The organism is Bacillus sp. V26 (genome assembly GCF_034296245.1).
Lineage (GTDB): Bacteria > Bacillota > Bacilli > Bacillales > Bacillaceae > Bacillus > Bacillus halotolerans.
Window position 1 is genome coordinate 1 of the sequence record NZ_JAXKQF010000003.1, and the last position, 57,671, is coordinate 57,671.

Below are 57,671 nucleotides of genomic sequence, written 5' to 3' on the forward strand. Positions count from 1 at the left end.
AAGATTGCCACATACCTATCCAAGCAGGGATAGATATGTGGGAGCCTTTTTCTGTATCTAAAATACAATAAGCATCTAAAGAAACAAAAAAGCTTGTAGAAAAAACATCGTTTTCTCTACAAGCTGACTCTTGTCTAATGACAAGAGTTTTTATTTACTGGTGCTTGCGTCCTTTGACCAAATACGCAATCGTAATCAAAAGGTAGATCGCCGCAGTAATGATGGTAATAACAATTGACGTTGTCATGATGACCCCGATCAAAATGGCAAGTAATGCCAGAATCGCAAACCATGTGGTGTATGGGAACCATTTGACATAATAAGCCGGTGTTTCTGTTTGATGTTTTCTTGATTTCAAATGGGCCAATCCGATGATCAGCCAAATAAATAAGACTGTATATCCCAGTGACCCCATTAAGTAATTAAATGTCTGGCTTCCGGCGAACAGAGAAATCAATACGCCAATATATAAAGAAGAAGTGCACATCAGTATCGCAAACATCGGGACGTTTTTCGATGATAGCTTAGAAAAGATCCGCGGCAGTCTTCCGTCAGTTGCCTGTGTATACAAAATGCGGGACGATCCGTATAAACCTGAATTCATAGAGGAAATGATGGCAAGCAGGATGACTGCATTCATGATATGGTCCGCCCCCGGAATGCCTACCATTTTAAAGACCATCACAAAAGGACTTTCAGGAACTGAATTCACTTGATTCCACGGGATCAGACTGACAATGATGAAAAACGGCAGCAGGTAGAACGCGACAATGCGTGTTAATGTGCTGCGGACTGCTTTCGGGACAACCTGTTCCGGATTTTTTGTCTCAGCCAGCGTCACACCGATAATTTCTGTACCGCCATAGGAATAGATGACGACAAGCATGGCCGTGATCAGCCCGGTACCTCCGTGCGGGAAAAATCCGCCGTGCTCTGTCAGATTCGAAAACCCGGCCGCTGTGTGATCACCGAATGATACAAATAAGAGCAGCAATCCTAATAAAATAAAGATAACAATAACGGTAATCTTGATCATAGCCAGCCAATACTCAGTTTCGGCGAAGATTTTTACAGAAAGCAAGTTCACAATCGTAACAACAAGAGAAATTGCTAATGCCAGCACCCAGATCGGGCAGCCCGGCAGCCAATATTGAATAAAGATCGCAGCTACAACAGCCTCAGCCGCAATGTTAAGCACCCACATTTTCCAGTAGATCCAGTCCAAGAAATATGCAGCGTAATTTCCTAACACCTGCTGCACAAGATCACGGAAGGTTCTCGCGTTTCGGTTGCGCACAGCCATTTCTGCGAGCCCCTGCATTATAAACAGCAAAATAATGCCGCCGAGCAGGTATGCGATAATGACCGATGGCCCTGCCACATCGATTGCCGAACTGCTTCCTTTAAATAAACCTGCTCCGATTGCACCGCCCAGCGCCATCATCATAATATGGCGGGACGTCATCGTGCGTTTTAACGTCTGATTGTCCTTTTTCATCCTCTTTTTCCTCTCCTTCTCGTCTTCAAAAACAAAAAAAGCCCGCCGTCTCTTATCTATACGAATAGATAAAGAGACGACGAGCCTTCGGCTGACCGCGGTACCACTCTTGTTGATCCTTCCTAGAAGAATCCAGCTTTTTGACCCTGTAACGAAGGTTAGCCGTTAAAACATGGGGAATATTCAATCTATTCCGTTTCGTCCTACCACTCCCGGGCGAGTTCAAAGAAGAATCAGGCTGCGTCGCACCATCCCGCAGCTCTCTGTACTGATACCTTTCTTTTACTGCTCCCAATCTATGTGTTTTAGTTTTCTGAAAAACTTAAATTTTATGATCTGAATATATTAACATAATATACGTGCTTCTGTTTTCTCTGTCAATAACTTGCGAGAAAAAAGAAATTGTTATTTTGTCCCTTTCTGAATGGCCTTCCAGAAGGATTCCGATTCGTGTCCTAAAGCATAGACAGAGACACCGGCTATTTTATATTGTTTCGCCAGACGGCTTTTTGTTTCGATTGTTTTTTCATTTTCATACCAAACGACATGTTTATGTTTCTTTTTGTCAGTGTAAGAAAACGTCATAGAACCTGTTTTTTTATTAAATGCCGGCTTTGCTTTCTGCTTCTTAATGAGGGACTTGATGTCATTCCATTCCTTCGCTGAGCTACTGCTTCCGTCTTTCAGATCCCAATCATAGCCGTACGCAGGGACCCCCATGATCACTTTGTTTGCTTTGATTTTTTTGACAGAAAACTGCAGCGAGCGCTTGATCCAGCTTGTGCTTGCCACTGAGCCCTGTTCGCCCCAAATACCGTGTTCGTCGTAAGTCATGACTTGCACATAGTCGGCATATTTCCCGATTTTCGCATAATCATACGGCCAGCTCCAGTCATCGTTTTTATCATCGGCGCTTTTGGCCGGAACGGAGATCATTGTTTTGATATGTTTCTTTTTCAGAGCTTGTGAGACATATTGAATGAAGCTTGAGTATGCAGAGCGGTCTTTCAGATTAACTGCCTCAAAATCAATATTGACTCCGTAATAGTGGTGCTTTTTTGCCAAAGAAATGAGCTGGTCTGTGAATCGTTTTCTCGCTGTTTTGTCAGTCATGACCCGATTCGCTAAGTTTCCGTCAAAATCATAAATAGCGTCATTATAATTGGAAATGACGGCCCACGTTTTGATTTTATTTTTTTTCGCGTATGTAAGCTGCTTGCCCGGGACATCGCCAATCACACGTCCGTTTTTATCAAACGCAAACGTATCAGTGGCAATGGAGCTGATATATTTATGGTACTTCGTAAGAGAATGGTATGATGCCGTATCCCCGGTTGTATAGCCTAATGTCATACCGGCCGCCTTTGCTTCTGTTTTTGTATACATAAACAGAACGATCGCAATCGCTAGTGAAACAGCTATGATCAGCCATTTTTTCATTTCGTTCCCTCCTTTTTTACGTCATATTCTTCTCATCGGCCAATTTTTTGGAAAATGAAGTTTTTTTCAAGCAGAAAGCCCGGCATAAGTTGCCGGGCTTTTTTAGATCAGCGGTCAGATACGAGAATATAAGCCGCCTTAACCGGACCGTGAACACCGACCACCAAATCCATTTCGATGTCGGCGGAGTTGCTCGGTCCTGTAATGTAGTTAATGCATGAGGGAACCGTGATGCCGTCAGCCATATTTTTCCGGATGATATCACTGGCTTGTGTCATTCTCGGCACTATGCTTGATTTCGGCACAATGGCAATATAAGTTGTCGGCAGAAGGCTGACAGAGCGGCCGATGTCTTTTGAAGAATAAAGGACAACCGTACCCGACTCGGCCAGTGTGATTTCACTGAATGTAATCCCCACATTCGCTTGCTCCGCTTTTTTGATATTTTCTTCACCTTGGTCAGCATCCCATTCCCAGACTTGCGTTCCTTCACCAGGCCAGTCTTTGGTGAGCAGGCTTTTTAAACCGTAAGCCTCAAACCGGGGGTCCTTCGGAATGATGACAGGCCCTCCGGAAAACCGGCTGACTTGTTCGCGCAAGGCATCGTACAGACCGATTGAATCCGTCTCAATCAGCTCAGTATGGATTTTGACACAATGGTTTTTGAGCACCGTGACTAAGTCATCGGCCGAATACCCTTCAAATGTTTTATATTGCGGCTGATGCTCCCACTCAGGGACGGCCACGCCACCCGTTCTTCTGTCTCGGCCAAGGCGTGACGCGATCCGGTTTAAAAAGCTCTCTTGATTCTGAATGGTTCCCTTCGTCATCACTGCTCCTCCTTCGTGCGTTCACTTGTTTCTCTGTCTGTAAACCAGTCTCTGAATCTTGATTTATGCGGTGCCGGGAAGTCGCGGATTTGCGTCCAGCCTTTAAGCGGGCCGGGTCCTTTCGAAATTTTGTCGTCCTCTGTAAAAGGCGTCATGGCGGCCGGCGCCCATTTCGAGCCCATTTTATAAAGCGACAAAGAGGAAGACCCAAGACCGAACGCTTTCATCGCAAGCTTTTCACTGATCGGCGCTCTGCCTTCTTTTTCGACGATGTTCTGACGATGCTTGAGAAGCAGCTCATGAAGCGGGATTTTGACCGGGCAGGCTTCTGAACAAGCCGCGCACAGTGTAGACGCGTACGGCAGCTCCTTATAATCGTCATAACCGCCGAGCAGCGGCGATAAAACGGCTCCGATCGGCCCCGAGTAAATCGAGCCGTATGAGTGTCCGCCGACATGGCGGTACACAGGGCAGACATTGATACAGGCTGCACAGCGGATACATTGCAGCACAGACTGAAATTCGGTGCCGAGAATGTTGGACCGGCCATTGTCAACAATGACAAGATGGAATTCCTCCGGACCGTCGATTTCGTCTTCCAGTTTGGGGCCGGTTAAGGCCGTGATATAACTCGTCAGCCGCTGTCCGACAGCGCTTCTTGTCAGCATGCCGACAAGCACTTCAAATTCGGAAAATGACGGGACAATGCGCTCCATTCCCATGACAGTGATTTGTGTTTTCGGCAATGTCGTGACAAGCCGCCCGTTTCCTTCATTGGTTACAAGGCTGACTGAACCCGTGTCGGCAATGGCAAAGTTGCAGCCGGTAATGCCGATATCGGCTTCCAGAAATTTTTTCCGGAGAATGCCGCGCGCATGCATAACGAGCTCTTCCGGTTTTTCTGTGTGTTTATAGTCCAGTCTTTCTTTAAACACATCGCGAATCTGCTCTTTATTTTTATGAAGAGCCGGTGCCACAATATGTGACGGCGGGTCATGATCATCAATCTGCAAAATATATTCGCCGAGATCGGTTTCGACGACTTCACAGCCTTCCTTCTCCAGCACTTCATTCAGATTGATTTCTTCTGTCACCATAGATTTAGACTTTACGATTTTTTTGCCGTTTTTCTTTTGAATCACGCTGCGGATATAAGAGGAAGCTTCTTCAGCTGTCTCAGCAAAATAAACGTGTCCCCCTCTGCTTGATACATTGGATGCAAGCTGCTCCAAATAAAAATCAAGATTTTCAAGGACATGCTGTCTGATCTCCTCAGATAACGACCGCCATTCTTCCCAATTTCCCAGCTCTTCGGCTGCTTCCAGCCGTCTCGTCCGCAGACGCTCCTGCGCACCCGAAACAGCGCCTCTCATAAATTCATTATCAATCCCCTGTGATACCCGCTCTTTAAAAGCGTCAGTACCGATTTTCATCGCCATGATCCTTTTCCCCCTCTGTATCCAGTGTTATCTGCTGTTGAGCACTTCGGCGATGTGCATCACTTTGACATTCTTGTCTTTTCGGCCGAGCCGTCCCCCGATATTCATCAAACAGCCGCAGTCAGCGCCGATGAGCACCTCTGCTCCCGTTTCCTCCACACATGCGACTTTCTCATCAACCATCTGCTCAGAAATCTGCGCCATTTTAACAGAGAACGTTCCTCCGAATCCGCAGCAGTTGTGTTTCCCCGGAAGTGACGTGAATTCAAGCCCCTTCACATGGCTCAGCAGTTTCATCGGCTCCTCAGATACGCCGAGCAGCCTCGTCATATGGCATGACGTATGTAAGGTCGCTTTTTTATGAAGGGTCGCGCCGACATCCTCTACCCCAAGGACGTTGACGATAAAATCTGTTAATTCATACGTTTTATCCGCCAGCTTCTGCGCTTTATCCGCCCATTTCGGATCATCTTTAAACAGGTGCGGATACTCCCTGAACATTGTGGTGCAGGAACCGGATGGACTGACGACATAATCTGACTCCTGAAACGTTTCAATCATTCGTTTCATTGCTTTTTTGGCGTCATTTACGTAACCGCTGTTGTAAGCCGGCTGGCCGCAGCAGATCTGCCCCTCCGGAAAATCAACCTCACATCCGAGCCGCTCAAGCAGCTCTACCGTTGCTTTTCCTACGTTTGTTTGAAACATATCAACAAGACAAGTGACAAAAAGTGAGACTTTCATGATGAACCCCTCTCTCATCCCCAATATATGATCTGGTCATCTGATGACCTGAAGTTAAAGCTTTTACCAATATCGTACACTATTTGGACACAAAATTGAAAGCATTTTCTAATGATTTCAGCAATAAAAAAATGTCTGTACATAGGACAGAGCGTTCAAAAGGGCTGACATTGCTTTTTAATGTTCCTGCGTATTTCTTATATGTTTTCACAAAGAGATAAAGGAACGAAAGAGCACTGAGAAGGACGATCCAACCCGCGCCTCCCCTCATTAGCGCAAAAGGGTTTCAAACAAAAAAGCACCGATGAAGGCTGAACCTGACATATCCCGTAACCTTGGTGTATAGTACAAGCTTTGCGGACGGACAAATAGATAACCGAAAAATAACCATGTAAATAAAAGGAACCTAGTTATGTATGATTAACCAGGTTCCTCATTAAATCCATCCTTTCTCCTCAGCAATACTAGCGGCTTCTGTCCGGTTTTTCGCATTCAGTTTTTGGATGATTTCTGAAATATAGTTTCGGACTGTGCCTTGAGATAAATAGAGTTCAAGTGTGATGTCTTTTGTTGTCTTGCCTAAAGCAGCCAGCCGCAGTATTTCTTGTTCTCTTACAGTCAGCGGATTTTCATCACGAATCATGTTGAAGGTTAATTCCGGGCTGAACATCCGTTTTCCCTTTACACACTTTCGTATGGCATCTGCCAGATCGTCAATTTCCCCATCCTTCAAAAGATATCCGTGTACGCCGGCTTTGACGGCGCGTTCAAAATATCCTGGACGGGCAAAGGTTGTCAGAATAATGACCTTGCTTTTACAGCCTTTTTTCATTAGCTCCTCTGCAACCTCCAGCCCGCTGTGAACCGGCATTTCAATGTCCATGATGCAGACATCCGGCTCCAGCCTGAGAATGGCTTTCAGCGCCTCTTCTCCATTTAACGCTTGTCCGATGACCTTCATATCCTCTTCCAGGTCAAGCAAGGATCCCAGAGCGCCTAAAAGCATTCGCTGATCCTCAGCAATAAACAGACGAATCATCTATTTCGTCCTCCTATCATTCTGCTTTTCTAATGAGCGGAATCGTCAGTGTCAACACCGTTCCGTTATGGTCTGAAAGAGTCATCTCTCCGTCAATAAACATCAGCCGCTCTTGCATTCCCCGCAATCCATTCCCAAACATCTTCTCCTTCACCGCTCCTGTTCCGTCATCCCGTATGAGAACGGTCATTTTGTCGGCATATTGAGAAATGGTGACTGCACAATGGGTCGCTTTGCTGTGCTTGATGATATTTGTCACTGCCTCCCGCATACACATACTGACAATATTTTGAGTGACGGGGGATATGTCTGAAAAATCTTCGGTCCCTTCGTATTGAAAAGTAATATTACCCGCTCTTAAAATGTGCCGAATGTTGGCTAGCTCCTCCGTCATGGTGACCGTTCTCATATCCGCTACAAGCTCACGAACTTGTTTGAGTGCCGCACGCGAGCTTGTTTCCATTTCTTTCGCTTCAATCTTGGTCCGTTCTGCATCGGCTGCCGCCAGCCGCTGAATCAGCTGGCTTTTTAACGTGAGAAGCGAGAGGGTATGGCCGAGTGTATCATGAAGATCGCGGGCTATCCGAACACGTTCCTCCCTTTTGGTGAGTTCCTTTATATGTTCGTTGGCTTGGTCAAGCTTCTTTTCAAGCTCTATTCTTCGAAACATGGAACGAATTCCGAAGGGAGAAATCAGCATAATGACCAGAAACGGAAGAACAGAAAACAGCTCCCTGATCGAGGCCGAATCCGCCAGAAAATGATACACGCAAGGAAATATCAGCATGAAGACAAGACCAAAGAAAGCACGGTTGAACTTCGTTTTCTCACGGTAATAGCCCACAAAGTTTGCCGGGAAAAAGCCTAAATAAATATAGCTGATATGATAAAACAAACTATAAATAAAAATAATGGCCATTTGCGCGCATAACCAATACGTAAATGAAGGTCTGTCCGCACTGACGAACAATTGACGATATGTCACAACAAATAGGAGCAGCATGCCATATCCCAGCACTTGTTTGCTTCCTGATTCTCTCAATAAAGAAAGAAACGGCATAATGGTATACACCAAAAAGATATAAGGGAAAAAACCGAATTGCTTGGGAAATATGGATTTTATGAGTTTCATGTATTACACCGCTTCTTGTTTTCGTCTTATATACTTAAATAGTAGCATGAAGATCACTAAATAAGCGATTAACATCAGAATATTTTTCCAGGTTGGAAGCTCGCCTTGAACAAGAGCCCACGCTCCGCTCCCAAAATGATAAGACGGGAGCCACTGACCTATGTTTTTCAATATGTCCGGCATAACCTCGATCGGCATCCACATGCCCCCGCTTATCGCCAGCAGCATGTAAAGCACATTACTGACCCCGGCTGCCGTTTCTACTTTTCTCATGAGACCGATTAAAGTCCCTAACGCTAAAAACGGAAATGCCCCAATTAAAATCCAAAGCCCGCTCATGACCCATTCAAACGGTGACAAGTCAATGCCGTTTATGATGGCGCCGGCAAGAAAGATGACAGTAATAGATAAAAGATGAATGACACTTTGCCCGATCATCTGAGCCGCCAAATAAATATGATCCGGCAGAGGCGTGATGCGGATAAAAACTGACCAGCCTTGTGCCCGTTCTTGTACCAAACGGATTCCAAGCGTCATCATAGACGAACCCATTACGCTGAAGGTGGTCATAGACATTAAATAATGGGCATTCCAGGCGCCCTTGTCAGCGACATTGGTATTTACTACGTTTGTAAAGAGATAGTAAAAGGCAATCGGCATAACAAGCGACCAAAACACAAAGTATTTATTCCTGAGCACCCTTTTCATTTCAGCTATGCACTGTTTCCGCAGCATGTTCATCTCACATCGCCTCCCTGTTCCCGTCAGCAAGCTGTCGAAATGCCTCATCAAGCGTTCCTTGATCGATTCGAATATCATGTGCATTGATGTTTTCTTGAAAGATGAGCGCTAACACTTTATCAGTATTTGACGTTTGAATGCTGATTCGCTGATGCTTTTGAGTCACTCGTTCTACTTCCGGATGCCGATAAAGCTTTTCCAATGATTCATCCGATGAAACCTTAAAGGAAACAGACTGCTTCTGAATCCTTGCTCTGATTTGCTTCGGCGTTTCGTCTGCGGCAAGCCGTCCTTCAGCAAAAAACAAAATGCGCTGCGCGGCATCATCTGCTTCCTGTAAATAATGAGTTGAAAAAATAATGGTCTTGCCTTGATCCGCCAGGCTGTTCACTGTCTTCCAAAACTGGTGTCTTGATGTCGTGTCCATTCCGACAGTCGGTTCATCAAATACAAGTAACTCCGGATTGCCGGCAAGTGCCAAAGCAAAGCTCAGACGGCGTTTTTGTCCGCCGGATAATTTCTCTGCCGGTGTTTTCAAATCTTCTTTTGTGAGTGCTGTCAGCGAGACAAGCTCTTTCATGGATAATGGATGGGGATAATAACTGCGGATAAGCTCGAGGGTTTCGCAGACCTTTAATCCCGGCATGACACTTACTTCCTGCAGCATGGTGCCGATTTTTTCACGCACCTGTTTTTCATCAGGCTGACGGTTAAATAATTTGATTTCACCCTCACTTGGCTTCAGCAATCCCAGCATCATAGAGATCGCTGTTGTCTTCCCTGCGCCATTCGGGCCAAGGATGGACACAATCTCTCCTTTTCCTATGCTGAAATGAATGTTCTTCACTGCTGTTTTTTGCTGAAAATGTTTTGTGACATTTCTTACTGACACAACCTCAATCATTTTATGAGCACCTCCTGATTGCTTACATTGATTGTAAAATACCGGATCAGATGATTTTAGTAAGGGGTGTCATGATTTGAGATGACAAATGTCATTTGTGTCATTCAGATGATATTACCGCTTTATATTATATCCGGCACCTAGGCAATCCTTCCGCTACATCTTCCAATCAATCCAGCTCTCCATGCCGCATGTCCCCTTTCTGCAAGACGCCTATTTACTTTCATAGAAAGCCCGCAATTCACGCCTTGAAGTGGTATGATATACATATTAATCTTCATGTCGTTTTGGCTGAAAGGAGCCGACTATGGATCAAGCTATTTTAACTAGGAATCATGTGAAAGTGAGGGGGAACGGCACAACACCAATTGTATTTGCACCTGGTTTCGGGTGTGATCAGAGCGTGTGGAATGCCGTGGCCTTTGAAGACGAATACCAGCTGATTCTATTTGATTACGTAGGTGCGGGAAATTCTGATTTGCACGCATATGATATGGATCGTTACCGCACACTTGACGGCTATGCCCAGGATGTTCTGGATGTTTGTGAAGCGTTAGATCTGTCAAAAGCCGTGTTTGTGGGGCATTCTGTCGGGGCTGTGATTGGCATGCTTGCATCATTACGACGTCCCGAGCTTTTTTCACAGCTGATTATGGTGGGGCCTTCTCCTTGCTATTTAAATGATCCGCCTGAGTATTACGGGGGTTTTGAGGAAGAACAGCTCCTTGGGTTAATAGATATGATGGAGAAAAACTACATAGGCTGGGCAACCGTTTTTGCGGCAACTGTATTGAATCAGCCAGATCGGCCAGAAATTAAGGAAGAGCTGGAAAGCCGTTTTTGTTCTACTGATCCTATCATTGCACGGCAATTCGCAAAGGCTGCGTTTTTTTCAGATCATCGAAGGGATCTTCCAAAGGTGACCGTGCCTTCACTTATTCTGCAATGTTCGAATGATGTCATTGCACCGTCGGCAGTAGGTGAATATATGCAAAAGCATCTTCCTTACAGCACACTGAAACAGATGAAGGCTCAAGGGCACTGCCCGCATATGAGCCATCCTGAAGAGACGATACAGCTGATCAGCAATTATTTGAAAGCATACGTGATTTAGGAACGAAAGGGATAGAGGTGACCCTCTGAATGGATCAACAATTGAATCATGCACCATGCGGTTTCCTCACTTTATCAGAAGAGGGTACAATTTTAGCTGTCAATCACACATTGCTTAAGATTCTTGATTATGAATCGGAACAGGTGATCGGTCAGCATATCAATGCTCTTTTAACCGTTCCTGCAAAGCTTTTTTATCAGCTTTATTTTGTTCCGCTTTTGCAGCTGGAGCAACACATTGAGGAAATGTACATCTCCCTGGAAACAAACAATGGGGAAGAAATCCCTGTCCTTGTAAACGCTGTTCAGAGGACGGATCAGGAGGCTGCTGTAACAGAATGCGTTGTCATTCCGATGCGGAAGCGAAACGAATATGAAAATGAGCTGCTGATTGCCAGAAACGCGGCCGAGGAAGCACTGCTCGCCAAACAGAAAGCAAATGCAGAGTTGGAAATTGCTTTGCAGACGCTGAAGGAGAAACAGGAACAGCTTCTTGCGATTAATAAGGAAAATCAGCAATTCAGATCGAATACAAAAAGAGAGCTTGAACTCGCCAGGAAGATTCAAGAAAATTCATTAACCGAGCCGATCTTGAATGATCACATTCAGATTGATTCGTATTATAAAGCATCCAGTGACTTATCAGGCGACTTATATGGATTTTATCAAATCGATCAGCACCGCTACGGTTTGATCCTCCTTGATGTGATGGGACACGGCATTTCTTCTGCATTAGTTACGATGTCCCTCCATCCTTTATTCCAGCGATTAATGACACAAGGGATCAGTCCCGACAAAGTCATGAAGGAATTAGACTACCATCTTCACAGTTTGTTTCAAAACGACGAGGAAGCAAGGCATTACTGTACCGCTATTTGCCTCATTATTGATACAGACCGGCAAAGAATTGATTATGTCAACGCGGGCCATCCGCCCGCATTATGGCAGGATGCCGAGGGAACCCAATCAACGCTGGACGCAACCGCACCGCCGATTGGGATGTTTGAAGAAGCGGTGTTTCAGTCAAGCACCCTTGACTATACATGCGGCGGAAGGCTGCTTCTGTATACAGACGGTGTGATGGACCCGACGGCATCATGTTATTTACACCGTTTAATAAAGGATCATCCTGATTTGCCTATAGCTGAGCTGAAAAACAAAATCCTCTCATCTCTTCAAGCTGAGCCCAAAAACGATGATGAGTGTTTTATTTTAGTAGATGTAAAATAAAAGAATCCATGAGAGATAACAATGCGTTGTTACACCTCATGGATTTTCATTATTTTTTCGGGATATGGCCTGTTTCCGCGTATTTGAATACCTGTAAGGATGGCAGCGGATGTCCGTTGAAATCAAACAAAGCTTGATTATCCACTGCACTTCCTCCATACCACTTACCTGCGTCTTCAGGATCGTATTCGGCTGCATAGCTGGAGGCCCATCCGGAACCATATGTTTCCCATATCGTTTTATTTTTCTCCAATTGCGTCTTCGGGCCGACCGGAATCCACGCAGGCTCCCAATAAAAAACGCCCAATCCGGCTGTTCCTGTCTTTGCCACTGCGTCCATCACATCTCTTACGGCATTTGCCTGGCCTTGCACTGAAATCGGGTATGGCAGTGTCTGACCGCTTTTAGGCGCTGTGTTTTCATGTCCGTCTCCGTCTTCAGCCGTATAGGTGTATGACGTTTCCGCCACCATGACTTTTTTGCCGTACGTATCCGCAACAGCTTTCAGCACGGAGGACAAATTGTGTAACGTACCGTGCCAGAATGGATAATATGAGCTGGCAAATACATCATAATCGACTTTGTTTTTGTTGAGGGTTTCAGCAATATATGAATATCGTCCTGACGTTTCTGGGTTGGTGAAATGCAGCGCGACCAATATGTCACGATTTGTTTCCCTGACTGCCCGGCTTCCTTCATTGAATAATTGACTCATCTTCTTCCAATCCGTTTCCCCGGCAAATGCTCCTGTTGTTTCGTTTCCGACCTGTACCATACCGATATCAATGCCTTCCTTGACCATGGCTTGCAGACTTTGTTTTGTAAATTCATAGAGCTTCGCTTTCTTAGCTTCGAAGCTTAAGTTCGCCCAAGCCTTTGGCACCTTCTGTTTTGCAGGATCTGCCCAGAAATCGGAATAATGAAAATCTGCCAGCAGCTTCATCCCGTTCGCGGTTGCTCTTTTTCCGATTTGGATGGCTTTTTGAACATCATTATTGCCTCCTCCATAACCATTGCCATAAGCGTTATACGGGTCATTCCAAATGCGGACGCGGACATAGTTGACGCCTGCTTGCTTTAAGGTTGTAAAGATGTCCTGACGTTTCCCGCTTGCATTGTGAAAGGTTACACCGCTGTTTTCTAAAGCAATAATGCTCGACACGTCAACTCCTTTGATAAAGTCATTGTTCATGCCCGCTACCTTTTTAACAAAAAGGTCATTTGCCTGAAGCTCTGACACATATTTCTCCCCCTCTGCGGCGGCATATCCCGTTGAACTTCCGATCCCGCTCCAGACGATAACAGCGGCTAACAGCATGATGATACTGCTTTTCATATTTCCACCCTCTCACGTAAGTGATTTCAAAAAACACCCCGCCCATATAGAGCGGAGGCACACCTTAATGTGAGTTCACGACAATTCTCACTTCATATTTTTCCAAGATCAGGTCTCCTGAAAGCATTTCACCAGTAACGATATCCTTCACACGCTTATCAAACGAAACCAGCTGCTGTTGTTCCGTAAAATTCATGATGAAGATATAGTCATTGTGCTGATCCTGTCTGGCCTGTACGGAGACGCCTTTACCATGCTTAACCGGAAAAACCGGAGACAAAGACAGTTCTTTTATCAAACTTTGATAAAAATCCCGGTGAAATTGATCCTCTAAACGCGCGCCGATAAAATACGCTTTTCCTTGTTCATATTGATGGCTTGTAACCGCAGGGATATGCGCATAAAAACCATCCTGATACACACCCTCTGCCGTTGCGGCTTTCAATTCGATCACCGTTGCATAATCTTTCATTTCATACGTTTGATTGCGGTAGCTGACGGCATTTCGGTCTTTCGGATACAGCGTATCTGTTTCGAGCGGCTCAATTCCAAATATCGTTTGCAAGTCTGGGTGCCAGCCGCCTGTATACGTTAAGTCATGCTCGTTGACGATTCCGCTGATATACGTCATCACCAAGGTTCCGCCGTTAGCCGTAAACTTCTTTAATCGCGTGATGGTTTCTTCACTGATTACATACAGCATGGGGACGATCAGCAGCTTATACGCTGAAAAATCTTGTTCTTTTGTAATGACGTCGACCGGGATATCCTGTTCCCAGAATGTGCGGTAATGCTGCTGCAGTGTTTGCGGATAACGCTTTGTCGCTCTTGCAAATCCCTGAGCGTCCTCAAGCGCCCAATTATTTTCCCAATCATACAAAATAGCAGCTTCAGACGGTCTCTTCGTTCCAACGACTTCAGACAGCTGTTCCAATGTCTCCCCGACTTTTGCCACTTCTTGAAAGACGCGGTTCTTTGTGCTGTTGTCATGATCCACAATCGCCCCATGCAGTTTTTCCGATGATCCTCGTGATTTTCGAAATTGGAAATAGAGGACGCTGTCTGATCCGTGGGCAATCATTTGCATAGATGAAAGCAGGTTCATGCCCGGACGTTTCGCTTTGTTTACGTTATGCCAATTGACAGCGCTAGGCGTACACTCCATTAATAAAAAGGGCTGCTGCTTGAGGCTTCTGTACAGATCATTGATAAAGCCGACCTTCATCGCCAAATCTGCTGTGCTTTCCCAATCATTGTGCCACACAGGATAAGCGTCCCAGCTGATGACATCCACATGCTTTGCAAATTTGCTGTAGTCGAGACCCTGATAAGGAATTAAATCTGGTGTATCACCCATAAAATTCGTTGTTATCGGAATGTCCGGCGTCAGCTCTTTCAGCGGTACGATTTCATTTTCATAAAAGGAAATGGTTTGATCCGTGACAAACCGGCGCCAGTCTAAGTTCAGGCCGTGCAAGCCATTTTCTCCAATCGGGGAAGGGCTTTCAATTTGTGACCAGTCATTGAATGTATGACTCCAAAACGGCGTCCACCACGCGTTATTCAATATCTTGAGACTATTGTCATATTTCGTTTTCAGCCACTCTCTGAAAGCTTGCTGACATTGGTCACAGTGGCATTCTCCTCCATATTCATTGGAAATATGCCACATCAAAAGCGCCGGATGACCGCGGTACCTTTCTGCTAATAAACGGTTGATGTGCCGCGTTTTTTCACGATAGACCTTGGACGTCAGGCAGTGGTTATGCCGTCCGCCGTGCAGCTGTTTCACTCTTGAGGCATTGACTCTCAGCACTTCAGGGTAGGTTTGCGACAGCCAGGCAGGACGCGCTCCGCTCGGCGTTGCTAAAATGACACGGCCGCCGATACTGTGGATACGGTCAAAAATATCATCAAGCCATTCAAATTGATATACACCTTCCTCCGGCTCAAGTGCACTCCATGCAAAAATGCCGACAGAAAACGTATTGGTATGTGAAAGCTTCATCAGCTTTATATCGTCGGCTAAAATATCCGGCCGATCCAGCCATTGATCAGGGTTGTAGTCTCCTCCGTGGAGCATAAACTTCGCTTTTGTAACGTGCTTTTTTTCAAGCTTTGACATGATTTTCTCCCCCATATTCTCTTATCCTTTCGTTCCGCCTGCGGTTAATCCGGACACAAAATTCTTTTGCAGCATGATAAAGATGACGGCAACCGGTATGCTGATGAGCAAGGCACCCGCCGCAAATGTCGTATAGCTTGCTCCCATGACATCATTGACTAAATTGAATAAGCCTACGGGCAATGTATATGATTCAGGTGTTCTCAATATCGTTGATGACAAAACAAAATCTCCGAGCGGGCCGGTAAATCCATTCATCGCAACCACTGCCGCCATCGGTTTTGATAAAGGCAGGATGATCTGCAAAAAGATCCTCGTGCTGCTTGCCCCGTCAATCTTTGCGCTTTCGTCCAAATCGATCGGGATGGAATCCATATATCCTTTCATCAAGTACGTATTCATCGGGATCAGGCCGCCGATATAAAGCAGGATCAGCAGCCAATGGCTGTTGATCATCCCTAACATTTGAGCCAGCACAAACAAGGCGATCAATGCAGAAAACTGAGGAATCATTTGCAGCAATAAAAAGAGCGTTAATGCGTATTTCCTCCCTTTAAACCGAAAGCGGGAAAACGCATAGGCCGTAAACGTCACACAGATCAGTGAGCCAGCCATCGTAAACAGGCTGATTTTTATCGAGTTGATATACCACTGCACATATTGAAGGTTTTCTTTGCCCGCAAATAATTCTTTGTAGTGGTCGAACGTCGGATTCTTCGGAATGAGGGATGTACTGATTAAACTGTTGCCGGGATTAAAGCTGGCGCCTGCCGTCCAAAGGAGAGGATACACAATGATGGCCGCCATGCAGGCTAAAAACAAGTAAGAGAAAAGGAGCCGCATAAATTTTCTGACCTTCATATCTGCCAGCATGTCTCAGCCCTCCTCTTTATAAGACTTCGTCTGTCTGAATTGCCACAATGCAATGGCAATCACAAACACAGACAATAAAATGGTTAAAGCAGCCGCAAGGGAATATTGGCTGGACTGCATCGTCAATTTATAAATCCACGATACGAGAATATCTGTTCCGCCGGCTGTTGATCCGGAAACAGCCGGACCGCCTCCATTGAAAAGATAAATAATATTGAAGTTATTAAAATTAAATGTGAACTGCGTAATGATAATCGGAGCCATCGCAATGAACACCATCGGGAGCGTGATGTATCTCAGCTTTGAGAAGATGGAAGCACCATCGATTGTCGCCGCTTCATAAAGATCTTCAGGAATCGATTGCAAAACACCCGTTGAAACAAGGAAGATATACGGAAAACCAAGCCAGCCTTGCATGAGGATCAGCGCTAGCCTCGACCAATTCGCATCTGTCATCCACGGAAGCGGATCAATGCCAAAGAAAGCCAAGATGTCATGATTCATTGCGCCGAAACTATCGTTAAACAAACCGGCAAAAATTAAAATCGTGACAAATCCGGGAACAGCCCATGGCAAAATCAAAATAGTCCGGAAAAACCGTTTAAACCGGATGTCTTTCTGATTCACAATGATCGCCAGCCATATCCCCAGACTGACTTGCAGAGTGGAAGCACAAAGCGTCCACACCACCGTCCAAGCCAGCACATCAAAAAAGGTCGAGCGCCAAATATCGACAGTAAAAATATCAGTGAAGGTTTGAAAACCAACCCAATCTACTAATTTAGCAGGAGGAGAATGATATAAATCATAGTTTGTAAAAGCTAAGGCAAAGCTGAATAAGATGGGAAAGATCACCGCGAAAATTAAAATAAACAGAGATGGTCCGCTGACGACATATGGATAGCCCTGAGCGATGATATTTTGATATTGTTCCTTGAGAGAGCTCAAGGGCCTCTTTTCATCACGGCGTTTTCCGCTTTGATAAGCGTCACGCAAATTCACATAATATACCGCAAGTCCAAAGCATGTCACAATGACAGCGATAATGCCTTCCGCCAGCAGAAACACCGAGTTATCCCGCGGCACCTCTGTTCCCAGCGTAAAGATTCCCCAAAGCCCCATATTCAGCAAATCTCCAAATACCGCAAAAAACGATGCGCCCAAGAGGAGAAACAGGAGGCCTTTGATCCATTGTTTGTTGTAGAATTGACCAAGGCCCGGAATGATTGACAATAACAAAGCGACTTTACGATGCTGCACCGTTTTCACCTCTCTTACAATACAAATCTACTTTTCTCTTTATGTTCCGCTATGCTTTGCCTTCATCTGCCCTTTGGCCGTTTCAGCAGCCTGATCTAAGGCTTTTTTTGGGTTCGCTTTTCCTGTTGCAATCGTTTGTAATGCTGAATCCGCCGGGGTCCATATTTCGTTCATTTCCGGTATATTCGGCGTCTGCTCTGAGTAGCGGGATTGCTCGGTGACCGCCCGTGCCGTTTCGCTTTTCATAATAGCCGTGTCACTTGCTAATGATTGAACGGCCGGAACTTCTTTCGTTTGTTCATATCGTTTTTTGGAATTCTTTTCATTTGCCAGAAAAACAGCTAACTCTTGCGCCAGCTCTGCATGTTTTGAAAATGCGCTGACATTGTAGCTTTTAACGCCGATAAAGGAGCTCATGTTTTTGCCGTTTTCCAGCTTCGGAAGCTTCGTGATGCCATAATCAATTCCCGCTTTCGAAAAGGCTTCTACATTCCACGGGCCTGAGATAATCGCAGCAGCCTTTCCTTCTGTAAACAGTGATTCGAGTACATTGATTCCCTGCTCTCCGACAATGCCAGCCGGGAATAAGCCGTCTTGATAAAACTTCTGAATCAGCTCAGCGCCTTTGACAGCGCCTTCATTATTGATTCCAAGATCAGACGGATCATCGTTTCCATCCTTATCCTTTCCAAAGATATATCCGCCGTACCCGCCCATGACACTTTGCGCGTAATAGATTTGATCAAATAAGGCTAAAAATCCAAACTTGCTGCCATCAGCCGTTTTTTTAGAGTAGTCGTACCACTCTTCCAGCGTTTGCGGCAATTCGTCCTCTGAGATGAGATCTTTGTTATAAAAAAGCACTGTTGTTTCGACGGCTTTAGGCAGGCCATAAAGCTTCTGATCCACCATTTGAGACTGAATGGATGCGTCTGTGTAGAGCGATTGAACATCCTTTTCAACTTTTAATTCTTTGATTAATCCCTCTGTGACAGCCGTTCCGATCTGGTCACCGGGCATGGTCAACACGTCAGGCCCTGTGCCGGCCGGGCCGTCCATACGCAAATCTTCAATCTGCTGGGCATAAGGTTTTTCAACAACTTTGACCTTCACATCATGCTCTTTTTCAAATTCGGCAACAGCGTCTTTAATGCCGATGCTTTTTTCTTTATCCTCCCACACGACAAGCTCTGAGCCCTTTGAGCTTGTTTTTTCGCTGCTGCTTTCCTGCGGTCCGCAGGCGGCTAAAGATAAACTGACAGCCGCGCAGAGCATGACACCGGCGTACTTTTTTACCATTTTCATCAATTGTCACCCTTCCGTATTAGATGAAAGCGCTTTAAAAATAATATAGCATGACTGAGAAAATGTGTAAACAAACTATTTACTCTCATAAGTAAATTTTTTTACCAAACAAAAAATGACTTAGAATACTAAGCCATTTTGAAATACGATTTAATTCATGCTCTTTCTGACGATTAATTCAGCTCCCATATATAACGTTTTAACCGTTTTCCGCTTTTCCAGCACTTGCTCAAGCAATAATTCCACAGCGTTTTTACATAGTTCCTTGATATCAATATGAAAGGTCGTCAGCGGCGGAGAGACGTACTTGGCAAAGCTGATGTTATTGATGCTCACGACGCTCACTCTGTTCGGTATCGCGATTCCTTTTTCATTCAGGGCTTGCAGACAGCCGACCGCAATCGGGTCTGCCGCGATAAAAAAGGCGGTCGGAAGCTGATCACCCAATGCTTCAATCGCTTTAGTCATCAGGCGGTAGCCATTTTCGACGGAGAAGCCGCGGTGGCATAAAATATAGCGATCGTCCAGCATCCCTTTTTCCTGCATATAGGATCGGAACGTTTTTTCACGAATATCCATTTCATCTTGATTCGTGTTCGGATTTTTGTACGTGCCGCCAATAAATCCGATATTCTTATGCCCTTTTTCAACTAGGATGTTTACCGTTCTCTTCGTCATTTGCGCTAAGTCCGGCCTTACTGAATCAAAATGGTCGGGATCAGGTGAAGAGTCAATAAAAACACCGTTCTCCGTCAGATTTCTGAGAAACGCTAATTCTTTATCAGAAAAGGTGCCCACGGCAATAAAACCTTCTGTATGAGCTGGAATGCATTCAATACCGTCCGTTATTTTATAGGTCGTCATGTCGACATTGAAGGTTTTCGCCAATTTCTCTACTTCTAATCTCATTGTTTTGAAATAGACATCTTCCAGCTCCTCTTGATCTGTCAGCCAATATAAAAAAGCAATGTGTTTCACCAGCGGCCTTACAGTTTTCTTGCGATAATTAAGTTTCTCCGCGGCTTCATATATCTTTTCACGCGTCTCGTCCGGTACAGAAAGGCTCTCATCGTTATTTAAAACACGGGAAACGGTTGAAATCGAAAATCCCGCGGCTTGTGCGATATCTTTTATTGTCGCCATTATATCTGCCTCCATTTTCAAACATGCCAGTGGTCGTTTTAGTAAAATATTTTACTTTCTTTTTCGTAAATGTCAAGCTGTGTCAGCCGCACAATGAAAATAAGACTGAACCATTACAGCTCAGTCTTGGTTGTTTGTACGCACCAGCAAAATTGCCCGGGAAATGAGTCGGTTATTGCACGTTTTCCTCAAAATATCCCGAAAGGACATCTTCCACATTCGTCAAGTGTGCCAGCATCGCTTCTTCCGCCTTTGCTCCGTCCTGGGCAGCCACGGCATTATAAATCCGTTCATGCTCCTCATAAAGCCGCTGTACCGAGGTCTTCTTGGAAAACAGCCAGATTTTCCGCGTTTCTCTCATCGTTTCCAGCAGCAATGATGATACGTGATTCATCAGATGTTTGAGCAGATCGTTTTGTGAAGCGTCAGCGAGTGCCAAATGAAAGGCGAAGTCTGCTTTTTCACCTAGCTCCCCGTCTGCTTCAATCTTTCCCATTTCCTTTAACGCCTGATGAATGCTTTGGAGATTCTCTTCTGTCCGTTTTTCGGCAGCTAATGAAGCCACGCCGATTTCAAGCAGCTTTCTGACCTCGAGCAGCTGTTTGACATCTTCTTTTTTCATTAAAAGTGCGGCTGACAGAGGCTGAGAAATTTGATCGGGTTCAAACTCCTTCAGGTAGGTGCCTTCTCCCTGTTTCATTTCGACAAGCCCCATCGCTTTTAATGCGGAAAGCGCTTCGCGCACCGCTGAACGGCTGACTTGAAAGCTTTCAGAAAGCGCCTGAACGGAGTCAAGCTTATCCCCCGGCTTCAGTTGGCCGGTTTTGATCATATCTAATAATGCATCCGCTACTTCTTCATATATCTTTTTTGTTTTAATCTGTTTATATTTCAATGCAATTCACCCCGCAACTTGTAGGTCTGGCTGTTTACGATCTATTATACTCCCTTTTGGGCGCCGCCAAAAGATTTAGACAATTTCGTCAAAAAGTCTTGTACTTTGATTTTTTTCAAAATATAATGCTAGGTAACTGGTCTTATTATCTAGTCATCAGATGATCATATCATCTTTAGAAACCGCTTACACATAGCCAGTTATGTTTGAAGGAGGGGTTTGGGATGCAATGGACACAGGCATATACGCCTATAGGGGGAAATTTGCTTTTATCTGCGCTTGCCGCACTTGTACCGATTATTTTCTTTTTCTGGGCACTCGCAATTAAACGAATGAAGGGGTATACGGCGGGATTGGCCACCTTGGGAATCGCGCTGCTGATTGCTGTATTGATTTACGGGATGCCGGCGGAAAAAGCGCTGATGTCCGCTACACAAGGAGCCGTATACGGCATACTGCCAATTGGCTGGATCATTGTGACGTCTGTTTTTTTGTATAAAATCACTGTAAAAACGGGACAGTTTGATATTATTCGCAGCTCTGTTCTCTCCATTACCGATGACCGCCGGCTTCAGGCGCTGCTGATCGCTTTCTCATTCGGGGCTTTTTTAGAAGGAGCGGCGGGCTTCGGGGCGCCGGTCGCGATTTCGGCCGCACTGCTTGTCGGCCTCGGTTTTAACCCTCTTTATGCGGCGGGGATCTGTTTGATTGCCAATACGGCGCCAGTAGCCTTCGGGGCGATTGGGATTCCGATTACAGCTGTAGAAGGACCGACAGGGATTCCGGCGATGGAGATTTCTCAAATGGTCGGGCGGCAGCTGCCGTTTTTATCTGTATTTATTCCTCTTTATTTAATTATCATTATGAGCGGATTCAGGAAAGCCTTTGAGGTATGGCCGGCGATTCTTGTTTCCGGTGTTTCCTTTGCCGCTGTTCAATATCTCAGCTCCAACTTTTTGGGGCCGGAGCTGCCGGATGTTTTGTCGGCGCTAGTGTCGATGGCTGCGCTAGCTGTGTTTTTGAAATGGTGGAAGCCGAAGAAGACATTCCGGTTTGCGGGGGAGCAGGAATCGGCCGCCGCAATTGAAACGGCAAAACTGCACCCTAATGCACCGGCTTACACCGGCGGGCAGATTTTTAAGGCCTGGTCGCCGTTTCTGCTTCTGACGGTGATGATTTCTGTTTGGGGCATTCCTTCGGTCAAATCCGCGCTGACAGGGCATTACGAAGGCACAGCCATTGTCTTAAAATGGCTGAATGTGATTGGAGAAAAGCTGACTTTTGCTCCTGGGGTGCCTTTTTTGAACAATCAGATCGTCAATGCTGACGGCACTCCGATTGAAGCGGTTTATAAGCTTGAGGTGCTCGGCTCGGCAGGCACCGCGATTTTAATTGCCGCAGTGCTGTCAAAATTCATCACGTCCATTGCGTGGAAAGAATGGGGAGCTGTTTTTAGCGAAACACTGCAGGAATTGAAGTTTCCGATTTTGACGATCGCCTCGGTCGTTGGTTTTGCATATGTCACCAACTCCTCGGGAATGAGCACGACGCTCGGCATGACGCTGGCGCTGACAGGCTCGATGTTTACCTTCTTTTCGCCGGTTCTCGGCTGGCTCGGCGTCTTTATTACCGGCTCGGATACGTCGGCTAACCTGCTGTTTGGAAACCTGCAGAAAGTAACGGCCTTATCGGTCGGAATGGACCCTGTCCTATCGGTCGCGGCCAATTCATCAGGCGGCGTCACCGGCAAAATGATTTCCCCGCAGTCAATCGCGGTCGCGTGTGCGGCAGTCGGACTCGCCGGGAAGGAGTCGGATCTTTTCCGCTTTACGATCAAGCACAGCTTGTTTTTGCTGCTGCTCGTCTGTATCATCACCTTTTTGCAGCACCAGTTTTTCAGCTGGATGATTCCGTAAAAAAATCCTCCCTTACAGGGAGGATTTTATTTGTACCGTTTTCTGGCTGCCGATGACGGAATGTTCAATTGATCGCGGTATTTCGCCACTGTACGTCTGGAGATTTGAATGCGGTGCTGTTCATATAACAGGTCAGCAAGCTTTTGATCTGAGAGGGGTTTTGTTTTATCCTCTTGCTGAATCAATGCTTGAAGATGCGTTTTGACCGCATAGTTGGATGTATCGCCATCCCCAGAGGCCTCTGCTTTTCCTGAGAAGAACATCTTCATCTCAAACAATCCGTAAGGCGTTTGTATCGTTTTCCCTTTAATGGCCCGGCTGATGGTTGATTCATGCAGGCCCAGACAATCCGCCACCTCTCTCAGTGTCAGCGGCTTCATAGCGCTCCGCCCTTTCAGGAAAAAATCTTTTTGACGTGCGGTCAGCTCATTTACAATTCTGGTGATCGTCTGCTTCCGCTGCCTCAGCGCGCGGCTCAGCCAGCGCCACTCCTGATATTTCGTAGATAAATAGGAAACCGTATCCTGACAGGCGCCCGACGATAGAAGCGGCCTGTACTGCGGATGCAGCTCAATCTCCGGGAACGAGCGGCTGTTGAGTTCCGCTGTGATCTGGCCGTTTTTAACGATGATGAAAATGTCAGGTTCAATATACATATCCTGCTCCGGACTGGCAAACAGAAGGCCGGGTCTTGGGTGAAGCGCAGCAATTTTATCAGAAATGTCCTGAATCGCGTGAAGCGGGATTCCGGTTTCTTTTGAAAGCGCTTTCCAGTTTTTTTGCGCAAATACATCAAAGTGTTCTGAAACAAGCAGTTCTGCCTGTTCATTTCTGTTCGGGAGACGCTGTAATTGCAGCAGAATACACTCTTGAAGAGATCTTGCGCCGATTCCCGCTGGTTCAAGCGACTGTAGTTTTCTCAGAACCGCTTCCGCTTCCTCTGCCGAAACAGACAGGCGCCGGGCTGCCTCCTCCACATCTTCCTCCAGATATCCGTTTGAATCAAGCGAATGTATCAGATAATTAAAAATCTTTTTTTCAGTGTTTGACAGATTCATATCCAGCGACTGCTGTTTGAGGACATCCTGCAGTGTTTTTTGCGGATTGCTTAATTGAAGGCCCGCCTCCTGCCTGCTGATCCTGTTTTTGTTTGTTTTATGATAAGATAGTGGCGGTGTGTCTGTTTCCTTTCGTTCAATAAGAGGGTTTTCCAGTGAGAGCTCATCAATGTATTCGGCCAGTTCCGCCGAATGATAGCCAAGCAGCGTGATGGCCTGCCTGAGCTCCTGTGTCAGTTGAGGCTTTAGTACTTGTACTTGCTGAAGTTTCATATCCATCTTGCTCACTCCCCTTTCTTCATTGTACATGATTGGGATGACACCGTATACATTTATGAAAAAGGAGCTGCCAAAGAAATGTCTGAACTTTTTTCTGTACCGTATTTTATTGAAAACTTAAAGCAGCATATTGAAATGAACCCGTCTGAGGATAAGATCCACGCAATGAACAGCTACTATCGTTCTGTCGTTTCCACACTTGTGCAGGATCAGCTGACAAAAAACGCCGTTGTCCTGAAGCGGATTCAGCATTTAGATGAGGCTTACAACAAAGTAAAACGCGGAGAATCAAAATAAACCTTCCGCTCACATGTGAGCAGGAAGGTTTTCCTTCTTTGAGGCGTCCCGAATGATTTGAGTGTTTGGCACTCCCTCCATCCAAGTATGATAGTAATTGGCGTTTTTACCGTAGGAATTATCAATGACCGTGTTTTCTTTTTGAAGAAGAGAGGACAAAATATGGCCGTGCAGTCTTGACGTTTCCACCGATTGGTAACGGCTGAAAAAGCGAATGGCTTTGGTGACGATGTAATCCGAGTATTTTCTCCATATAAATGCGATGGGCAGAGGATTGCCCGCTTTTTTGTTCAGGACGTTCAGCGTTTGGAGAAAAGCGATTGTCCGGCGGTCTGAAGCTGACAGCACTGTACGCCAGTCATAGCTTTCCGCTTGCGCATGTCTTTGAAGCTCATCATTTGCTTCATGATCTGTTCTGATAAATCTCAGCTTTTGGCCGGTCGGCTGCTGTGTCGGAATGATGGGAAACAGCTGGTGGGCCATATCAGGCAATAGCTTGATATGATTGTTTTGAAAGTACGCCTGTGCCGTTGCATAGGAGGCTTTTTCCCTTGTGATGATATGCAGATTTGAATGGGCAGAGAAAATGTCAGCCGTCCGTTTTAAGTTGTCTTCATGTTGAAAATAGATGGATTGCGGCAGAATGACGATTTTGTGGTTTGGATAGGTTTGAACGATTTTCTCTCTAAATCCTTGATAGTACGGATATAAATCCCCGAAGTTGCCGCCTCCCTGACAGACGATGATCAGATTCGGATCAAGCTTACGCCCGATTGGGAAATTGTCTGGATTCCAGCGGTTTCTGACCCGAATGTCATTTTCGTCAAAAAAGGCTTCCGTTCCTTTCATAATAAATAGATCCCCTACATTTCCGTATAGAGGATAGTCGGCGTAAATGATTTCGGATTGCTTCGGAATCATTTCGAGCAGCCCGGCCAGTTTTTTCTTCAGGCTGATCATTGAATGCTTGCTGTCCATCTCTTCACCTCTGTTGTTTGGAATAAGTGTAACAACGCATCGATTACTCGGTCTTGATCTTCTTCGGTCATATTTGTTCCGGATGGGAGGCAGATCCCTCGCCTGAATAAGTTCTCGCACACACTTTCAGAATCTGTATGGGAATAAAATGCAGATGATGTAAACAGAGGCTGGGTATGCAGCGGCTTCCAAAGCGGTCTCGCTTCGATCTGTTCTTCAGCTAGATGCTGAACCACGTCATAAGGAATCAGTCCGTTATCGAGCGTAAGAGCAGTAAGCCAGCGGTTGGACACGCCTTCTGAGTATTCCGGCATAAAGCAGACGCCATCTATGCTGCCAAGCGCTTTTTCGTACCTCGTAAAAATCTCCCGTCTTTTCTCCACCCGCTCATCCAGCACCTCAAGCTGGGCAATGCCGACTCCGGCAAGGATATTGCTCAATCTGTAGTTGTGCCCGATTTCACTGTGCTGATAATGAACTGCAGGATCGCGGGCCTGTGAAGCGAGAAATCTTGCTTTTTCAATGGCGGCTTCATCGTCTGACACAAGCATCCCGCCTCCTGAAGTGGTAATGATTTTGTTTCCATTAAATGAATAAACGCCGAAACGGCCGAATGTCCCGCTCTGCTTCCCTTTATAGACCGAACCGAGGGATTCAGCCGCATCCTCAATGACCGGCACTCCGTATAAGCCGCACAGGCTTACAATCTCATCCATTTTCGCGCTTTGTCCGTACAGGTTGACGGCAATGACCGCTTTGGGCGGATTTCCCTTTCGTTTTGCTTCCTCAAGCGCTCTTTCAAGTGCTTTCGGAGACATATTCCAGGTATCCGGCTCAGAATCTATAAAAACAGGCATCGCTTTTTCATATAAAATCGGGTTTGCCGTTGCCACAAATGTAAAGGACGGACAAAACACGGTGTCTCCCGCTTTTACATCCAGCAAACGTAGCGCCAAATGAATCGCGGCGGTGCCTGAGCTGACCGCAGCCGCCCCTTTGGCGCCGACTCGTTCAGCCAATTTTTCTTCAAATGTATTCACAAGCGGCCCAAGCGGCGCAATCCAGTTTGAGCGAAAGGCTTCTGAAATATAGTGCTGCTCCCTGCCGCTCATATGAGGGGCGGATAAGTAGATTTTTTTATGCATGTAACCATCCTTTGCTTTAGGTTTGAATAGAGGAAATCACGCGCGCCGGGGTGCCGGCTGCCGTTACCCCGGCAGGGATAGAGCGGATCACCGCGGAGCCTGCGCCGACAATGCTCCAAGAGCCAATAGTAACCTGCGGAATGACGGAGGCCCCGGTGCCCACATGAGCCCCTTCTTGAACCGCAATACCACCAGAAAGCGTGGCGCGCGGAGAAAGATGTACAAAATCGCCGATCTGATTGTCGTGCTCTGCAATCGCGCCCGTATTGATGATACAATGGGCGCCGATCTGAACATCCGCCTGAATAATCGCACCGGCCATAATAACCGTTCCTTCCCCGATGACAGCCGATTTGCTGATGATGGCTGACGGGTGGATTAATGTGATGAGATCTTCTTTGTATAACCCCAGCCGCTCCGCCAGCTGTTTTCTGACGCTGTTGTTTCCAATTGCAATCACAAACATGACATCAGGGATCAGCCTGCGCAATTCAGGAATTGCTGCCGGGGGGCCTGTGTACAGCTCTTTCCCGGCAGCAAATGTGCTGAATTTATCGTCCAGCACCGCAGCTAAGCGCGTGTCTGAACGGGCGCTTATGAGTTCTCTGATCACCTTTCCGTGACCGCCGTCTCCCACAATGGCCACGTTTCTCATGAGGACACATCTCCGCTTCCTGTAAAGCGTTCTGCGGTTACATGATTGGTTTGCTGAATACCTTCTGACACAAGAACTTTGCGTACCGTCAGACATAAAATTTTCAAATCGAGCAAGAATGAACGGTTGTCAACGTACCAAACATCCAGTTCAAATTTCTTTTCCCAGGAAATCGTGTTTCTGCCGTTGACCTGCGCCCAGCCTGTAATCCCGGGTTTTACCTCATGGCGCCGTGCCTGCTGTTTCGTATAAAGCGGCAGATAGTCCATCAGCAGCGGCCGGGGACCGACGAGGCTGAGGTCCCCCTTCAAAACATTCAGAAGCTGCGGCAGCTCATCAATGCTCAGCTTTCTGATCAGCCTGCCTGTTTTCGTAAGCCTGACTGCATCCGGCAGCAGGTTTCCCTCACTGTCCCGTTCATCCGTCATCGTTCTGAATTTATAAAGGGTGAACGGCTTCCCATGCAGGCCGGGCCGTACTTGTTTAAAAAAGACAGGCGATCCTATTTTCAGCCTGACTACGGCGATAGTGAATAGAATAATGACACCCGTGCAGCACAATAAAAAAATAGCGGCCGTCAGATCAAAAAGACGTTTCAGGATCAAATATTTACAGCTCCTTTCGTTTTTCTAAACCGTCTCAGCACCAGCTGTCGTTCCTCTTTCGTACAAACAAACATAAAAGCGAAAACCGCGTAGCAGCAGCTGACGGCAGCACCTGTGGCAATCAGTGATGTCCAGCTTTCAATGGTGATACATAACTGGATGGCCTCACAAACCGCCCAAGCAAATAATGCGGCAAAGACCGGACCGAACATGCCTGTAAAGAACACATGCTTTTTGTAGCCGGTAATGCGTGATACATAAAGCGGCGTAAAGATAACATTTTTCAGCACAAGCGAAATCGCCCCGGCCAGCGTAATGCCGTAAAGCCCCAGATGCGCCGGCCCGCTTAATGTGACCGCCAGCACAACATTCACTGCGCCTAACAGCAGGGTGACGAGCGCCGGTGTTTTTTGTTGATTAAAGGCGGTCCATATATAAAACAGCGGCATAAAGGCAAGACTGACCGCCAAATATCCGGCGTGAATATATAAAAGCGGCGCTACAGAGGAAAAGGACGGTCCAAGCCAGATCGTCAGAAAAGGCCCGGCCAAACCTCCCAATAATGCAGCCGGAAGCGCAAGCAAAAGCCCGTTCAGTCTCACTGCCTGATTGGCGTACTTGACCAAGCCGTCCATATCGCCTTTTGAATAATAAGAAGTAATGACAGGCGCAAATAGAGATGCGACTGTTCCTGCCAAACTGCGCAGCAGCAGCGGAAACTGGATAATCGCCGCGTATTTTCCCGCTTCAGATGCACCCAGCACCAAGTTGGCGGTTAATAGGTCGATCTGCAAAAAAAGCAGCACGCCGATCTGATTGACTGAGTTCCAGGTTCCTGCCTGAAACAGTTCCTTGCTTATGCGGAATGACAAGTCTTTCAGCCTAAATGAAAACCATGGAATCAGTTTTCTGAAAAAGCAGAAAGACAGAATAGAAGCTATGACGGCACCGGCTAAAGCGGCAAGCTGAATCTGCCAGATTTTTGGCGTAAAGCAGGCAAACAGCGTCAGCACACACAATACACGGATGAGCATTTGCACCGCCTGAATCGAACTGGTGATATACAGCCGGTTGGCATAAAACGGCGCCGCCCCAAACCCCGCCATCAAAAATGTTAAAAGAAACAGCAGACTCCCAATCAAAATCGACAGCCGAACATCAGCCAATAGATCCTGAGGGACGTTCATAACGCGGTCAATAAAAAAAGCCGCACTCACAAGAGGCAGCAGGAGCAGCAATGAAATCAAAACAGATGCAGCCAAATAATTGCTGATATACGCATTTGCTTTTTCCTGCTCTCCCCTGTGGGCTGCGACAGAAAAAAAACGCACAACCACGGAGCTGAGCGCCACCGTGATAATGGAAAAATAATTAATCACATTTTGCGTTAAATTCACAAAGCCAAAAGCCTCGACACCGAGCGTTTTGACAATAAAAGGCGTCATCCAGACAGACAGGAATACGGACAGAAGAAAAGCTGTGAGATTGGCGCTGAAGTTAATGGTGAATTTCATGCCTGCTTCGCACTGCCTTTCATGGTTCCGCGTGTCTCAAAAAACAGCTTGATGAGAAAGATCAGCCGCCATTTGCACAGTCCTAAGACCAATCGCTCGCCTCTGCCTAATTTCTCATGCTGGAACGGTGTGTGTCTGACAGCCTGCCGCACCATGTCATAGGATAAAATCTGTCTGATCTGTTTTTTGATGTCTTTCGGCGGCTGCGATGAGGCACAGGCGTTTGCCAGAAGCATCGGAAGCTGGTGCTTGCAAATGTACACATCTAAATCCTCTTTGCACACATCCGCTAAGCCGCACTGATTGTAGAATGCGAGTTTGGCTTGATATTGTTTCTGGATATTTTCATCCATCGCAGGCTTATAAGGAATTTCCGTCAGGCTGTTCGGATTTTCACGGTATATGTACAATCCTTCATCCAGCATTTTTACCCGATCGGCTTCATAAAAAGCAGATAAATTAAAGGGTGAATCTTCAGCAAAACGGATGTCTTCATCAAACCACAGGTTCGCCCTCTCCAAAAGCTCACGGCGATACACATATCGCCATACATACCAGATAAATCTCGTTTCGTGGGCACGTTGGAGCTGCTCAGCTATATCCGCTTTTGTCAGCATACGGCCTGTTTCGAGCTGCGGCGGTACGTATACCTGCCTGTCTTCGGACTGTTTATAAAATCCGCAGCCAGCGATATCGAGCCGGTGCTGCTCCGCTTCTTCTGCAAGCCTTTGAAACATGGCGGGAGCAACATAATCGTCTCCGTCTACAAACCCGATATACGTGCCGCGCGCCGCTTTGATTCCCGCGTTTCGAGCCGAACTCAAGCCGCCATTTTTTTTATGAATGACTTGAACTCTTGCATCCCGTTTCGCGTATGCCGCTGCCATCTCACCAGATCGATCGGGTGTTCCATCATTAACAAGGATGATTTCTATATCGGACAGCGTTTGGGCAAGCAGTGAATTGATGCATTCTTCAATGAATGGTTCAACGTTATACATCGGGACAATAATGCTGACGAGCGGTGTCATTGTGCTTCACCGCTGATTTTATCCCGCAGCCCTTTAAAATACATCTCCCGCGGAAAGCCGGCACGGTTTGTTTCTTTTGTCAGCAGCTCTTTCACTGCGGCTGTCACAATTTCCGGCTCCGGCTGTTCAATCAGCTTCATGGTTGGAATATCTTTCAGCCATTGGTAGCCTTCCATTACTTTGTGATCAAAAGACCGGATCACTACACACGGCGTTCCTGTCAGCGCACAAAAAATCATGCCGTGCAGCCTGTCTGTGACAACGGCTTCAGCACTTTGCAGCTTAGACCAAAGCGCTTCCAGCTCCTGTTCCCGTGTGCCGCGGCTGACCCGGCGCCCGATCGTTGTCGTAAAAGCTTTGATCTCGCCAAATTCATTAAAAAGAGCGGTCTTCACGCGGTTTCTCTGATCCTCCTGAAGCACGCTTTCCTGATCCTCGCGCAAACACATATACACCCCTTCGCGTTCCGCAGGGGTGCTGCTTCTATCTAAATACAGCACCATATCGGGCTGCTTCAGAATCTTTTTTTCTTTAAAATGCCGCTTCATAAATTGATACGTAGTTTCATCACGCGCCATCAGCAATAAACCGGGGTGCGCGTTATAAATTTTCTGCGCCCGTTTCAGCTCTTTTCGTCCCTTTTTCGTATCAGAAAAATGAACGGTTGCCGGTAGCTGGACGATTTGATAATCATGAAACGTTTTAATGATAAAGCGGCGCGTCCACTCTTCATACCGGTATAAATCCCCCATGTTTCCGCCGCCGATGATAAAGACCATATCTTCCGGGTGGCGGGAGCGAATCAGCGCTTTTGCTGATTTGTATATGTCCTTCATATCGACCTCAATGATTTCAAAATCGGAGTATTCCTGCTCAAGAAACACTTTGCTGGCATAAGCAATAGCATGATCCCCCAAATTGTCATGGGAAGGCAGCAGGGTCAGTATGATTTTCTTCTTATGTGCGGCAGCTTTTACCGGCTGATCGGCCGCACCCAGCCAAAATTGGGACGGGTACTTGACCTTTAGCAGCAGCCATTCTGCAAGATTGATTTTCAATGAATGTAACGACATGTCTTCACCCTCTGATTTTCATTTTGTACTCGATCACTCGCTGATACGCGGCGGACGCCATGGCAACGAGCGGAATCATTCTGTATTTCGCCATCAGCAGCAGGCATGACCGTTTTGCGTCAAAAGGCGCTGTCCCCGTTTTCGACAGACTGCCTTGAAACACCGGATCAGCGCAAATCACGCCGACCGTTTTGAGCCTTTCCAAAAGACGCCGGCTGGCGCTTGTTTTCCATTCGTTCAAAAGACAAATGGTCCCATGGAGAACGATAAAGAAATCAAGCTCCTTTCGGTACTCCTCCAGCTTGTTGTTCTCCTGTAAGAACCCTGCGTTCGCCTGATACAGCGCCAGTCCTGATTCAAACAGTTTTTTCTGATAACCCTGCACGATGGAGGAAAGGTGAATGCGATAATGGTAGAGAGGCGCTTTTACATAGGAAACCGAGCGGGCGAAAAAATGTGCCCTGAAGCTGAAAAACTGATCCTCGACATGCTCCAGCTCACCTCTGAGCGGGAACGAAAGCCGGTGTGCGTCAATCATGCTTCTTCGGTACAGTTTATTCCATGAAAATCCCCTGACCTTCCCTTCGAATAACGCCTTGATATAAGACTCCTTCGGCTGATCCTGATAGGTTTCCGCAATGTCTGAGACAACGGTTTTTTCAGTATCTTCAAACTCCGCGGCATAGTTGCAAATGACCAGATCGGTTTCCTCCGATGCTGCCTGAACCATTTGCAAGCAATAATCAGGCTCGATCCAATCGTCTGAATCAATAAAAGCCACAAATTCGCCGCGGGCCGCCTCGATCCCTTTGTTCCGGACCGCACCGAGCCCTTGGTTTTCCTGGTGAATGACTCTGAATCGTTTATCCTTCTCTGCATATTCCTCAGCGATGTCCGGGCTGGCGTCTGCCGAACCGTCATTGACGATGATGATTTCAATATTGTCCAATGTCTGGTTCTTTAAAGATTCAAGGCAGTTTCTAATATAGGTTTCTGTATTATAAACAGCGACTAACAGACTAACCGCAGGTGTTTCCATAATGACCGGCTCCTCTTGCATAAATTACCGGGAAAAAATCGTTCTGTACGGCAGAACGGAAGAATCAACCGGCATAAGCAAATAACTGTATAAAAAATAACAAACCACAATGGCGATATAGATCAACGCATTCGATTTCTCATCAAATATCCTGACAAAATAAGGGACTAGGATCATTTGATACAGTCCGAAGTAAATATTAAACCTGGCAAAGATCACGTCCTTTGTGGCCAAGAGCCCGAATAAAAACCCGAGAAGGCACAAATTGACGACAATATCGATTTGCGGCCACAGCTTTCGGAGGCGCTCCCTGTAACAAAAGGCCAAAAACAGCGGCAGGACCAAAACAGCGATTTTGACCACATTCATTCCGTTTGTATTTGTCATCAGCCACTTTTCATAATGGCTGTATGAGCTGTTTTCAAGGACAACGACAAATACCGAAATAAATTTCTGATATAAAAAGGTCATGCCGAGAAATAAAGCTGAGAGACCGAATATTGCCGGTGACCAGGCTTTTCTTCTGACAATAAAATAGACCGGAATCATCACCACCGCCGAGGAGTGAAAGAGCGAACTGACCAGCACAATCAGAAAATAACGCTTCCAGTTTCCATTGATGATATAGCGAATCGCCCAAAACAAAGCGGCTGCCACCATGTATTGTCTGATTCCGTTAAAGGATGCGTAATAATGAAAGGTTCCTAAAAATAAAAAGACACTCAGCTCGAACGGTCTTCCGTAGTCTGCCAGCGTCTTGATAATAAAGATATAGGTCACGGCCGCAACGGTCACATACATGATTTGCGGGTCCTTCGTGATAAAATTCATCAGCCATAGCAGTGCGGTAAAGCCCGGATCTGTTGCCGTTTTCGCCGTGCCGAAACCGAATATCTGCCAAATATTTTGATAGTCTCCTGCCATTTGATACAGCAGCGTATACGTCTGAAAATCTGTACCGACCCTGTAACGCAGCCCCGAAACAAGCACAAGTGAGGCGAGCGGAATCCAAATGAGAAGCTTGTTCGGACGATAGCCGGTCGCAAGTGACTCATCCCGGCCGCCGCACATTTTAGCAAACCAAGACCAAATATATACAATTCCCATATTGACGACATACACAATCATTTTTATTGTCCTTTTTCAGTGCTAATCTGATATAAATTCATCAATGCACCCACATTTCGCCGCGCATCATAGCCAAGTTTCGCAAGGGTATCTTTCACGAGCTCCTGCTTCGGCCTGCCTGCGGCGGCCGCTCTTACAATCGTTTCAGCCCAAATGTCCATCGGCTTAGAGAGACTCACCCTTTTCACAAGTCCGAGGCCCGTGTCGACTTTTTCTGTGATCGTGTCGGAAATAATGCACGGAAGGCCCGAAGCCTGCGCTTCCACAAGCACAACAGGCAAGCCTTCGTACAGCGACGGCATGACAAATACATCAAAGGTGCGCATGAGCTCATGAATGTGTTCTTCAGTTCCTAAAAAGAGGACATCTGAAAGCAGATTCAGCCGCTGCGCTTCCTCCTCCATCTGCTCCCGCAGCGGTCCGTCTCCTGCGAGAACCATCTGAAAGCGAACTCCCCGTTTTTTCAGGTGAACGGCAAGCTTCAGCAAAAACGCGTGATTTTTCACTTCATGAAATCGGGCCACATGACCAATGATCAGACGGTCAGACGCTATGCCGCGTGATTTTTTTTCGTCATCGGCCGCCTGCCCGGCGGGAGAGAACAGATCAAGGTCGATTCCGTTCGGCAGCAGATGAACACGCTTCCGCTCCATATTTGATCGCCCGAACAAAAACCGGCCCGCATCTTCTCCGCAAGCGCACAATTCAGTCGCATATGCCAAAATGAGGCGTCTGAACACCATCAGCTGCAGGCGGTCCTTCCAATTGAAGCCGGTCTTCCACGAGGTGTTATGGGAATGGCATACTCTGACCTGCACCCCGGCTAGCCTTGCCGCAAGCGCGATAAAGCCGGTTTGAAAATCTGTGTGCGCATGAACCGCGCTGAACGGCCCGTTTTCTTTTATTGTGTTTCTTATATTCTTCACAAATGTGAGGGGATTGCTTTGTCCGATACTTGGGACATAAAAAAGCCGCCCGCCTAGCGATAAAATTTCTTCATCATAAGCGCACGGATCATTTCGATAGGTTAAAAAATCAAATTGCACCTTGCTTCTATCCATTTTCCGATATAAATTCATGACCATGGTTTCCGCGCCGCCCCTGTTCATGCCGCTGAGAACATGGAGCACGCGCTGCTGGCTGTTATTCATGTTTCACAAGCCCTTCCTTCTGATTCATCACTCTTTTTTTATGGTAACGATTCATCACAGCAGGAGGCATAATCGCGCGAATGAGCGGTTTTGCGATATAGATGTAAGCGGAAAAAGGAAGCTTCAGGCGTCTGCATGCCTGGTACACAAGAATAGCGTTGTCGATTGAATAGGTAAAAGACCGCCTCTTGAATGCGTCGCTGTCTTCCCTTACTTTATACAGCGCTTCTTGGAGGTTATAGCCTCGGAAGCCCTCCCCAAAAAAGCGGAGCCAAAAATCGATATCCTCCATTCGTCTTGTCCGCCGCACCGAACGATAGCCTTTCAGCGTACGGTAAGCGCTGGCTCTCATCATGATTGTCCCATGGCAAAACGGCGTCCCTTTCGCCATGATGGCAGGCTCCGGAACAGAAGGCAGCATCCGTGTGCCCCTTACCCCAAATTCATCAAACACTAGCATGCCGGTGCCGACCACCTGGTAGTGACGATGCTTTTCTAAAAAAGCAACCTGCTTCTCCAGACGGCGCGGAAAGGACAGATCATCTCCGTCCTGACGGGCGATATACTCGCCTGTCGCATAAGAAAGACAGTGATTTAACGAAGCGGCCAGCCGCTTGTTTGTTTGATTGTGAATCAGCTTGATGCGGTCGCTGTAATGAGCGGCGTACTGCTTCGCGATACGGAGCGTGCCGTCTGTTGACGCATCATCGCACATAATCAGCTCCCAATTTTTATAGGATTGGCTGAGAATAGATTCAATGCTTTCCGCCAAAGTGCGTTCACAATTATAAATGCCCATAATGACAGAAACTTTCGGTCCTGAATTCATACGCTTTTCTCCTTTTTATCCATATCCATGTACAAGGAATAAATATCTGCCATTTCCTCTACCGTTCGCGCTTCCGAAAAGCGCAAGGCTGTGTGGCGGCCTTCCTGTCCGAGTGTTCTCCGCAGTTCCGGCTCAAGGTAGAGCTGTTCAATGCGATCGGCAAAAGCGGCGCTGTCGCCAATTTTGATGAGAAACCCGTTTTTTCCGTCCCGGATGATTTCCCGGTGTCCACGGTTCTCAGTGGCAATCGCCGGCTTCTCTGCCGCCATGCCCTCAAGCACATTCATGCCGAGGCCTTCTCTGATGCTGGAGGCGACAGATACATCCGCAAGCTGGATCAGCTCGTGAATATCGCGGCAAAAGCCGTAAAAGCAAACATTGCGGGAAGCTCCAAGCTTTTCAGCTAAGGCCCGATACGTTTGTTCCATCGCTCCTTCTCCGGCAAAAACAAGACGGAGCTCAGGAATCTTATCTTTCAGCAGTGCGGCAGCTTCAATTAACAGCTTCTGATTTTTGTTGAGGTTCAGTTCAGCCGGATAGATCAATATAAAGTCATCTTTTTGGAAGCCGTGCTTTTCTCTCAACCTATGCTGCTCTTCAAGGCTGACTGGCCGGAACCTGTCTGTATTAACGCCGATGCCGTGAATTTTTTCTGTCATTCCGCCCGGTCTTTGAAGCCCTTTCGCTCGTGTGTAATCTTCTTCATTTATGGTGATCAGGCAGTCTGTATAGGCAGAAAGCCATTTTTCAACCGGATAATAAAGGACCCAGTTTTTCATCGGCGCTCCGCTGCAAAAATGAAATCCGTGAGCGGTGTAGATCACCTTTGTTCCGTTTCGTCTCGCATGCCGTGACGCAAGCCGGGCAAGAACGCCGCCGACCGGCGTATGGCAATGGACGATGTCGTACTCGTTGGTTTCGATCACTTTCTTCAGCTGTCTGTAAACGGCAATGTTCTGAGGATGAAAGGGTGACCTTCGAATCGGAATGGAGAATTTCTCATCGACATACGGCAGCCGCGTCTGCCCGCTCGCAGCGACATGAACCTCCCAGCCTAATTGTTTAAACCATTTAAAGTAAGGAAGATGAAAAGCTTTAAAGTGATAATCGACAGTGGCACAAAATAGGATTTTTTTCGTCATCTCCACTCCCCCTAACGAACGCCGGCAGCCGTCATTTCGTTTGATGTGTCTATTGCCGCAAACAGCCGCTCTCTGAGCTCGGCTTCCGGCAGCTGATTGAAATCTTCTATAAAGCGCATCAGCAATGGCCAGTCGCCGTCCACCGCTTTGCCGATATGGATTTTCGGAAAAACTTGTTCGGCGTGAACTTCATTTTTGTTCAGCAGCTCCTCATACATTTTTTCACCCGGGCGAATGCCTGTGAACTCAATCGGAATCTGCTCCGTCGTGTAGCCAGATAAATGAATGAGGTTTTTGGCGAGATCGACAATCTTCACGGGCTCGCCCATATCAAGAACAAAAATTTGGCGTCCTTTCGCCAGCGCTCCAGCTTGGATGACAAGCCGTGACGCTTCGGGAATGGTCATGAAATAGCGGGTCATCGCCGGATGTGTCACCGTAACGGGACCGCCTTTTTCAATCTGTTTCTTAAAAACCGGAATGACGCTGCCTCGGCTGCCGAGCACATTGCCAAAGCGGACAGCGACGAATTTTGTTCTGCTGAATTTCCCCAGATTCATAATAATCATTTCAGCAAAGCGTTTTGTTGCCCCCATTACATTGGCCGGGTTCACCGCTTTATCAGATGAAATGAGCACAAATGTCTCTGTCCCGCACATATCTGCCGCTTCCGCCACATTTTTTGTTCCGATAATGTTGTTTTTGACTGCCTCTTCGGGGTTGTGCTCCATTAAAGGCACATGCTTATGGGCAGCCGCATGATAGACGACGTGCGGTTCGTATTTTTTCATTAAGGTAAACATTTTGTCGCGGTCCTGCACATCCGCAATTTCTGTGTGGAACACGATGTGTTTGCCGAATCGTCCATTCAGTTCAGAATAAATAGAATGAATGCTGTTTTCCCCATGGCCGAGAAGAACGATTTCCTTAGGCTGGAACGCGCTGATTTGCCGGCAGATTTCCGAGCCGATTGAACCGCCCGCTCCTGTGACGAGAACTGTTTTTTCTTTGATGCGGTTTGAAATTTCGCTTGTGTCGAGGGTTATCGGCTTCCTGCCGAGTAAATCCTCAGCCTTTACATCTCTGATTTGCCCGGCAGTGCGCGTTCCAAGCAGCATTTCATCAAAATGAGGCATGATTTTGATGTTCACTCCGGTCCGCACGCATTCTTTGTATAGCACCTGCAGTTCATGGGTACGGAGAGAAGGAATCGCAATGATAATATAGTTAATTTTGAGCTTTTGCACCGCAGGCATGATACTTTCTTTTCCGCCGATGACGGGCAGTCCCATAATTTCTAATTTATGTTTCGTTTGATCGTCATCAATAAAAGCGACAGGTGTAATGTCAGGATCGTCTTTCTGCAGCAGCTGCCTGACCATCAGGGTTCCGCCTGATCCCGCTCCGATAATCAATGCGCGGGCCGACGTGCTGCGTTTTTTTCTGATGCTTTCTTTTATTATTCTCGATAAAACGCGGGTCCCCCCGATGAACAGAAGCTGAAGCACCCAGCACGCCGTTAACAGCCGGAAAAACATTGTATGATACACAGCGTACTGAATGATGCCGGTCACAGCGGCTGAAATCGTAATGACCTTAAGCAGAGCGATCAGTTCGCCAAGCCCGGTGTATGTCCAGACTTGTTTATACTGACGGAACAGGATAGCACATACATGATAGCTGAGGAGCAAGCTGACAGCGGTAAGCAATAATGCTCCGGAGTCATAAAATTGATAAGAATCTTTTAAAAATTGATATCCTGCAATAACTGAATTCAAAACGAGATAAGTATCCAGCGCGATAATCATTGACAGTCTTCTCCGGTAACTCAACCTTTTCCCCCCTAATACTTTTATCGGTTTAGCTGCGGCGGTTTCGTCATCTAAAAAACGACAGCAGCTAAACCGATAACATTTCCTATGTATATCAAATAAGTGGGCATTTAACCCGTCCTCACGCCCCGCCAGCGACGACCAGCATCTAAGGCAGCCTGTTCAAGCTGCCCACAGCGGAGCCGAGTGCCTCCATTGATACAGGTAAGGAGACATCACCTAAAAGCACAAATTAATAGGAATAGTGTTCTGATTTTTTCATTTTCTTTTTATTTAAGAGAGCGCCCAACAGCTTTGCATTGGATTGCTCCAGTGCGTCCTTCGCTTTCAGGACGGTATCGGTTTTTGTTTTTCCGCTTAAGACAACGAGCACGCTTCCATCTGTCTGGTTCGCTAAAATTTGAGCGTCCGCGACAGCTAAAAGCGGAGGAGAATCAAAGATCACCAGACTGAATTGGTCATAGATATCTGATATCAAATCTCCCATTGCCTTCGAGGATAACAGTTCTGCCGGATTCGGCGGCGTCGGTCCGCTTGTCAGCACATATAAGTTATCGATCGGGGTCTTTTGCACCGTTTCTTTTAAGGAAGCATTGCCGACCAGCACATTTGTCAGCCCGGTCAGATTTTCAACCTGAAACGTCTGGTTAATTGTCGGTTTTCTTAAATCGGCGTCCACCAGCAGCACTTTCTTTTCCTGCTGCTGCGCAAAGACTGCCGCAAGATTCGCTGCACTGAACGATTTTCCTTCACCAGGCACAGAGGAGGTGACGAGAATGGACCGCAAGTTGGTCTGTACGGATGAAAACTCAATGTTTGTCCGAATGGTGCGATATTGTTCCGCAACAATTGATTTATGATGTAAAACGGATATTTGAGCCAAACCTCGCCTTGCTTTCTTTTTTCTAAAGACCACTCACTTCACTCCTCGAAATGTTTTATCCAACCCTGCGATTCCGTTTCTTTTTGACATCAGGGACGGAGCCTAAGCAGGGCAATCCGGTTTTCTCGCTGAGCTGCCGTGCGCTTTTGCACGTATCATCGAGAAAATGCAGAAAAAAAGCCAGTGTAATGCCGCCCATCACGGCCGCCCCAAAAGCCATGACCATATTTCTCATTCGGGACGGCTTGATCATCGAGCTTTCAGAAGCCTTCGCCTCTGATAGAATATGTACGCCTTGGACATTCATTCTTTCATCTACTTCTTTTTCAAACTTGCTGACTAACGTGTTCGCAATCTTAGCCGCTTGCTCCGGATTGTGATCCTGAACAGCAACGGTGATAATTTCTGATTCATTTTCACTGCTGGTCATCACTTTTCCTTTCAGCGAGGAAGCCGATTCAGAAAGATGCAATTCCGCCTTGACCTCTTCCATCAAGGCCGTGCTTTTTATAATGGATTGGAACGTGCTGCTGTACTGAAGATTTCGCTGGATGTCACTGAGATTCGAGTTTTCTTCACCGTCTGATTCATGAATCAGCACTTGAGTCGACGCCTGATAAGTCGGTGAAATAACCTTAAATTGCACAAAACCAGTAATAAAGGTGACGCCTATTGTGATGAGCAGAATCAGCACGAATCTATGTCTGACAATCGCGTATAATTCTTTAAAACTCATATTCTCATTCATATATTCATAGCCTTCAGCCTTCTCACGGCTGGCTTCCCAAGCCCCTTTCTGTTAATGATTGGATTATAAAAGAAAACTTTATTATTTAAAAATTGCAAAATAAGCCAATAAGTTCTCTTTAGAGAACAATATCATGATTTTCCTCTTATTTACTGCGCTTCCCTTATTATTTTAAATTTTATAAAGAACAAATAATTCCTTATAATGAACGAAATAACGACAGGAATAGAGGAGAATTTCATATTATGATTGGAAGAATTATCCGTTTGTACCGCAAAAGAAAAGGCTATTCTATAAATCAGCTGGCTATCGAGTCAGGCGTTTCAAAATCCTATTTAAGCAAGATTGAAAGAGGCGTTCATAAGAATCCATCCGTTCAATTTTTAAAAAAAGTATCAGCAACCCTGGATGTCGAATTAACAGAATTATTCGACGCTGAAACGATGATGTATCAAAAAATCAGCGGCGGAGAGGATGAATGGCGTGTGCATCTTGTGCAAGCTGTTCAAGCTGGAATGGAAAAGGAAGAATTGTTCACTTTTACGAACAAGCTGAAGAAAGAGGAGCCTGAAACCGCCTCCTACCGAAACCGAAAGCTGACAGAATCGAATATAGAAGAGTGGAAAGCGCTGATGGCAGAAGCGAGAGAAATCGGCCTGACAGTTCAAGAAGTCAAAACCTTTTTAAAAACGATGGGAAAATGACTATCAGATAAGGGGATGAGGTTCGCATCATCAGGACAAATCTGTTTATAATGGGGGAAAAAGGGAGAGAACGCTATGTCTGAATCAATGGTCAAAACGCAATACGGCACAGTGAAAGGCATTTCAAAAAACGGTGTCCAAATATGGAAAGGCATCCCCTACGCAAAGCCGCCCGTCGGACAATTGCGCTTTAAAGCACCTGAGCCGCCGGCAGCCTGGGAAGGCGTACTGGACGCAACTGCGTACGGCCCGGTTTGCCCGCAGCCGCCTGATTTACTGTCATATTCATACCCTGAACTGCCCCGCCAGTCTGAGGATTGCCTGTATGTAAATGTATTTGCACCTGACACTCCGGGCAAAAATCGTCCTGTCATGGTGTGGATTCACGGCGGCGCATTTTATCTCGGCGCAGGCAGTGAGCCTTTATACGACGGCTCAAACCTGGCGGCTCAGGGGGATGTCATTGTCGTCACACTGAACTATCGGCTGGGGCCATTCGGCTTTTTACATTTGTCTTCCATTGATGAAGCGTATTCCGACAACCTTGGACTGCTTGACCAAACCGCGGCTCTGAAATGGGTCAGGGACAATATCTCTGCGTTTGGCGGCGATCCGGGAAATGTAACGGTGTTTGGAGAATCAGCAGGCGGTATGAGCATTGCCGCACTGCTTGCCATGCCTGCTGCAAAAGGCCTGTTCCAGAAAGCAATCCTGGAAAGCGGATCTTCCCGAACCATGACGGAAGAAAAAGCGGCCAGCACCGGGCATGCTTTTTTACGAATCCTTGGAATTGACCGCCACCAATTGGACAGGCTGCATACTGTGTCTGCGGAAGATTTGCTTAAAGCCGCCGATCAGCTGCGAAAAACCGAAAATGAAAATATCTTTCAGCTGTTCTTCCAGCCTGCACTTGATCCGAAAACACTGCCTGCTGAGCCTGAGAAAGCCATTGCTCAAGGGGCTGCTGACGGCATTCCGCTGTTAGTCGGAACAAATCGTGATGAAGGGTATTTATTTTTCACACCGGATTCAGAAGTTCACTCTCAGGAAACGATAGATGAAGCGCTTGAGTATCTATTGGGTCAGCCGCTGTCAAAGAAAGTGGCCGATCTGTATCCGCGCTCTCTCGAAAGCCAAATTCATATCATGACTGATTTGCTGTTTTGGCGCCCGGCCGTCGCCTGCGCCTCCGCCCAGTCCCGTTACGCACCTGTCTGGATGTACCGATTCGACTGGCATCCGGACAAGCCGCCATACAATAAAGCGTTTCACGCACTGGAACTGCCGTTTGTGTTCGGCAATCTAAACGGACTGAAACGAATGGTACAAGCAGACATTACGGATGAGGTCAAACAGCTCTCACACACGATACAATCAGCATGGCTTGCCTTCGCAAAAACAGGAAATCCAAGCTGCGAAGATGTACAATGGCCGGCTTATACTGAAGACAAACGAGAAACCTTGATTTTGAATTGCGAACTTTCTATTGAGCATGATCCTGATGGTGAGAAGCGGAAAAAACTATTAAACTCATAAGGAGAATCACATGGGGAAATCGGGCTGCATGGGTGCCGTCATCGTTGTGGCAGCATGTATCTTCATTTTATCAGCAGTCGTTTTTTTGCGAGACACAGCTTATTACCAGCCCATTCGCTGGATTGGAATCATACTGTTTTTCGCAGGAATTGTGATGGTGCCCACATACTCAGCAAAAAGAACCCGGTAAAGAGAAGTCATTCTCTTTACCGGGTTTTTGTTTTTTTACAATTTTCCTGCGCGAATATCGTCTGTCATTCCTTCATAAGGCGCTTTAGAAATGACTTCCTCATTATCGGCTCCCTCATTTTTCAGAAATGTAATTTCCGCAAATTCAGGCACTACGTATTTTGGATAGGTTTCATATTTTTCGCGTGATTCTTTCATCAGGTCAGTGTGGTCATTTTGGTAGCAGACCGTAATTTCAGGATGTTCATGCACCCATTTCGGGAAGAAAATAATGCCGTGCATGCGTTTTTCATTCGGCATAAAGTTTAACGAAACATCTGTGCCTGTCGGCTCTGTCCAAGACACTTTATATACGCCCTCTGTCAGTTTGACAATGTTCACTTCCTGATCCCGAACCCAGCGTCCGGCAACCATTCCGCTATGAATTCTATAATCAATTGTATGGTCATTTTTAATATAAATCTCGTATTCCCAACCGTTTTCATAAGTATAAATCATGTGGCTTCCGATAAAGTTTTCCATATTTCACACTCTCCTTAGTCTTTTACTCTACTTCATAAATGTCTAATCGAACGTAATCAGGGGTTCTTTCTGCGGAACCGATAAACAAGCGGTCATGCAGCCATTGATAGGTTCCACTGCCTGTCTCAAAAGTCGGCACCGTGCGGAAATAAACATGCTCGGTGTCAATCATTTCACCGGCAGCTGCTTGGGTTCGGAACGGCTCGCTGACTTGCCGTATTCCATTGTTTTCAATGTAAATCAGTTCATGATCTGCTGTTTCTATGACATATCTGGCAGATAAATCTGTTCTGCCGTCAGCGCGAATGATTTGCGAATCAGCTCCGCCCGGCAAAATACGTCCTTCACTTCCCCGGTTATTGTTCCCGATCGAATCGGAATCCAACGTCTCAGCCCTAAGCCTGTCTCACCAATGGTGATCGGAGGATCAACCTTCATGTCTAGAGAGACGAATTTCTTTAAAACTGGATTCTTCATAAGCACCACCTGACCTCCAGAAGAGATCATGTAACTATTTACATGTTTACTTTAACAACATTGCATGAGGCTGTCAAACGATAAGAACACAAAAAAACAAGAGCCGATTACATACAGCCCTTGTTGAATGGTTCGTTTTGATAAGCAAGATACGTGCTGACCGTGCTTTTTGCGAGACAATCAGAGGAATCTATAATCGGGATATCACCGTGAAAATGATCTAACACCGTGTTCAAATCTGTGCAAGCCGAAATGATGAGATCCGCTCTTTTACTGATTTCCAAATATAGCTCCCGCCATATGTCCTGAGTCTTGTGAACATGATTCGGCTGTTTGATCGCGGCGATGAGCTGATTGACTTCCCGCTGCCAATGTTTCTCATGAATAAACTCATGTCCGCCCGCCTTCAACCCTTTTTGATAAATACAGGATTGTATGGTTGAGTCTGTTCCTAAAACAGCCACTTTTTGTGCTGAATCCGGAAGCTCCTTCATCGTTTCCTCAATGATATGTAACAAAGGAATCGACAATGCCTGCTGGATGTCTTCAAAATAGGCATGCGCGGTATTACAAGGAAGAGAAATAAAGTCCGCACCGGTCTTCTCCAGCTTGACGGCTCCATCAATAATCGCTTTTTTCATTTCATCATGATCGATTGGACGATCGACATAAAAGGGTGTCGGACAGGAATAAATCATCATCTGCGGGTAATCGATATCATGTGAAGCGCTATAGAGCTTCTGACAGTAATCAATGACCTTATCTAAAAACGGAGAGGTCGATTTTGGCCCCATTCCAGCTAATATGCCAATCATCAAATTCATTCCTTTCTATCCGTCCGGACCGCTTCTTCCTCTGTTCCGTCCTGATAAATGATAAAGCTCTTCGCAGCACCATCCCCTAACATAAATTCAACTTCAACAGGCAATGATTGCAGAAAGAAACGCGTTTCCGAGGAAGGAAATAATTCAAACCTCATCTGTCCGGTAATTTGCAGATAAAGCCGCTCGTTCTCGGCTGTCACCGTCGCAGCTGTCCCATCATGAATGGAGTAGCTGCCAACATAGCGGCTGTAAATCGCTGTATCAATGTCTTTTTTCTTTTTATCAGCAGAACGTTCCGGGATTTCATAAGGCTGGTCAAATAAAATATTCTCCGCCGCCTTCAGTATCGCTTGCTCATAATCAGCATCCTGTTCCATATTGCTCAAATAGATCAGCGTTTTACGATGGTCTATATATCGGATCATCATCGTCGAATAGCCGGGCCAGCCTCCGCTATGGCTGACAATTCGTCCTTTTTCAGGGCTGTTTTGCAGCACCCAGCCAAATCCGTAGTCAACCGTTTCCCCATTGTTCAGTTGTACAGGCGAAAACGCGGCTTCCTTAGAAGCCTTGCTGATCAATTTGTCCTGATATAAAGCCTGATCAAACCGAAATAAATCGCTTGTGACAGAATTCACTGTACCGTCTCCCTGTATTCCATCCAGATACACAACATAGCTGGTTTCCTCCAGATCATCAGGAAGAACGTACTGTCCGGAATGCACATCATACACATAACCATACGCATAGCCATCAATCTGCTCAGGACGCAGCCTTCTGTTATATACTCTCGTGTTCGCCATGCCGACCGGGGTGAAAATATGTTGTTTCAAAAAATCCGCATAGCCCATGCCGGATGCCTTCTCAATCAAAACTGCCAGCAGCACATACCCCGTATTGCTGTACAGCCAGCCTTCATTCGGAGCAAAATAGCAAGGCGGCTGCTCATTCATTAGCATATCCACAACATCCTGATTCACTGCAATCTCGCTTTTATTCCAATTGGCGACAAACCACTCCGTATAATCGGGAAGCCCGGATGTATGGTTCAATAAGTGCCGAATCGTAACACCCTCATAAGGAAATCCGGGAATCCAGCGCTCCACCGTATCCTCATAACCAAGAATCCCTTTCTCCTTCAATAGAACAACTGCCATCGCTGTAAAAGGCTTTGATAGTGATGCCAGCTCAAACAAAGAGTTTTCTTGCAAAAGCCGTTTTTCCGGCAAATCCGCATAACCGAAAGCGTGATGATATAAAATGTCGCCATCCTCTGCGGCTAAAACCGCCCCGTTGAAATGTTTTCTTTCACCTAATGTTTCAAATAAAGTCTTAAGTTCCTTCTTTTTATTCTGATTCATTGCTCCACCTCCCCTTTTTCGTACGATACTGAGCTGTTAATGTTTCAATTATTTTGAAAATATAAAAAAAGCTGATCAATCCTCTAACAGGAAAAATCAACTTTAGATTTACATTGAATCAAAATCTCCTTTTTACGCAGTCGGAGAAGGAACTCTGGCGGCTGCAAAACGGGTTCTCGGAGTCGCTTGAATGAATCCGGCGGCAGTACTTCTCATTGCAACTGTCACCGTATCTCCGGCGTTTAACTGAAGAATTTCCGTAATGGCTACGACTGCCGGAAGATTTCCTGCTTGAAATTGGCTATTTCCGCCTACCACATCTTGATTCACGAGAAATACGACTTCTAAGTTGAAGTCAACAATCGCATTCGGTTGAAACTCAACTGATGCATTTAAAGAATATACGCCTGCTGTTCTCGGTGAAAATGTAGATGTGTTGGGGTTATATTCATTCGCCAAATCAAATTGTACATTTTGAAATCGGACTCCGCTAGCTGCATTTGCAGCCACTGACAGGTTCGCATTGCTGGTGGCTCTGAAAGCAGAAATAGGCTGGTTCGTATCTGATGTAATTGGTGCGAAGAGCTGGTTTTGTTGAGTGGATGTGGTATTTCCATTTCTGCCTTGCATGACACTTGGTGATAAAAGAGGTTCCGGTCGATCGTTTCTCTTAATCCATTTCGTTGGCCGTGGCGGCATTGACTTATTCCTCCTTATACGTTTTCTTTCGCTTCTATCATTTGTTTGCTTTCGCAATACATTATTATATTGATCGTTACAGGCTTTGAAACGGTATCTGCCCGACTAAACTCAAAAACAAAAATGAAAGCTGCTAGTTCCAAAACGGATTACTGCTTCTATTACAAGACCTATAAAAAAGATATAAGATCAATCCACATTTTAAATTGCGATTACGAGAATTACCAATGGCAATATCGTTTGGTATCCCCTGGTTATCTGCGGGTACAGCCATCATCATCACCGCGATGAGAGCCACAAAAAAGCCGGGAGACCATCCTCCCGGCTTTTCCAGCTTATTTACCTGTTTCCGCAAAGCGCTTGAGCCGCTCGCCGATTTCGTCACGAACTCGCTGAAAGAACACCCATTTTTCCGCTTCCGATCCTTCCGCTTTTGCAGGGTCATCAAAGCCCCAGTGCTCGCGCTTGACGTGAGGCGGCGTCATCGGGCATTTATCAGCCGCGTCTCCGCAAAGCGTCACGACAAGATCAGCACTGTTTAATATAGCCGGATCGATGATATCTGATGTTTGGCCGGAGATGTCGATCCCCGCTTCCTTCATCGCTTTTACAGCATTCGGATTGAGCCCGTGCGCTTCGATTCCCGCGCTGTATACATTCCATTCATCTTCTAGATATTGTTTCGCCCAGCCTTCAGCCATTTGGCTGCGGCAGGAGTTGCCCGTGCATAAAAAGTAGATGGTTTTTTTAGACATGTTTGTTCATCTCCCAGATGTTTTAGTGAATGATCAATAACCAGATATACAGGCCGAAAAGCGTCATCAGCAGGGTCGGAACAGTCAGAATCACCCCTGTTTTCACGTATGTCCCCCAAGAGATTTTCACTCCTTTTTGCGCGAGAACATGAAGCCATAACAGCGTCGCCAGCGACCCAATCGGCGTGATTTTCGGCCCCAGATCAGAACCGATGACATTTGCATAAATTAAGGCTTCTTTCATCATTCCATGTGTATCCGTACCGGCTATCGCAATAGCGTCAATCATGACGGTCGGCATGTTATTCATTACCGATGATAAAACAGCCGCGATAAAGCCCATTCCCATGGTTCCCGCCAACAGCCCCTGGTCTGCCGCTGCCTGTATAAGGCTGGACAAAAGGTCTGTTAAGCCCGCGTTTCTTAACCCGTACACGACGACATACATCCCAATGGAAAAAAACACAATCGCCCACGGTGCTCCTTTGACCACCTGCTTCGTATGAACGGCCGGGCTGTTCTTCGCCATAAGAAGAAAGAAAACAGCCACCGCACCGGCGATAAAGGATACGGGGATGGACCATATTTCGCTTACAAAATAACCGATTAATAACATGGCCAGCACAAGCCATGACATACGAAACATGTTTATATCTTTAATGGCATCAGCCGGTTTCTTCACCTGACTGAGATCATAATGTTTCGGAATCCCTTTTCTGAAAAATAAGTATAAGACGAGTATACTTGCCGCAAGCGAAAAGAGATTCGGGACAATCATCCGTGCCGCATATTCAATGAACCCAACGTGAAAGAAATCGGCCGACACGATATTCACCAAATTGCTGACCACAAGCGGAAGCGATGTTGTATCAGCGATAAACCCGCTCGCGATAATAAACGGGAACACCAGCTTTTCTTCAAAACGCAAAGCCCGCACCATCGCAAGCACAATCGGCGTTAAAATAAGCGCCGCACCGTCATTGGCAAAAAATGCCGCCACGACGGCGCCTAAAACGGAAATATAAATAAACATACGAAGGCCGCTGCCTTTGGCCGCCTTCGCCATATGCAAAGCAGCCCATTCGAAAAAGCCAATGTGGTCTAAAATGAGCGAGATGAGAATGATCGCCACAAACGCCAGAGTCGCATTCCATACAATGCCGGTAACGTCCGCCACATCCTTTACGCTCACAACCCCCGCAAGCAAAGCCAAAACCGCTCCCCCGCAGGCTGACCAGCCAATAGACAGATTTTTCGGCTGCCAAATAACAAAAATAAGTGTAAGAATAAAGATACTTGCTGCTAAAACTGCTGAACTCAAACGAGAACCTCCTACTTACAAGAAACTTGAGTTTCTTTTTTCTGAATAGACTGCAACACGTCATCATCTGAGCTGATGTGACCGAGAATCGATTGAATCAATCCATATTCAGGACAAGCCGAATTAATTGAATAAAACCGCCATTGTCCCTTTTTCTCTTCTTTCACAAATCCGGCCTGTTTCAGCTTCCGTAAATGCTGGCTGATAGCTGGCTGGCTCATGTCAAACATATCGACAAACTGGCAGACACAGTATGTTTTTTCCTCCAGCAGCTTCATGATCAAAAGCCTGGTTTGATCATGAAGAAGCTTCAGGCAGTGACTGATTTCAGCAGATGTCAAGGCATGCTTCATCAAAGCATCAGCTCCCTTCCGCGTTCATTGTATAATCCACCATTTATATAAGTCAACACTTATATGCTAGAAGAAAAAGGACCACCGTTTAAAATCTTTTTTATTATCATTCCTTCCCTTATGAAGCTAAAATGGCTTTATTTATACTGTCACATATTGTGAATGATTTATGAATTTACATTTCTTTATCACTTTTGTGTTGTTCGGATAGGCCTGATAAAAAGGAACTTTATGCCCATGCGAAAGCTTTTTATAACCTGTAGAAGATGCAAAGAAATAATCAGCCGGATTAGTCCATAAGACCTGTACTCTTAAATTCTTTTTCTTCATTTTCTATCAAACAAAAGAGGAAAATAGACCCGTTGAAATAAGAATCAGTGTCTAATAGAATAATGTCGAAAAGTAAATTACGCAGGTTTGTTACTGATAAAGCAGGCAAGACCTAAAATGTGTTAAGGGCAAAGTGTATTCTTTGACGTCACCCCTTTACATATTTTAGGTCTTTTTTTATTGCACGTAACCGACTTGCCATTATCAACAGGAGGGCTGGAAGAAAGCAGACCGCTAACACAGTACATAAAAAAGGAGACATGAACGATGAACATCAAAAAGTTTGCCAAACAGGCAACAGTATTAACCTTTACAACCGCACTGCTGGCAGGAGGCGCGACTCAAGCGTTTGCGAAAGAAGCAGATCACAAACCGTATAAAGAAACATACGGCATTTCCCATATTACCCGCCACGACATGCTGCAAATCCCTGAACAGCAAAAGAATGAAAAATATCAGGTGCCTGAATTTGACCAATCGAAGATTAAAAACATCTCTTCCGCAAAAGGTTTGGACGTGTGGGACAGCTGGCCATTGCAAAACGCTGACGGCACAGTCGCAAACTATCATGGCTACCATGTTGTCTTTGCATTAGCAGGAGACCCTAAAAACGCGGATGACACATCGATTTACATGTTCTATCAAAAAGTTGGCGAGACTTCCATTGACAGCTGGAAGAACGCAGGCCGTGTCTTTAAAGACAGTGACAAGTTTGATGCAAATGATCCCATCTTAAAAGATCAGACACAAGAATGGTCAGGATCAGCTACATTTACATCTGACGGCAAAATCCGTTTATTCTACACTGACTTTTCCGGTAAACATTACGGCAAACAAACACTGACAACTGCACAGGTTAACGTGTCAACTTCAGACAGTTCTCTTACGATTAACGGTGTAGAAGATCACAAGTCCATTTTTGACGGCGACGGCAAAACATATCAAAATGTTCAGCAGTTCATTGATGAGGGCAACTATAGTTCAGGCGATAACCATACGCTGAGAGACCCTCACTATGTGGAAGATCACGGCCGCAAATACCTGGTATTTGAAGCGAACACAGGAACTGAAAACGGCTACCAAGGCGAAGAATCTTTATTTAACAAAGCTTATTATGGCAAAAGCTCATCATTCTTCCGTCAAGAAAGTCAAAAACTTCTGCAAAGCGATAAAAAACGCACTGCAGAATTAGCTAACGGCGCACTTGGCATGATTGAGCTCAACGATGACTACACACTGAAGAAAGTCATGAAACCGCTGATCACATCTAACACAGTAACTGACGAAATCGAACGTGCGAATGTCTTCAAAATGAATGGCAAATGGTATCTGTTCACTGACTCTAGAGGATCAAAAATGACAATCGACGGCATTACATCTAACGATATTTACATGCTGGGTTATGTCTCTAACTCCTTAACAGGCCCGTACAAGCCGCTGAACAAAACCGGACTTGTGCTGAAAATGGATCTAGATCCTAACGATGTGACCTTTACTTACTCACACTTTGCCGTACCGCAAGCTAAAGGGAACAATGTCGTTATTACAAGCTACATGACAAACAGAGGCTTCTATGCAGACAAACAGGCAACGTTTGCACCAAGCTTCTTACTGAACATCAAAGGCAAAAAGACATCTGTTGTGAAAAACAGCATTCTTGAACAAGGACAACTAACAGTTAACAAATAAAACGCAAAAGAAAATGCCGATACCCTATTGGCATTTTCTTTTATTTCTTTATTAAAATCTAAAGCGGAGAATCCGAAATGAAATATAAAAAAACATGCAAATGGTCAGCCGTATTCCTCATCTTTACAGGAATACTTTTGTTTATTGACTTATGGTCAAACGAGGAGCCGGCCAAAAAATCAAAATCTGTCCAAAAGCCGGACTACCGGGCGGCATATCATTTTACGACGCCGGATAAATGGAAAAATGACCCTCAAAAACCGATCTATTTTGATGGCAAGTATCATTATTTCTATCTATATAACCGGGATTACCCAAAAGGCAACGGTACAGAATGGCGCCATGCCGTATCAGACGATTTGGTGCACTGGACAGATGAAGGCGTGGCGATTCCGAAATATACAAACCCGGACGGTGATATTTGGACTGGTTCCGTCGTGGTGGATAAAGAGAACACAGCCGGCTTCGGGAAAAATGCGCTTGTCGCGATTGTGACACAGCCCTCAGCCAAAGACAAAAAGCAGGAACAATATTTGTGGTACAGCACAGACAAAGGAAAATCTTTCAAATTCTACACTGGCAACCCCGTTATGCCTAATCCGGGCACAGACGATTTTAGAGATCCGAAAGTGATATGGGATGACCAGGATAACAAATGGGTCATGGTCATGGCTGAAGGATCAAAAATCGGCTTTTATGAATCCGATAATCTTAAGGACTGGCATTACACAAGCGGATTCTTCCCAGAGCAGGCGGGAATGGTCGAATGTCCTGACCTCTACATGATGCGGGCAAGCGACGGAACGAATAAATGGGTTCTCGGTGCGAGCGCGAACGGTAAACCGTGGGGCAAACCAAATACGTACGCCTACTGGACCGGAAGCTTCGACGGAAAAGAATTTACAGCGGATCAGACTGAAGCTCAATGGCTTGACTATGGCTTCGACTGGTACGGCGGTGTGACGTTCGAAGACAGCAAAAGCACAGATCCATTAGAAAAGCGGTATGCGCTTGCCTGGATGAACAATTGGGATTATGCCAACAACACCCCGACAATGAAGAACGGCTTTAACGGCACAGATTCTGTCATACGCGAACTCCGACTGCAGGAGCAGGACGGAACATACAGCCTCGTCTCACAGCCGATTGAAGCTTTGGAGCAGCTGACTGTTTCAACTGACGAAATAGAGGATAAGGATGTGCACGGATCAAAAACTCTGTCGATAACAGGTGATACGTACCAGCTTGATACGGATCTTTCTTGGTCAGAGCTGAAGAATGCTGGCGTCAGGCTCAGAGAATCAGAAGACCAAAAACGCCATATTGATGTCGGCATTTTCGCTGAAGGCGGCTATGCATATGTCAATAGAGCAGCCACAAATCAGCCTGACAAAAGCAATACCTATGTCGAAAGCAAAGCTCCTTATGATGTAAGCAAACGTAAGGTGCATTTGAAAATACTTGTCGATAAAACAACGGTAGAGGTATTTGTTGACGACGGGAAAACCGTTTTTTCAAATGAAGTCTTCCCAAAGCCTGAAGATAAAGGTATTACCCTTTTTTCTGATGGCGGCACAGCCTCCTTCAAAAATATAACAGTGAAACACTTTGATTCGATTCATGAATAAAAACAGGTGCAGCGCGGGCTGCGCCTGTTTTTTATTTCAGAACGGTATTCTCTGTTTCATATTGGGCATTGTAAGAAATATAAGGCTTGTTTCTAAGGAGGAAGCGGATGTCTAAACAAGGAAATTTTCAAAAATCGATGTCGCTGTTTGATCTGATTCTGATCGGGATGGGAGCTATCTTTGGATCAGCATGGCTGTTCGCTGTCAGTAATGTCGCTTCAAAAGCAGGACCCTCCGGCGCTTTTTCCTGGATTATCGGAGGAGCCATTATTCTGTTAATCGGACTGGTGTACGCAGAACTCGGAGCCGCTCTACCCCGCACTGGAGGCATCATCAGGTATCCGGTTTATTCACACGGCCATTTGGTCGGCTATTTAATTTCATTTGTCACAATTGTCGCTTACACAAGCCTGATTTCAATTGAAGTCACAGCCGTCCGGCAATATGTGGCCTATTGGTTTCCGGGCCTGACCAAAGAGGGCTCTGACTCACCGACCATTGCAGGCTGGATTTTGCAGTTTGCCTTGCTCTGCTTGTTTTTCCTGCTGAATTACTGGAGCGTTAAAACCTTTGCAAAAGCCAATTTCATTATTTCTATTTTTAAATATATCGTACCGGTCACGATCATTATTGTGCTGTTTTTTCATTTTCAGCCGGGAAACTTGTCGGTTGAAGGGTTTGCACCTTTTGGTTTTACAGGCATACAGGCCGCCATTTCGACCGGGGGTGTCATGTTTGCATATCTCGGGCTGCACCCTATTGTGTCTGTTGCCGGTGAGGTGCAAAATCCGAAACGCAATATCCCGATCGCTTTAATTATCTGTATTATCGTTTCAACCATTATTTACACGATCTTGCAAATCACCTTTATCGGTGCGATTCCGACAGAAACGCTGAAAAACGGCTGGCCGGCAATCGGCCGTGAATTTTCATTGCCGTTTAAAGACATTGCGGTCATGCTCGGTTTAGGCTGGCTTGCAACGCTTGTCATTTTAGACGCCATTCTGTCTCCGGGAGGAAACGGGAATATTTTTATGAACACGACGTCTCGCCTCGTTTACGCCTGGGCGCGGAACGGCACATTATTTGGCATATTTTCAAAGGTCAATAAAGAAACGGGAACACCCCGTGCTTCACTCTGGCTTTCATTTGCCATGTCGATTTTCTGGACGCTCCCCTTCCCTTCGTGGAACGCGCTCGTCAATGTCTGTTCTGTCGCTCTCATCCTTTCTTATGCGATTGCACCAATTTGTTCAGCCGCACTGAGAGTAAATGCGAAGGACTTAAACAGGCCGTTTTATTTGAAAGGAATGAGCATCATCGGGCCGCTTTCATTTATTTTCACAGCTTTTATTGTGTACTGGTCAGGATGGACAACTGTTTCCTGGCTTCTCGGCTCACAGCTCGTCATGTTTTTGATCTATCTCTGCTTCAGCAAATACGCGCCTAAAGAAGACGTCAGCCTGGCCCAGCAGCTAAAATCAGCCTGGTGGCTCGTCGGATTTTATGTCATGATGCTGATTTTTTCCTATATCGGCTCTTTCGGGCATGGCTTAGGCATTATCAGCAATCCCGTCGATCTGATATTGGTTGCCATCGGCTCGCTTGCGATTTACTATTGGGCAAAGTATACCGGGCTCCCGAAAGCCGCGATTGATTATGATAAATAAAGAAGCAGGAGTTTCTCTTGCTTCTTTTTTCGCTTTACAAACGCCGTCACTCGAGATAAAATGAATGATAGTCAGTCATTACAGGAGGTGTTCCTCATGCCAAAACAAACATCAGGAAAATATGAAAAGATTCTGCAGGCGGCGATTGAAGTCATTTCTGAAAAGGGACTCGATAAAGCCTCCATCTCAGAGATCGTAAAAAAAGCCGGCACTGCCCAAGGAACGTTTTATTTATATTTTTCATCCAAAAATGCTCTGATTCCGGCCATTGCGGAAAACCTTCTCACTCATACGCTAGAGCAAATCAAAGGAAGACAGAATGGCGAGGAAGATTTTTGGACCGTCTTACAAACCTTAATTGATGAGACGTTTCATATCACAGAGCGCCATAAAGATATTATTGTCCTCTGCTATTCGGGGCTTGCCATCGACCATTCCATGGAAAAATGGGAGACCATTTATCAGCCTTATTATTCCTGGCTTGAGAACATCATCAACAAGGCGATCGACAGCCAAGATGTGATCGAAGGCATCAATGCAAAGTGGACGGCAAGAACCATCATCAATTTGGTTGAGAACACAGCAGAACGGTTTTATATCGGGTTTGAACAAGATGAAAACCTTGAAGTATCTAAAAAAGAAATTTTTACCTTCTTAAAACGGAGCTTAGGTAAAGCTTAAAAAATGACTGGGTGTCACCGCTCATTTTTTAACGCCTAAAAATGACTGACGTTCATTCATAAAAAGAGGTGTTAATGTTGTATTGGGTACTTGTTTTGATAGCAGGGCTTCTAGAAGTGGTTTGGGCCTCCTCCCTCAAACATGCGGATTCGCTTTTTGATTGGATTATCGTTTTTCTATTAATAGCGATAAGCTTTATACTGTTAATCCGCTCTTATCGAAAAATTCCTATGGCCGCGGCGTATACCGTATTTGTCGGAATTGGAACGGTCGGAACCTACACGACCGGGATCTTCTTAGGAGAATCCTTCTCAGCAGCGCAAATCTTCTTTTTGATGCTGCTGCTAGCCGGTATTTTAGGAATGAAGCTTTTCACAAAAGAAAATAAAACTCAGCCGAGAGGTGAAAAATAATGGCGTGGTTTTTATTATTCATTGCGGGTATAGAAGAAATTATAGCTGCCATCGCCATGAAATATATAGACGGCACAAAGAAAAAATGGCCGATTATTGTGATGACTGCCGGATTTGCTTTATCTTTTTACTGTCTATCGCAGGCCATGCAAGTCCTGCCTTCCGGTGTTGCTTATGCCGTCTGGACCGGTATAGGCAGCATAGGCGTAACAGCAGTCAGCCTGATTTGGTTTAAGGAACGGTTTCAGCTTTCTCAGCTGATTTCTCTTTGCCTGATACTTGCCGGCGTCATCGGCCTGCGTCTTACGTCTTAATCATAAAAGGCATATACAGAAAGCTGTATATGCCTTTTATCTTTTACTCATCATCCTGGTGTTTATGAAGATGAAGCGGCGGCGGGATGAGCCAGCCTTTGTTTTTCAGCAGCCTTAAGTATTTTGCCCCTGTTGCCGCCTTGGTCATATGAAATTGCCCAAACATCATGGCGATGTCTTCGCGAATCGACTGCCCCATAATTTTGCTGCATGTCACAAGACCGGCTGCATTTTGCGCCGCTGCGGATGCGGCCACATCCGGATCGAGAAACCGCGCGCCCGGCGGAATGTCATTAAGATCTGCATCCGGCGGTTCAGGAGAAGCGGGCGGAAGTCCCACGCCATTTTCTTTCAGGATATTACTGACCTGTTTGATTTCATCTTGGCATTTCTCGATGGACTCACGAAGCAGCTTCTTTAAATCGCCATCACCAACATGATGCAATAACATCTGGTAATTGCCGATCATTTTATTTCCCGCCATCACATAACTCCACAAACTGAATACCTCACCGTAATGCATCGGTTCTTCTTGCGGATTACCGCTTAAAATTCCCATTGTCTTCCTCCTTAACAAATTCAATACTGTTCATCACCTACGATGCCCAGCAGGAGGAAAAATTATGTACTCACGAGAAGTTTTCTGGAAACAAAAAAGACAAGAGCGGCAAAATGCCAAACCCTTGTCTTTCCTGTTGTTCTATTGGACGCGCTCGGAGGGATTCGAACCCCCGGCAGACGTGGTACCGGAAACCACCGCTCTATCCAACTGAGCTACGAGCGCATATTGACATATTTTCACTGCGTGATGATAACGTCAGCATAACTCATTATACGGTATTTCAGCTGAAATAACAACCCTCTATTTTAAAGGGCTGTTTTTTTAAGAAGACACATCATCTTCTTTCAGAAGCTCACATACGATGGTTTGAACCATTGTATTTTTGGGGAAAATGGGAAAAAGAGAAGAGTTTGCATGTCAAGCCAGCTTTTTGTTTGACCTTTATTGACCAAAAATGTATCATGTAACTACATACTTACCTAAAAGGTGAAGGAGGAGCATTATGAATTTAATACCTACAGTCATTGAACAAACGAACCGCGGGGAAAGAGCGTATGACATTTATTCTCGTTTATTAAAGGATCGTATCATCATGCTTGGATCTGCGATTGATGACAACGTTGCGAACTCCATCGTGTCACAGCTTTTATTCTTAGAAGCGGAAGACCCTGAAAAAGATATTTCTATTTACATCAACAGCCCGGGCGGCTCTATCACGGCGGGTATGGCGATCTATGATACCATGCAGTTTATTAAGCCGAAGGTATCTACAATTTGTATCGGTATGGCTGCGTCAATGGGCGCGTTCTTGCTTGCTGCCGGAGAAAAAGGCAAACGCTATGCGCTTCCGAACAGTGAAGTTATGATTCACCAGCCTCTTGGCGGAGCTCAAGGTCAAGCTACAGAAATTGAAATTGCCGCGAAACGCATTCTCTTGCTTCGCGACAAATTAAACAAAGTGCTTGCTGAACGTACTGGCCAGCCGCTTGAAGTGATCGAACGCGACACAGACCGCGATAACTTCAAGTCTGCTGAAGAAGCGCTTGAATACGGCCTGATTGACAAAATTCTGACTCGCAACACAGAAGAGCAAAAGTAAAACGAGAAGAGCCTTCCTTTCGGAGGGCTCTTTTTTAAATTTCTGTCCACTTTTTCTCTAAAATCGGATATGAGTAGTTCTTCATTTGCTCAACTAACTCATCGGGCCGTGAAGAGCTGTGGATCAGTTTAAGATGAGAGTCGTTAGAAAATCCTTCTTGAATGCTGTATTTGACCATTTTCATCATCGGTTCA

Annotated in this window: 54 protein-coding genes, 1 tRNA gene, 2 pseudogenes and 1 other annotated feature (1 of these 58 running past the window's edge); of the genes and pseudogenes, 14 read left to right on the forward strand and 43 right to left on the reverse strand. The window is 45.9% G+C overall.

All coding sequences use genetic code 11. From position 1 onward, the window contains the following. Nucleotides 1-154 precede the first annotated feature (154 nt). The 9 genes from UJ203_RS10820 to UJ203_RS10860 all read right to left on the reverse strand — a co-directional run bounded on the left by UJ203_RS10820 (nucleotide 155) and on the right by UJ203_RS10860 (nucleotide 9,767). Nucleotides 155-1,498 carry an amino acid permease gene (locus tag UJ203_RS10820; RefSeq protein WP_044159165.1) on the reverse strand — a complete coding sequence of 448 codons (1,344 nt, stop codon included), beginning with the start codon at nucleotides 1,496-1,498 and terminating at the stop codon, nucleotides 155-157. Between the two features lie 69 nt (nucleotides 1,499-1,567). After that, nucleotides 1,568-1,806: a binding site (T-box leader), on the reverse strand. A 97-nt stretch (nucleotides 1,807-1,903) separates the two neighbouring features. Further along, a complete protein-coding gene (locus UJ203_RS10825; protein ID WP_322010668.1) occupies nucleotides 1,904-2,938 on the reverse strand; it encodes a glycosyl hydrolase family 18 protein in 1,035 nt (344 codons plus the stop codon). Between the two features lie 107 nt (nucleotides 2,939-3,045). Continuing rightward, nucleotides 3,046-3,768 carry a lactate utilization protein LutC gene (lutC, locus tag UJ203_RS10830; RefSeq protein WP_322010670.1) on the reverse strand — a complete coding sequence of 241 codons (723 nt, stop codon included), beginning with the start codon at nucleotides 3,766-3,768 and terminating at the stop codon, nucleotides 3,046-3,048. Next, nucleotides 3,768-5,207, reverse strand: a complete 1,440-nt coding sequence (lutB, locus tag UJ203_RS10835) for a lactate utilization iron-sulfur protein LutB (protein ID WP_095712986.1) — start codon at nucleotides 5,205-5,207, stop codon at nucleotides 3,768-3,770. The genes lutC and lutB overlap by 1 nt, the downstream gene beginning before the upstream one ends. 27 nt (nucleotides 5,208-5,234) lie before the next feature. Further along, nucleotides 5,235-5,951, reverse strand: a complete 717-nt coding sequence (lutA, locus tag UJ203_RS10840; protein ID WP_024122905.1) for a lactate utilization iron-sulfur protein LutA — start codon at nucleotides 5,949-5,951, stop codon at nucleotides 5,235-5,237. 436 nt (nucleotides 5,952-6,387) lie between these two features. After that, the gene (gene yvfU / locus UJ203_RS10845) at nucleotides 6,388-6,990 is read right to left on the reverse strand and encodes a two-component system response regulator YvfU (RefSeq protein ID WP_024122907.1); all 603 of its coding nucleotides are present in this window, start codon (nucleotides 6,988-6,990) and stop codon (nucleotides 6,388-6,390) included. 16 nt (nucleotides 6,991-7,006) lie between these two features. After that, nucleotides 7,007-8,122 (reverse strand): sensor histidine kinase, encoded by a 1,116-nt coding sequence (locus UJ203_RS10850; protein ID WP_322010677.1) that lies wholly within the window; start codon nucleotides 8,120-8,122, stop codon nucleotides 7,007-7,009. Between the two features lie 3 nt (nucleotides 8,123-8,125). Beyond that, nucleotides 8,126-8,863, reverse strand: a complete 738-nt coding sequence (locus tag UJ203_RS10855; RefSeq protein ID WP_248338623.1) for an ABC transporter permease — start codon at nucleotides 8,861-8,863, stop codon at nucleotides 8,126-8,128. 1 nt (nucleotide 8,864) lies between these two features. Continuing rightward, nucleotides 8,865-9,767, reverse strand: coding sequence for an ABC transporter ATP-binding protein (locus UJ203_RS10860; RefSeq protein WP_322010680.1), 903 nt, complete (start codon nucleotides 9,765-9,767; stop codon nucleotides 8,865-8,867). Between the two features lie 307 nt (nucleotides 9,768-10,074). Here UJ203_RS10860 and UJ203_RS10865 point away from each other — a divergent pair, with 307 nt between their 5' ends. Both UJ203_RS10865 and UJ203_RS10870 read left to right on the forward strand, forming a co-directional pair. After that, on the forward strand, nucleotides 10,075-10,881 hold the full coding sequence (locus tag UJ203_RS10865; protein WP_322010682.1) for an alpha/beta hydrolase: 807 nt from the start codon (nucleotides 10,075-10,077) through the stop codon (nucleotides 10,879-10,881). Between the two features lie 29 nt (nucleotides 10,882-10,910). Continuing rightward, nucleotides 10,911-12,110, forward strand: a complete 1,200-nt coding sequence (locus UJ203_RS10870; protein WP_322010684.1) for a PP2C family protein-serine/threonine phosphatase — start codon at nucleotides 10,911-10,913, stop codon at nucleotides 12,108-12,110. Between the two features lie 49 nt (nucleotides 12,111-12,159). Here the strand turns inward: UJ203_RS10870 and UJ203_RS10875 are convergent, their stop codons facing one another. The 7 genes from UJ203_RS10875 to lutR all read right to left on the reverse strand — a co-directional run bounded on the left by UJ203_RS10875 (nucleotide 12,160) and on the right by lutR (nucleotide 21,047). Then, the gene (locus UJ203_RS10875) at nucleotides 12,160-13,446 is read right to left on the reverse strand and encodes an arabinogalactan endo-beta-1,4-galactanase (protein ID WP_322010686.1); all 1,287 of its coding nucleotides are present in this window, start codon (nucleotides 13,444-13,446) and stop codon (nucleotides 12,160-12,162) included. A 64-nt stretch (nucleotides 13,447-13,510) separates the two neighbouring features. Beyond that, a complete protein-coding gene (locus UJ203_RS10880; protein ID WP_322011451.1) occupies nucleotides 13,511-15,574 on the reverse strand; it encodes a beta-galactosidase in 2,064 nt (687 codons plus the stop codon). Between the two features lie 18 nt (nucleotides 15,575-15,592). Next, on the reverse strand, nucleotides 15,593-16,444 hold the full coding sequence (gene ganQ / locus UJ203_RS10885) for an arabinogalactan oligomer ABC transporter permease GanQ (RefSeq protein WP_322010688.1): 852 nt from the start codon (nucleotides 16,442-16,444) through the stop codon (nucleotides 15,593-15,595). A 3-nt stretch (nucleotides 16,445-16,447) separates the two neighbouring features. Continuing rightward, nucleotides 16,448-17,704: an arabinogalactan oligomer ABC transporter permease GanP gene (gene ganP, locus UJ203_RS10890; protein ID WP_322010690.1), complete on the reverse strand. Its 1,257-nt coding sequence runs from the start codon at nucleotides 17,702-17,704 to the stop codon at nucleotides 16,448-16,450. 39 nt (nucleotides 17,705-17,743) lie between these two features. After that, entirely contained in the window at nucleotides 17,744-19,009 is a 1,266-nt protein-coding gene (locus tag UJ203_RS10895) for an extracellular solute-binding protein (protein ID WP_322010692.1), read from the reverse strand. Between the two features lie 150 nt (nucleotides 19,010-19,159). After that, the gene (locus tag UJ203_RS10900) at nucleotides 19,160-20,152 is read right to left on the reverse strand and encodes a LacI family DNA-binding transcriptional regulator (protein ID WP_105990949.1); all 993 of its coding nucleotides are present in this window, start codon (nucleotides 20,150-20,152) and stop codon (nucleotides 19,160-19,162) included. A gap of 172 nt (nucleotides 20,153-20,324) precedes the next feature. Continuing rightward, nucleotides 20,325-21,047, reverse strand: coding sequence for an L-lactate utilization/bacilysin biosynthesis transcriptional regulator LutR (lutR, locus tag UJ203_RS10905; RefSeq protein ID WP_322010696.1), 723 nt, complete (start codon nucleotides 21,045-21,047; stop codon nucleotides 20,325-20,327). 224 nt (nucleotides 21,048-21,271) lie between these two features. Between lutR and lutP the strand changes: the two genes are divergently transcribed. Next, nucleotides 21,272-22,963 (forward strand): L-lactate permease LutP, encoded by a 1,692-nt coding sequence (lutP, locus tag UJ203_RS10910; protein ID WP_322010698.1) that lies wholly within the window; start codon nucleotides 21,272-21,274, stop codon nucleotides 22,961-22,963. 26 nt (nucleotides 22,964-22,989) lie between these two features. Here lutP and rpoN read toward each other — a convergent pair whose 3' ends face one another. After that, the gene (gene rpoN, locus UJ203_RS10915; protein ID WP_322010700.1) at nucleotides 22,990-24,300 is read right to left on the reverse strand and encodes an RNA polymerase factor sigma-54; all 1,311 of its coding nucleotides are present in this window, start codon (nucleotides 24,298-24,300) and stop codon (nucleotides 22,990-22,992) included. A 78-nt stretch (nucleotides 24,301-24,378) separates the two neighbouring features. Here rpoN and yvfG point away from each other — a divergent pair, with 78 nt between their 5' ends. Beyond that, complete coding sequence (gene yvfG / locus UJ203_RS10920; RefSeq protein ID WP_105953948.1) at nucleotides 24,379-24,597, forward strand: protein YvfG; 219 nt, start codon at nucleotides 24,379-24,381, stop codon at nucleotides 24,595-24,597. A 9-nt stretch (nucleotides 24,598-24,606) separates the two neighbouring features. On the opposite strand, the gene UJ203_RS10925 is transcribed toward yvfG, so the two are convergent. The 15 genes from UJ203_RS10925 to UJ203_RS10995 all read right to left on the reverse strand — a co-directional run bounded on the left by UJ203_RS10925 (nucleotide 24,607) and on the right by UJ203_RS10995 (nucleotide 40,350). Beyond that, entirely contained in the window at nucleotides 24,607-25,575 is a 969-nt protein-coding gene (locus UJ203_RS10925; RefSeq protein WP_185848595.1) for a polysaccharide pyruvyl transferase family protein, read from the reverse strand. Next, a complete protein-coding gene (locus UJ203_RS10930) occupies nucleotides 25,554-26,720 on the reverse strand; it encodes a DegT/DnrJ/EryC1/StrS family aminotransferase (protein ID WP_322010710.1) in 1,167 nt (388 codons plus the stop codon). Before UJ203_RS10930 ends, UJ203_RS10925 begins: the two co-directional genes overlap by 22 nt. A 16-nt stretch (nucleotides 26,721-26,736) precedes the next feature. Then, nucleotides 26,737-27,375, reverse strand: a complete 639-nt coding sequence (locus UJ203_RS10935) for an acetyltransferase (RefSeq protein ID WP_105990944.1) — start codon at nucleotides 27,373-27,375, stop codon at nucleotides 26,737-26,739. Then, on the reverse strand, nucleotides 27,372-27,980 hold the full coding sequence (locus UJ203_RS10940) for a sugar transferase (RefSeq protein WP_105953952.1): 609 nt from the start codon (nucleotides 27,978-27,980) through the stop codon (nucleotides 27,372-27,374). The genes UJ203_RS10935 and UJ203_RS10940 overlap by 4 nt, the downstream gene beginning before the upstream one ends. Next, nucleotides 27,977-29,494, reverse strand: a complete 1,518-nt coding sequence (locus tag UJ203_RS10945; RefSeq protein WP_322010714.1) for an MATE family efflux transporter — start codon at nucleotides 29,492-29,494, stop codon at nucleotides 27,977-27,979. Before UJ203_RS10945 ends, UJ203_RS10940 begins: the two co-directional genes overlap by 4 nt. Further along, the gene (locus UJ203_RS10950) at nucleotides 29,491-30,525 is read right to left on the reverse strand and encodes a glycosyltransferase (protein ID WP_322010717.1); all 1,035 of its coding nucleotides are present in this window, start codon (nucleotides 30,523-30,525) and stop codon (nucleotides 29,491-29,493) included. Before UJ203_RS10950 ends, UJ203_RS10945 begins: the two co-directional genes overlap by 4 nt. After that, a complete protein-coding gene (locus UJ203_RS10955) occupies nucleotides 30,522-31,598 on the reverse strand; it encodes a polysaccharide pyruvyl transferase family protein (RefSeq protein WP_322010719.1) in 1,077 nt (358 codons plus the stop codon). The genes UJ203_RS10950 and UJ203_RS10955 overlap by 4 nt, the downstream gene beginning before the upstream one ends. A 4-nt stretch (nucleotides 31,599-31,602) precedes the next feature. Beyond that, nucleotides 31,603-32,637, reverse strand: a complete 1,035-nt coding sequence (locus UJ203_RS10960) for a glycosyltransferase family 2 protein (RefSeq protein WP_105953956.1) — start codon at nucleotides 32,635-32,637, stop codon at nucleotides 31,603-31,605. A gap of 24 nt (nucleotides 32,638-32,661) precedes the next feature. Further along, nucleotides 32,662-33,765 carry a biofilm exopolysaccharide biosynthesis protein EpsG gene (epsG, locus tag UJ203_RS10965; protein ID WP_322010722.1) on the reverse strand — a complete coding sequence of 368 codons (1,104 nt, stop codon included), beginning with the start codon at nucleotides 33,763-33,765 and terminating at the stop codon, nucleotides 32,662-32,664. A gap of 2 nt (nucleotides 33,766-33,767) precedes the next feature. Beyond that, a complete protein-coding gene (locus UJ203_RS10970; protein ID WP_322010724.1) occupies nucleotides 33,768-34,916 on the reverse strand; it encodes a glycosyltransferase family 1 protein in 1,149 nt (382 codons plus the stop codon). Further along, the gene (gene epsE, locus UJ203_RS10975) at nucleotides 34,909-35,745 is read right to left on the reverse strand and encodes a glycosyltransferase EpsE (protein WP_322010726.1); all 837 of its coding nucleotides are present in this window, start codon (nucleotides 35,743-35,745) and stop codon (nucleotides 34,909-34,911) included. Before epsE ends, UJ203_RS10970 begins: the two co-directional genes overlap by 8 nt. Further along, complete coding sequence (locus tag UJ203_RS10980; protein ID WP_322010728.1) at nucleotides 35,742-36,887, reverse strand: glycosyltransferase family 4 protein; 1,146 nt, start codon at nucleotides 36,885-36,887, stop codon at nucleotides 35,742-35,744. Before UJ203_RS10980 ends, epsE begins: the two co-directional genes overlap by 4 nt. Before the next feature lie 11 nt (nucleotides 36,888-36,898). Next, a complete protein-coding gene (locus UJ203_RS10985) occupies nucleotides 36,899-38,719 on the reverse strand; it encodes a polysaccharide biosynthesis protein (RefSeq protein ID WP_181185715.1) in 1,821 nt (606 codons plus the stop codon). 232 nt (nucleotides 38,720-38,951) lie between these two features. Continuing rightward, entirely contained in the window at nucleotides 38,952-39,635 is a 684-nt protein-coding gene (epsB, locus tag UJ203_RS10990; RefSeq protein ID WP_322010731.1) for a protein tyrosine kinase EpsB, read from the reverse strand. Nucleotides 39,636-39,657: 22 nt separating this feature from the next. Beyond that, nucleotides 39,658-40,350 (reverse strand): YveK family protein, encoded by a 693-nt coding sequence (locus tag UJ203_RS10995; RefSeq protein ID WP_415859189.1) that lies wholly within the window; start codon nucleotides 40,348-40,350, stop codon nucleotides 39,658-39,660. 245 nt (nucleotides 40,351-40,595) lie between these two features. Between UJ203_RS10995 and slrR the strand changes: the two genes are divergently transcribed. From slrR to UJ203_RS11010, 3 genes and pseudogenes are all read left to right on the forward strand, one after another. Beyond that, nucleotides 40,596-41,054: an HTH-type transcriptional regulator SlrR gene (gene slrR / locus UJ203_RS11000; protein ID WP_268511142.1), complete on the forward strand. Its 459-nt coding sequence runs from the start codon at nucleotides 40,596-40,598 to the stop codon at nucleotides 41,052-41,054. 75 nt (nucleotides 41,055-41,129) lie between these two features. Continuing rightward, entirely contained in the window at nucleotides 41,130-42,590 is a 1,461-nt protein-coding gene (locus UJ203_RS11005; RefSeq protein ID WP_322010737.1) for a carboxylesterase/lipase family protein, read from the forward strand. Between the two features lie 10 nt (nucleotides 42,591-42,600). Next, nucleotides 42,601-42,787 (forward strand): annotated as a pseudogene (locus UJ203_RS11010) (hypothetical protein); the annotation flags it as partial. A 28-nt stretch (nucleotides 42,788-42,815) separates the two neighbouring features. Here the strand turns inward: UJ203_RS11010 and padC are convergent. From padC to UJ203_RS11050, 8 genes and pseudogenes are all read right to left on the reverse strand, one after another. Continuing rightward, nucleotides 42,816-43,301: a phenolic acid decarboxylase gene (gene padC, locus UJ203_RS11015; protein WP_322010741.1), complete on the reverse strand. Its 486-nt coding sequence runs from the start codon at nucleotides 43,299-43,301 to the stop codon at nucleotides 42,816-42,818. 22 nt (nucleotides 43,302-43,323) lie between these two features. After that, nucleotides 43,324-43,778 (reverse strand): annotated as a pseudogene (locus UJ203_RS11020) (DUF3237 domain-containing protein). A gap of 107 nt (nucleotides 43,779-43,885) precedes the next feature. Beyond that, nucleotides 43,886-44,593, reverse strand: coding sequence for an aspartate/glutamate racemase family protein (locus tag UJ203_RS11025; protein WP_322010743.1), 708 nt, complete (start codon nucleotides 44,591-44,593; stop codon nucleotides 43,886-43,888). Between the two features lie 5 nt (nucleotides 44,594-44,598). Next, entirely contained in the window at nucleotides 44,599-45,963 is a 1,365-nt protein-coding gene (locus UJ203_RS11030; protein ID WP_322010745.1) for a serine hydrolase, read from the reverse strand. 132 nt (nucleotides 45,964-46,095) lie between these two features. Further along, complete coding sequence (locus UJ203_RS11035; RefSeq protein WP_305934981.1) at nucleotides 46,096-46,662, reverse strand: C1q-like domain-containing protein; 567 nt, start codon at nucleotides 46,660-46,662, stop codon at nucleotides 46,096-46,098. 335 nt (nucleotides 46,663-46,997) lie between these two features. Continuing rightward, complete coding sequence (arsC, locus tag UJ203_RS11040) at nucleotides 46,998-47,417, reverse strand: arsenate reductase (thioredoxin) (protein ID WP_105990933.1); 420 nt, start codon at nucleotides 47,415-47,417, stop codon at nucleotides 46,998-47,000. Nucleotides 47,418-47,439: 22 nt separating this feature from the next. Continuing rightward, nucleotides 47,440-48,738 (reverse strand): arsenic transporter, encoded by a 1,299-nt coding sequence (locus UJ203_RS11045; RefSeq protein WP_248338590.1) that lies wholly within the window; start codon nucleotides 48,736-48,738, stop codon nucleotides 47,440-47,442. An 11-nt stretch (nucleotides 48,739-48,749) separates the two neighbouring features. Further along, nucleotides 48,750-49,091, reverse strand: a complete 342-nt coding sequence (locus UJ203_RS11050) for an ArsR/SmtB family transcription factor (protein ID WP_105990931.1) — start codon at nucleotides 49,089-49,091, stop codon at nucleotides 48,750-48,752. Between the two features lie 597 nt (nucleotides 49,092-49,688). Between UJ203_RS11050 and sacB the strand changes: the two genes are divergently transcribed. From sacB to UJ203_RS11080, 6 genes are all read left to right on the forward strand, one after another. Next, entirely contained in the window at nucleotides 49,689-51,110 is a 1,422-nt protein-coding gene (gene sacB / locus UJ203_RS11055; protein ID WP_322010750.1) for a levansucrase, read from the forward strand. Between the two features lie 77 nt (nucleotides 51,111-51,187). Continuing rightward, on the forward strand, nucleotides 51,188-52,738 hold the full coding sequence (levB, locus tag UJ203_RS11060; protein WP_322010752.1) for a 2,6-beta-fructan 6-levanbiohydrolase: 1,551 nt from the start codon (nucleotides 51,188-51,190) through the stop codon (nucleotides 52,736-52,738). Nucleotides 52,739-52,845: 107 nt separating this feature from the next. After that, complete coding sequence (gene aspP / locus UJ203_RS11065; protein ID WP_024122949.1) at nucleotides 52,846-54,408, forward strand: aspartate/proton symporter AspP; 1,563 nt, start codon at nucleotides 52,846-52,848, stop codon at nucleotides 54,406-54,408. Nucleotides 54,409-54,504: 96 nt separating this feature from the next. Continuing rightward, nucleotides 54,505-55,089, forward strand: coding sequence for a TetR family transcriptional regulator (locus UJ203_RS11070; protein WP_322010755.1), 585 nt, complete (start codon nucleotides 54,505-54,507; stop codon nucleotides 55,087-55,089). A gap of 77 nt (nucleotides 55,090-55,166) precedes the next feature. Then, the gene (locus UJ203_RS11075; RefSeq protein WP_044160350.1) at nucleotides 55,167-55,502 is read left to right on the forward strand and encodes a DMT family transporter; all 336 of its coding nucleotides are present in this window, start codon (nucleotides 55,167-55,169) and stop codon (nucleotides 55,500-55,502) included. Further along, the gene (locus tag UJ203_RS11080; protein ID WP_024122952.1) at nucleotides 55,502-55,816 is read left to right on the forward strand and encodes a DMT family transporter; all 315 of its coding nucleotides are present in this window, start codon (nucleotides 55,502-55,504) and stop codon (nucleotides 55,814-55,816) included. The genes UJ203_RS11075 and UJ203_RS11080 overlap by 1 nt, the downstream gene beginning before the upstream one ends. Before the next feature lie 43 nt (nucleotides 55,817-55,859). On the opposite strand, the gene UJ203_RS11085 is transcribed toward UJ203_RS11080, so the two are convergent. Both UJ203_RS11085 and UJ203_RS11090 read right to left on the reverse strand, forming a co-directional pair. Further along, nucleotides 55,860-56,375, reverse strand: a complete 516-nt coding sequence (locus UJ203_RS11085; RefSeq protein ID WP_024122953.1) for a DUF3231 family protein — start codon at nucleotides 56,373-56,375, stop codon at nucleotides 55,860-55,862. Between the two features lie 149 nt (nucleotides 56,376-56,524). Continuing rightward, nucleotides 56,525-56,600: transfer RNA gene (locus UJ203_RS11090), tRNA-Arg, on the reverse strand. A gap of 280 nt (nucleotides 56,601-56,880) precedes the next feature. Here UJ203_RS11090 and clpP point away from each other — a divergent pair. Next, a complete protein-coding gene (gene clpP, locus UJ203_RS11095; protein ID WP_003219849.1) occupies nucleotides 56,881-57,477 on the forward strand; it encodes an ATP-dependent Clp endopeptidase proteolytic subunit ClpP in 597 nt (198 codons plus the stop codon). A gap of 34 nt (nucleotides 57,478-57,511) precedes the next feature. On the opposite strand, the gene UJ203_RS11100 is transcribed toward clpP, so the two are convergent. After that, nucleotides 57,512-57,671 carry the 3' portion of a TIGR00730 family Rossman fold protein gene (locus tag UJ203_RS11100; RefSeq protein ID WP_024122955.1) on the reverse strand. 416 nt of this gene lie beyond the right edge of the window, so the window shows 160 of its 576 coding nt (coding positions 417-576); the start codon falls outside the window, past its right edge; the stop codon is at nucleotides 57,512-57,514.

What these genes read in the sequence shown, in the direction of transcription:
- UJ203_RS10820 (WP_044159165.1), bottom strand. Translation starts at nt 1,498, where the DNA reads ATGAAAAAGGACAATCAGACGTTAAAACGCACGATGACGTCCCGCCAT.
- UJ203_RS10825 (WP_322010668.1), bottom strand. Translation starts at nt 2,938, where the DNA reads ATGAAAAAATGGCTGATCATAGCTGTTTCACTAGCGATTGCGATCGTT.
- lutC (WP_322010670.1), bottom strand. Translation starts at nt 3,768, where the DNA reads ATGACGAAGGGAACCATTCAGAATCAAGAGAGCTTTTTAAACCGGATC.
- lutB (WP_095712986.1), bottom strand. Translation starts at nt 5,207, where the DNA reads ATGGCGATGAAAATCGGTACTGACGCTTTTAAAGAGCGGGTATCACAG.
- lutA (WP_024122905.1), bottom strand. Translation starts at nt 5,951, where the DNA reads ATGAAAGTCTCACTTTTTGTCACTTGTCTTGTTGATATGTTTCAAACA.
- yvfU (WP_024122907.1), bottom strand. Translation starts at nt 6,990, where the DNA reads ATGATTCGTCTGTTTATTGCTGAGGATCAGCGAATGCTTTTAGGCGCT.
- UJ203_RS10850 (WP_322010677.1), bottom strand. Translation starts at nt 8,122, where the DNA reads ATGAAACTCATAAAATCCATATTTCCCAAGCAATTCGGTTTTTTCCCT.
- UJ203_RS10855 (WP_248338623.1), bottom strand. Translation starts at nt 8,863, where the DNA reads ATGAACATGCTGCGGAAACAGTGCATAGCTGAAATGAAAAGGGTGCTC.
- UJ203_RS10860 (WP_322010680.1), bottom strand. Translation starts at nt 9,767, where the DNA reads ATGATTGAGGTTGTGTCAGTAAGAAATGTCACAAAACATTTTCAGCAA.
- UJ203_RS10865 (WP_322010682.1), top strand. Translation starts at nt 10,075, where the DNA reads ATGGATCAAGCTATTTTAACTAGGAATCATGTGAAAGTGAGGGGGAAC.
- UJ203_RS10870 (WP_322010684.1), top strand. Translation starts at nt 10,911, where the DNA reads ATGGATCAACAATTGAATCATGCACCATGCGGTTTCCTCACTTTATCA.
- UJ203_RS10875 (WP_322010686.1), bottom strand. Translation starts at nt 13,446, where the DNA reads ATGAAAAGCAGTATCATCATGCTGTTAGCCGCTGTTATCGTCTGGAGC.
- ganQ (WP_322010688.1), bottom strand. Translation starts at nt 16,444, where the DNA reads ATGCTGGCAGATATGAAGGTCAGAAAATTTATGCGGCTCCTTTTCTCT.
- UJ203_RS10895 (WP_322010692.1), bottom strand. Translation starts at nt 19,009, where the DNA reads ATGAAAATGGTAAAAAAGTACGCCGGTGTCATGCTCTGCGCGGCTGTC.
- UJ203_RS10900 (WP_105990949.1), bottom strand. Translation starts at nt 20,152, where the DNA reads ATGGCGACAATAAAAGATATCGCACAAGCCGCGGGATTTTCGATTTCA.
- lutP (WP_322010698.1), top strand. Translation starts at nt 21,272, where the DNA reads ATGCAATGGACACAGGCATATACGCCTATAGGGGGAAATTTGCTTTTA.
- rpoN (WP_322010700.1), bottom strand. Translation starts at nt 24,300, where the DNA reads ATGGATATGAAACTTCAGCAAGTACAAGTACTAAAGCCTCAACTGACA.
- yvfG (WP_105953948.1), top strand. Translation starts at nt 24,379, where the DNA reads ATGTCTGAACTTTTTTCTGTACCGTATTTTATTGAAAACTTAAAGCAG.
- UJ203_RS10925 (WP_185848595.1), bottom strand. Translation starts at nt 25,575, where the DNA reads ATGGACAGCAAGCATTCAATGATCAGCCTGAAGAAAAAACTGGCCGGG.
- UJ203_RS10930 (WP_322010710.1), bottom strand. Translation starts at nt 26,720, where the DNA reads ATGCATAAAAAAATCTACTTATCCGCCCCTCATATGAGCGGCAGGGAG.
- UJ203_RS10935 (WP_105990944.1), bottom strand. Translation starts at nt 27,375, where the DNA reads ATGAGAAACGTGGCCATTGTGGGAGACGGCGGTCACGGAAAGGTGATC.
- UJ203_RS10945 (WP_322010714.1), bottom strand. Translation starts at nt 29,494, where the DNA reads ATGAAATTCACCATTAACTTCAGCGCCAATCTCACAGCTTTTCTTCTG.
- UJ203_RS10950 (WP_322010717.1), bottom strand. Translation starts at nt 30,525, where the DNA reads ATGACACCGCTCGTCAGCATTATTGTCCCGATGTATAACGTTGAACCA.
- UJ203_RS10955 (WP_322010719.1), bottom strand. Translation starts at nt 31,598, where the DNA reads ATGTCGTTACATTCATTGAAAATCAATCTTGCAGAATGGCTGCTGCTA.
- UJ203_RS10960 (WP_105953956.1), bottom strand. Translation starts at nt 32,637, where the DNA reads ATGGAAACACCTGCGGTTAGTCTGTTAGTCGCTGTTTATAATACAGAA.
- epsG (WP_322010722.1), bottom strand. Translation starts at nt 33,765, where the DNA reads ATGATTGTGTATGTCGTCAATATGGGAATTGTATATATTTGGTCTTGG.
- UJ203_RS10970 (WP_322010724.1), bottom strand. Translation starts at nt 34,916, where the DNA reads ATGAATAACAGCCAGCAGCGCGTGCTCCATGTTCTCAGCGGCATGAAC.
- epsE (WP_322010726.1), bottom strand. Translation starts at nt 35,745, where the DNA reads ATGAATTCAGGACCGAAAGTTTCTGTCATTATGGGCATTTATAATTGT.
- UJ203_RS10980 (WP_322010728.1), bottom strand. Translation starts at nt 36,887, where the DNA reads ATGACGAAAAAAATCCTATTTTGTGCCACTGTCGATTATCACTTTAAA.
- UJ203_RS10995 (WP_415859189.1), bottom strand. Translation starts at nt 40,350, where the DNA reads ATGAATGAGAATATGAGTTTTAAAGAATTATACGCGATTGTCAGACAT.
- slrR (WP_268511142.1), top strand. Translation starts at nt 40,596, where the DNA reads ATGATTGGAAGAATTATCCGTTTGTACCGCAAAAGAAAAGGCTATTCT.
- UJ203_RS11005 (WP_322010737.1), top strand. Translation starts at nt 41,130, where the DNA reads ATGTCTGAATCAATGGTCAAAACGCAATACGGCACAGTGAAAGGCATT.
- padC (WP_322010741.1), bottom strand. Translation starts at nt 43,301, where the DNA reads ATGGAAAACTTTATCGGAAGCCACATGATTTATACTTATGAAAACGGT.
- UJ203_RS11025 (WP_322010743.1), bottom strand. Translation starts at nt 44,593, where the DNA reads ATGATTGGCATATTAGCTGGAATGGGGCCAAAATCGACCTCTCCGTTT.
- UJ203_RS11030 (WP_322010745.1), bottom strand. Translation starts at nt 45,963, where the DNA reads ATGAATCAGAATAAAAAGAAGGAACTTAAGACTTTATTTGAAACATTA.
- UJ203_RS11035 (WP_305934981.1), bottom strand. Translation starts at nt 46,662, where the DNA reads ATGCCGCCACGGCCAACGAAATGGATTAAGAGAAACGATCGACCGGAA.
- arsC (WP_105990933.1), bottom strand. Translation starts at nt 47,417, where the DNA reads ATGTCTAAAAAAACCATCTACTTTTTATGCACGGGCAACTCCTGCCGC.
- UJ203_RS11050 (WP_105990931.1), bottom strand. Translation starts at nt 49,091, where the DNA reads ATGAAGCATGCCTTGACATCTGCTGAAATCAGTCACTGCCTGAAGCTT.
- sacB (WP_322010750.1), top strand. Translation starts at nt 49,689, where the DNA reads ATGAACATCAAAAAGTTTGCCAAACAGGCAACAGTATTAACCTTTACA.
- levB (WP_322010752.1), top strand. Translation starts at nt 51,188, where the DNA reads ATGAAATATAAAAAAACATGCAAATGGTCAGCCGTATTCCTCATCTTT.
- aspP (WP_024122949.1), top strand. Translation starts at nt 52,846, where the DNA reads ATGTCTAAACAAGGAAATTTTCAAAAATCGATGTCGCTGTTTGATCTG.
- UJ203_RS11070 (WP_322010755.1), top strand. Translation starts at nt 54,505, where the DNA reads ATGCCAAAACAAACATCAGGAAAATATGAAAAGATTCTGCAGGCGGCG.
- UJ203_RS11080 (WP_024122952.1), top strand. Translation starts at nt 55,502, where the DNA reads ATGGCGTGGTTTTTATTATTCATTGCGGGTATAGAAGAAATTATAGCT.
- UJ203_RS11085 (WP_024122953.1), bottom strand. Translation starts at nt 56,375, where the DNA reads ATGGGAATTTTAAGCGGTAATCCGCAAGAAGAACCGATGCATTACGGT.
- clpP (WP_003219849.1), top strand. Translation starts at nt 56,881, where the DNA reads ATGAATTTAATACCTACAGTCATTGAACAAACGAACCGCGGGGAAAGA.